Origin of the sequence: Serratia sp. HMSC15F11 (assembly GCF_001808215.1) — a bacterium.
GTDB lineage: Bacteria > Pseudomonadota > Gammaproteobacteria > Enterobacterales > Enterobacteriaceae > Serratia > Serratia nevei.
Genome location: NZ_KV792428.1, coordinates 1 through 44,618 on the forward strand (window position 1 = coordinate 1; position 44,618 = coordinate 44,618).

The 44,618-nt window shown below is 61.0% G+C and carries 45 protein-coding genes; 18 read left to right on the forward strand and 27 right to left on the reverse strand.

The window, feature by feature from the left end; all coding sequences use genetic code 11:
- Positions 1-6: 6 nt before the first annotated feature.
- The gene (locus HMPREF3138_RS27390; RefSeq protein WP_256388236.1) at positions 7-129 is read right to left on the reverse strand and encodes a hypothetical protein; all 123 of its coding nucleotides are present in this window, start codon (positions 127-129) and stop codon (positions 7-9) included.
- 414 nt (positions 130-543) lie between these two features.
- Here HMPREF3138_RS27390 and HMPREF3138_RS08165 point away from each other — a divergent pair, with 414 nt between their 5' ends.
- The gene (locus tag HMPREF3138_RS08165; RefSeq protein WP_174157821.1) at positions 544-2,088 is read left to right on the forward strand and encodes a methyl-accepting chemotaxis protein; all 1,545 of its coding nucleotides are present in this window, start codon (positions 544-546) and stop codon (positions 2,086-2,088) included.
- A 156-nt stretch (positions 2,089-2,244) separates the two neighbouring features.
- Here the strand turns inward: HMPREF3138_RS08165 and osmB are convergent, their stop codons facing one another.
- On the reverse strand, positions 2,245-2,457 hold the full coding sequence (gene osmB / locus HMPREF3138_RS08170) for an osmotically-inducible lipoprotein OsmB (RefSeq protein WP_004940700.1): 213 nt from the start codon (positions 2,455-2,457) through the stop codon (positions 2,245-2,247).
- A gap of 71 nt (positions 2,458-2,528) precedes the next feature.
- Between osmB and HMPREF3138_RS27395 the strand changes: the two genes are divergently transcribed.
- The 4 genes from HMPREF3138_RS27395 to HMPREF3138_RS08185 all read left to right on the forward strand — a co-directional run bounded on the left by HMPREF3138_RS27395 (position 2,529) and on the right by HMPREF3138_RS08185 (position 4,011).
- Complete coding sequence (locus HMPREF3138_RS27395; protein WP_239667092.1) at positions 2,529-2,927, forward strand: DUF427 domain-containing protein; 399 nt, start codon at positions 2,529-2,531, stop codon at positions 2,925-2,927.
- Between the two features lie 25 nt (positions 2,928-2,952).
- Entirely contained in the window at positions 2,953-3,081 is a 129-nt protein-coding gene (locus HMPREF3138_RS27400; RefSeq protein WP_239667091.1) for a DUF427 domain-containing protein, read from the forward strand.
- Between the two features lie 131 nt (positions 3,082-3,212).
- A complete protein-coding gene (locus tag HMPREF3138_RS08180) occupies positions 3,213-3,683 on the forward strand; it encodes an Rrf2 family transcriptional regulator (protein WP_038872961.1) in 471 nt (156 codons plus the stop codon).
- A 193-nt stretch (positions 3,684-3,876) separates the two neighbouring features.
- A complete protein-coding gene (locus HMPREF3138_RS08185; protein WP_033643027.1) occupies positions 3,877-4,011 on the forward strand; it encodes an AcrZ family multidrug efflux pump-associated protein in 135 nt (44 codons plus the stop codon).
- 84 nt (positions 4,012-4,095) lie between these two features.
- Here HMPREF3138_RS08185 and HMPREF3138_RS08190 read toward each other — a convergent pair whose 3' ends face one another.
- Positions 4,096-4,983, reverse strand: a complete 888-nt coding sequence (locus tag HMPREF3138_RS08190; protein WP_038872964.1) for a LysR family transcriptional regulator — start codon at positions 4,981-4,983, stop codon at positions 4,096-4,098.
- Positions 4,984-5,104: 121 nt separating this feature from the next.
- Here HMPREF3138_RS08190 and HMPREF3138_RS08195 point away from each other — a divergent pair, with 121 nt between their 5' ends.
- A complete protein-coding gene (locus HMPREF3138_RS08195; protein ID WP_038872967.1) occupies positions 5,105-6,271 on the forward strand; it encodes a serine hydrolase domain-containing protein in 1,167 nt (388 codons plus the stop codon).
- Positions 6,262-7,479: an MFS transporter gene (locus HMPREF3138_RS08200; RefSeq protein WP_038872970.1), complete on the forward strand. Its 1,218-nt coding sequence runs from the start codon at positions 6,262-6,264 to the stop codon at positions 7,477-7,479. Before HMPREF3138_RS08195 ends, HMPREF3138_RS08200 begins: the two co-directional genes overlap by 10 nt.
- Here HMPREF3138_RS08200 and HMPREF3138_RS08205 read toward each other — a convergent pair.
- On the reverse strand, positions 7,406-8,281 hold the full coding sequence (locus tag HMPREF3138_RS08205; protein ID WP_038872973.1) for an alpha/beta hydrolase: 876 nt from the start codon (positions 8,279-8,281) through the stop codon (positions 7,406-7,408). The two genes, HMPREF3138_RS08200 and HMPREF3138_RS08205, sit on opposite strands and share 74 nt — an antisense overlap.
- A 148-nt stretch (positions 8,282-8,429) precedes the next feature.
- Here HMPREF3138_RS08205 and HMPREF3138_RS08210 point away from each other — a divergent pair, with 148 nt between their 5' ends.
- The 3 genes from HMPREF3138_RS08210 to HMPREF3138_RS08220 all read left to right on the forward strand — a co-directional run bounded on the left by HMPREF3138_RS08210 (position 8,430) and on the right by HMPREF3138_RS08220 (position 11,767).
- Positions 8,430-9,179, forward strand: a complete 750-nt coding sequence (locus HMPREF3138_RS08210) for a DeoR/GlpR family DNA-binding transcription regulator (protein WP_038872976.1) — start codon at positions 8,430-8,432, stop codon at positions 9,177-9,179.
- Positions 9,180-9,191: 12 nt separating this feature from the next.
- On the forward strand, positions 9,192-10,259 hold the full coding sequence (locus HMPREF3138_RS08215; RefSeq protein ID WP_038872979.1) for an oxidoreductase: 1,068 nt from the start codon (positions 9,192-9,194) through the stop codon (positions 10,257-10,259).
- Between the two features lie 113 nt (positions 10,260-10,372).
- Positions 10,373-11,767, forward strand: coding sequence for an MFS transporter (locus HMPREF3138_RS08220; protein ID WP_038872982.1), 1,395 nt, complete (start codon positions 10,373-10,375; stop codon positions 11,765-11,767).
- Here the strand turns inward: HMPREF3138_RS08220 and HMPREF3138_RS08225 are convergent.
- The 3 genes from HMPREF3138_RS08225 to HMPREF3138_RS08235 all read right to left on the reverse strand — a co-directional run bounded on the left by HMPREF3138_RS08225 (position 11,752) and on the right by HMPREF3138_RS08235 (position 13,785).
- A complete protein-coding gene (locus tag HMPREF3138_RS08225; protein WP_170310527.1) occupies positions 11,752-12,291 on the reverse strand; it encodes a dihydrofolate reductase family protein in 540 nt (179 codons plus the stop codon). The two genes, HMPREF3138_RS08220 and HMPREF3138_RS08225, sit on opposite strands and share 16 nt — an antisense overlap.
- Positions 12,291-12,692, reverse strand: a complete 402-nt coding sequence (locus tag HMPREF3138_RS08230) for a VOC family protein (protein WP_038872988.1) — start codon at positions 12,690-12,692, stop codon at positions 12,291-12,293. The genes HMPREF3138_RS08225 and HMPREF3138_RS08230 overlap by 1 nt, the downstream gene beginning before the upstream one ends.
- Positions 12,693-12,768: 76 nt before the next feature.
- Positions 12,769-13,785, reverse strand: coding sequence for an SDR family oxidoreductase (locus HMPREF3138_RS08235; protein ID WP_038872991.1), 1,017 nt, complete (start codon positions 13,783-13,785; stop codon positions 12,769-12,771).
- A 116-nt stretch (positions 13,786-13,901) separates the two neighbouring features.
- On the opposite strand from HMPREF3138_RS08235, the gene HMPREF3138_RS08240 reads away from it, so the two are divergent.
- The gene (locus HMPREF3138_RS08240; RefSeq protein WP_038872994.1) at positions 13,902-14,516 is read left to right on the forward strand and encodes a TetR/AcrR family transcriptional regulator; all 615 of its coding nucleotides are present in this window, start codon (positions 13,902-13,904) and stop codon (positions 14,514-14,516) included.
- An 8-nt stretch (positions 14,517-14,524) separates the two neighbouring features.
- Here the strand turns inward: HMPREF3138_RS08240 and HMPREF3138_RS08245 are convergent, their stop codons facing one another.
- From HMPREF3138_RS08245 to HMPREF3138_RS08265, 5 genes are all read right to left on the reverse strand, one after another.
- Complete coding sequence (locus tag HMPREF3138_RS08245) at positions 14,525-14,719, reverse strand: ribbon-helix-helix domain-containing protein (protein WP_038872997.1); 195 nt, start codon at positions 14,717-14,719, stop codon at positions 14,525-14,527.
- Positions 14,720-14,798: 79 nt separating this feature from the next.
- A complete protein-coding gene (locus HMPREF3138_RS08250) occupies positions 14,799-15,587 on the reverse strand; it encodes a spermidine synthase (protein WP_038873000.1) in 789 nt (262 codons plus the stop codon).
- A gap of 30 nt (positions 15,588-15,617) precedes the next feature.
- Positions 15,618-16,073 carry a 3-hydroxyacyl-ACP dehydratase FabZ gene (gene fabZ / locus HMPREF3138_RS08255; protein WP_038873003.1) on the reverse strand — a complete coding sequence of 152 codons (456 nt, stop codon included), beginning with the start codon at positions 16,071-16,073 and terminating at the stop codon, positions 15,618-15,620.
- 189 nt (positions 16,074-16,262) lie between these two features.
- On the reverse strand, positions 16,263-16,757 hold the full coding sequence (locus HMPREF3138_RS08260; protein ID WP_038873064.1) for a TIGR00645 family protein: 495 nt from the start codon (positions 16,755-16,757) through the stop codon (positions 16,263-16,265).
- 94 nt (positions 16,758-16,851) lie between these two features.
- Complete coding sequence (locus tag HMPREF3138_RS08265) at positions 16,852-18,057, reverse strand: MFS transporter (RefSeq protein WP_038873006.1); 1,206 nt, start codon at positions 18,055-18,057, stop codon at positions 16,852-16,854.
- Positions 18,058-18,154: 97 nt separating this feature from the next.
- Between HMPREF3138_RS08265 and HMPREF3138_RS08270 the strand changes: the two genes are divergently transcribed.
- Positions 18,155-19,096, forward strand: a complete 942-nt coding sequence (locus HMPREF3138_RS08270; RefSeq protein WP_038873009.1) for a LysR family transcriptional regulator — start codon at positions 18,155-18,157, stop codon at positions 19,094-19,096.
- A gap of 6 nt (positions 19,097-19,102) precedes the next feature.
- Here HMPREF3138_RS08270 and HMPREF3138_RS08275 read toward each other — a convergent pair whose 3' ends face one another.
- Positions 19,103-19,396 carry an Rdx family protein gene (locus HMPREF3138_RS08275; protein ID WP_038873012.1) on the reverse strand — a complete coding sequence of 98 codons (294 nt, stop codon included), beginning with the start codon at positions 19,394-19,396 and terminating at the stop codon, positions 19,103-19,105.
- Positions 19,397-19,514: 118 nt separating this feature from the next.
- On the reverse strand, positions 19,515-20,753 hold the full coding sequence (locus tag HMPREF3138_RS08280; RefSeq protein ID WP_038873015.1) for an NAD(P)/FAD-dependent oxidoreductase: 1,239 nt from the start codon (positions 20,751-20,753) through the stop codon (positions 19,515-19,517).
- Positions 20,754-20,944: 191 nt separating this feature from the next.
- Here HMPREF3138_RS08280 and HMPREF3138_RS08285 point away from each other — a divergent pair, with 191 nt between their 5' ends.
- Positions 20,945-21,730: a sulfite exporter TauE/SafE family protein gene (locus HMPREF3138_RS08285; protein WP_080213333.1), complete on the forward strand. Its 786-nt coding sequence runs from the start codon at positions 20,945-20,947 to the stop codon at positions 21,728-21,730.
- Between the two features lie 17 nt (positions 21,731-21,747).
- Positions 21,748-23,037 carry a bifunctional sulfur transferase/dioxygenase Blh gene (blh, locus tag HMPREF3138_RS08290; protein ID WP_038873017.1) on the forward strand — a complete coding sequence of 430 codons (1,290 nt, stop codon included), beginning with the start codon at positions 21,748-21,750 and terminating at the stop codon, positions 23,035-23,037.
- A 65-nt stretch (positions 23,038-23,102) separates the two neighbouring features.
- On the opposite strand, the gene HMPREF3138_RS08295 is transcribed toward blh, so the two are convergent.
- The gene (locus HMPREF3138_RS08295) at positions 23,103-23,303 is read right to left on the reverse strand and encodes a hypothetical protein (protein ID WP_038873021.1); all 201 of its coding nucleotides are present in this window, start codon (positions 23,301-23,303) and stop codon (positions 23,103-23,105) included.
- A 268-nt stretch (positions 23,304-23,571) separates the two neighbouring features.
- On the opposite strand from HMPREF3138_RS08295, the gene adhP reads away from it, so the two are divergent.
- Positions 23,572-24,588 carry an alcohol dehydrogenase AdhP gene (gene adhP / locus HMPREF3138_RS08300; RefSeq protein ID WP_038873024.1) on the forward strand — a complete coding sequence of 339 codons (1,017 nt, stop codon included), beginning with the start codon at positions 23,572-23,574 and terminating at the stop codon, positions 24,586-24,588.
- 67 nt (positions 24,589-24,655) lie between these two features.
- Here the strand turns inward: adhP and HMPREF3138_RS08305 are convergent, their stop codons facing one another.
- Positions 24,656-26,176, reverse strand: coding sequence for an acetaldehyde dehydrogenase ExaC (locus HMPREF3138_RS08305; RefSeq protein ID WP_038873027.1), 1,521 nt, complete (start codon positions 26,174-26,176; stop codon positions 24,656-24,658).
- Positions 26,177-26,452: 276 nt separating this feature from the next.
- On the opposite strand from HMPREF3138_RS08305, the gene HMPREF3138_RS08310 reads away from it, so the two are divergent.
- Positions 26,453-28,231, forward strand: coding sequence for a sigma-54-dependent Fis family transcriptional regulator (locus HMPREF3138_RS08310; protein WP_038873030.1), 1,779 nt, complete (start codon positions 26,453-26,455; stop codon positions 28,229-28,231).
- Positions 28,232-28,286: 55 nt separating this feature from the next.
- Here the strand turns inward: HMPREF3138_RS08310 and HMPREF3138_RS08315 are convergent, their stop codons facing one another.
- A complete protein-coding gene (locus tag HMPREF3138_RS08315) occupies positions 28,287-29,204 on the reverse strand; it encodes an ABC transporter substrate-binding protein (protein WP_139145129.1) in 918 nt (305 codons plus the stop codon).
- Between the two features lie 145 nt (positions 29,205-29,349).
- On the opposite strand from HMPREF3138_RS08315, the gene HMPREF3138_RS08320 reads away from it, so the two are divergent.
- Complete coding sequence (locus HMPREF3138_RS08320) at positions 29,350-30,546, forward strand: MFS transporter (protein ID WP_038873036.1); 1,197 nt, start codon at positions 29,350-29,352, stop codon at positions 30,544-30,546.
- Here the strand turns inward: HMPREF3138_RS08320 and HMPREF3138_RS08325 are convergent.
- Positions 30,543-32,636 carry a putative bifunctional diguanylate cyclase/phosphodiesterase gene (locus tag HMPREF3138_RS08325; protein WP_038873039.1) on the reverse strand — a complete coding sequence of 698 codons (2,094 nt, stop codon included), beginning with the start codon at positions 32,634-32,636 and terminating at the stop codon, positions 30,543-30,545. The two genes, HMPREF3138_RS08320 and HMPREF3138_RS08325, sit on opposite strands and share 4 nt — an antisense overlap.
- A 359-nt stretch (positions 32,637-32,995) precedes the next feature.
- Entirely contained in the window at positions 32,996-33,310 is a 315-nt protein-coding gene (locus HMPREF3138_RS08330) for a hypothetical protein (protein WP_038873041.1), read from the reverse strand.
- Positions 33,311-33,533: 223 nt separating this feature from the next.
- On the opposite strand from HMPREF3138_RS08330, the gene HMPREF3138_RS08335 reads away from it, so the two are divergent.
- Positions 33,534-36,569 carry an autotransporter domain-containing protein gene (locus tag HMPREF3138_RS08335; RefSeq protein WP_038873046.1) on the forward strand — a complete coding sequence of 1,012 codons (3,036 nt, stop codon included), beginning with the start codon at positions 33,534-33,536 and terminating at the stop codon, positions 36,567-36,569.
- Between the two features lie 179 nt (positions 36,570-36,748).
- Here the strand turns inward: HMPREF3138_RS08335 and pqqF are convergent, their stop codons facing one another.
- The 8 genes from pqqF to HMPREF3138_RS08370 form a co-directional block, all read right to left on the reverse strand.
- Positions 36,749-39,070, reverse strand: coding sequence for a pyrroloquinoline quinone biosynthesis protein PqqF (gene pqqF / locus HMPREF3138_RS08340; RefSeq protein ID WP_038873050.1), 2,322 nt, complete (start codon positions 39,068-39,070; stop codon positions 36,749-36,751).
- A gap of 2 nt (positions 39,071-39,072) precedes the next feature.
- Complete coding sequence (pqqE, locus tag HMPREF3138_RS08345) at positions 39,073-40,209, reverse strand: pyrroloquinoline quinone biosynthesis protein PqqE (RefSeq protein WP_038873052.1); 1,137 nt, start codon at positions 40,207-40,209, stop codon at positions 39,073-39,075.
- Positions 40,202-40,480, reverse strand: coding sequence for a pyrroloquinoline quinone biosynthesis peptide chaperone PqqD (gene pqqD, locus HMPREF3138_RS08350; protein WP_016927749.1), 279 nt, complete (start codon positions 40,478-40,480; stop codon positions 40,202-40,204). Before pqqD ends, pqqE begins: the two co-directional genes overlap by 8 nt.
- Positions 40,480-41,235: a pyrroloquinoline-quinone synthase PqqC gene (gene pqqC / locus HMPREF3138_RS08355; RefSeq protein WP_033634535.1), complete on the reverse strand. Its 756-nt coding sequence runs from the start codon at positions 41,233-41,235 to the stop codon at positions 40,480-40,482. Before pqqC ends, pqqD begins: the two co-directional genes overlap by 1 nt.
- Before the next feature lie 9 nt (positions 41,236-41,244).
- Positions 41,245-42,156 (reverse strand): pyrroloquinoline quinone biosynthesis protein PqqB, encoded by a 912-nt coding sequence (gene pqqB / locus HMPREF3138_RS08360; protein ID WP_038873055.1) that lies wholly within the window; start codon positions 42,154-42,156, stop codon positions 41,245-41,247.
- Positions 42,157-42,214: 58 nt separating this feature from the next.
- Positions 42,215-42,292, reverse strand: coding sequence for a pyrroloquinoline quinone precursor peptide PqqA (pqqA, locus tag HMPREF3138_RS25275; RefSeq protein ID WP_004937827.1), 78 nt, complete (start codon positions 42,290-42,292; stop codon positions 42,215-42,217).
- A gap of 117 nt (positions 42,293-42,409) precedes the next feature.
- Entirely contained in the window at positions 42,410-43,459 is a 1,050-nt protein-coding gene (locus HMPREF3138_RS08365) for a dipeptidase (RefSeq protein WP_038873057.1), read from the reverse strand.
- Between the two features lie 133 nt (positions 43,460-43,592).
- Positions 43,593-44,519: a LysR family transcriptional regulator gene (locus HMPREF3138_RS08370; RefSeq protein ID WP_038873060.1), complete on the reverse strand. Its 927-nt coding sequence runs from the start codon at positions 44,517-44,519 to the stop codon at positions 43,593-43,595.
- Between the last annotated feature and the right edge of the window lie 99 nt (positions 44,520-44,618).

Consider the following 44,618-nt stretch of genomic DNA (forward strand, 5'->3'; position numbering starts at 1 on the left):
TTCACGCTAAAGCGCGATGAACCTTTTTTTTACCGGCACCACGGTGGCGGCAGCGTCGTTGGGTATTGCGGCGACGGTTGCATAACTCACTGGTGAAACAAGGAAAAAACAAAGCGTAATCTTGCGCATGCCTGGCCCCTGAAGAAAGTAGACTGTTTATTAAGGCGAGCGAGTTTCACCTGTGAACAGGGTGCTTACGCTCATCGGTTTTATATTTGAGACGATTTTATCGGGCGTTTCATATATTAAATTCAGCGCCGGTTAATATATGAAACTTTGTTTCTTTTTTAATGGGAAAACTATAAATCCGGTATTAAACAAGTCAAGAAATAAAAATGAGAGTTGACGAGCAATACCGATTATTGGGTTGTCTAGGTCGGCGGGGGCGGCACAGAGCAGGCTGAAATATTAGTGTCATCAATGCCCGTTAGACTCGCGGCATCCTGGTATTACTGACTAAAAATCATGAACATAAAACTGACACTGGGCCGCAGGGTAAAATCTGCGGCGGCGCTGCCGCGCGCGTTTGGCTTCGGCAAGAGCATGGGCTTATTAAGCGGCGTAATTTGCGTTATTGCGCTATTTTCTCTGCTGCAACTGTTTTCCACCGTATTTATTTCCAATATTCTGCGCGACGCCAAGGCTAACCTGGTGGCGGGCAACGGCTTGCATCGCCAGCAGGCGACGATGGATCGCGCCAGACTGTCGCTGCTGACGGCCAGCGACAGTTTGAACCGTGCGGGCATCTATTACCTGCAGGACAAAGCCACCGGCTCCGACGGCAGTTGGCACAGCCTGCTGGATGAATCGTTGGCGGCGCTGCAGGCCTCAGAGCAGGCCTTCGTCCAGTTCGAGCGCTTGAGCGCGGAGGCGCCCGAGGCGGCGGGCGCCCTGAAAGACAGCTATCGCCTGTTCTATGACGGCCTGAAAGAGCAGGCGCAAGGGTTGCAGGGCAGCAGTATCGATGCGTTTTTCGCCGTGCCGATCCAGGCGTTTCAGGCGGATTTTAACGAGAAGTACCTCGCTTATCAGGCGCTGAACGAACGGCGTGGCGATGATGTCAACGTGCGGCAATTGGCGGCGCTGGAGCAGGCCAGGACCTTTGCGCTCGGCGCGCTGGCCGCGCTGGCGCTGATCGCCGTGGGGGTGTGGGTCGGTGTCTCTCGCTGGGTGATCGCGCCGCTGCGGCGGGCGATCGCGCACCTCAATGTGCTGGCCGCCGGCGATCTTTCGCGGCCGCTGCCGCCTGAGCGGGCATTCAACCGCGAGATGCGCCAGCTGCAGACCAGCATTGGCCACATGCAGGGCGGCCTGCAGCGCCTGGTCAGCGAGGTACGCGATGCGGCGAGCGGGATCCTGAACGGCGTCGGGCGGCTGGCGGACGGCAATCGACAGTTGACGGCGCAGTCGGCGAAGCAGAACGGCGAATTACAGTTGGCGACCGAGCAGGTGCAGCAGCTGGCGGCGCGGGTGGAGGAAAACGGCCAATACGCGCAGCAGGCCAGCCAACGAACCGAACAGGCCCGGCAGTGCGCCGGCGCCGGTGAACAGATGATGCAAACCGTCAATGTTTCGATGCAAGGGATCGTCAACCAATCGGCCGAGATGCGCGGCATCGTCGCGCTGATCGACAGCGTGGCGTTCCAGACCAATATGTTGGCGCTGAATGCGGCAATCGAGGCGGCGCACGCCGGCGTTCATGGCCGCGGCTTTGCCATCGTGGCCAAAGAGGTGGGGCTGTTGGCGCAAAAGAGCAGCCATTCGACGCGCGATATTCAGCAGTTGATCAACCGTTCGCTGCAGCAAATCGATCAAGGTTCGCAGGCGGTGGAGCTACTGACGGGCAACCTGCGCCAGATTATCGATCTGGTGAACAAATGCAGTGCGCTGATGGGGGACATTTCCCTGGCATCGCTCAATCAGGGGGAGAGCATTCAGGACGTGACGGCGCGCATCTCGGCGCTGAATCAGGTGGTGCGGCAAACCGGCACGGTGGTGAACGCGGTGACCGAGGCTTCGCAGCTGTTGCAGGGCGAGTCGGAACGGTTAGAAAAAGCGATGGCGCGTTTCAGGCTGCCGGCGCAATAAATACTTCCGATGCAGGCTAATGAATAATAAAGCTGCGCTTAACGTTATTTATTATTTTCGCACACTGAGAAAGTTAAGCGGTTAAATAAAAGCGCAGGCCGACGCTTATGGATTTAAAAAGCATCGGCCTGCAGAGATTATTTTTTGACGGGATGATTAACGGCTGGTCTGGTGGCCGATAATGCCGCCGAGCGCTGCGCCGCCAAGGGTGCCCAGCGTGCTGCCGTCGGTCAGCACCGCGCCGCCGACGGCGCCCACGCCCGCGCCGATCGCCGTGTTGCGATCGCGATTGGACATATGCCCACATGCGGTAACGGAAAGCGTTGCCATCACCACCACCAACACACCTGCGGCACGTTTAATATTCATAATGAGTTCCTGGTAAATTGACTGATTAATGGATTAAAAATAATCCGATTAACCTGCCGGTAGAAGTTGGGATGAATGTATTCCTCCGTAAGAAAATCGAACAGGTAAAAATTCTTAATTTTGCGGCGGTGAAAAGCGTTTGCTCGCCGAATGTGCGGCCGCCGGTAAAATCGTGGGTCTATACTGGAAAGACGCCTCGCGGGGGCGGGGCGCACACTCTGGAGGACGCCATGTCCGATCTCGTTTCCGCCTCCGGCAAACCGGTGAAAATCCCCGGCCCGGACCACCCAATCACCTTGACCCGCCATCCGGCGCGGGTTGTTGTGCGTACAGCCGGTCAGACCCTGGCCGACAGCCGCAACGTGCTCATCCTGCAGGAAGCCACCTATCCGCCGGTGTTTTACTTTCCGCGTGAGGATGTGAATCGGGCGCTGTTGCAGAAAAACGAGCACGTCATGCTGCCCTTATAAGGGCGACTGCAGTTATTTCTCCCTTGTGCTTAACGGCGCGCAGGAGGCCAATGTGGCCTGGAGTTATGAAATGCCCTACAACGCCGTGGTAGCGATCAAGGATTATCTGGCATTTTATCCCGATAAAGTGACGGAGATCCGCACCGAAGCGTGAGCCGGCGCCGCCATCGGGCGGGGGCAGGTTGACATTCTTATTGTCCCTACTCATTATGTGTATTACCGGAAATTAATACGCTTTCCTTATGTTTTAATCCGATATAAACGAAACTCTGAGCAGGTGCCAAGGTGTCTACCTCTACGCGATTTGCCGTTGCCATCCATATTCTGACCAACATTACGCTGTGTCGCGGCCAGACGGTGCGTTCTGAAGATATCGCGCGCAGCGTCAACACCAACCCGACGGTGGTGCGGCGCATCCTCGGCGCGCTGGCGGAGGCCGGGCTGACCTATTCACAGATGGGGCAAGGCGGCGGGGCGTTGCTGGCGCGGCCGGCGGAAGCGATCTCGCTGCTGGACGTGTATCGCGCGGTAGAGGATCAGCCGTATTTTATGCTGCACCGTACCCGGCCTAACGATGCGTGCTATATCGGCCACGCGATTACCCCGGTGCTGGAGCAAGAGTTCGCGCGCGTCGGTCACGCGCTGGAAGCCAGCCTGGCGCAAACCAGCATCGCCGAAATGGCCGGGCAGGTCGAGCGGCGCGCAGGCTATCCTTTTATCCCTTGTTCACCGCAATATCAAGCGGATACGCAATAAAAACCCTCGCCAATTCCCGCTACGCGCAGAGCATTTTTTGCATTGCTTTAATGTAATTGTGTAAGTTACATTAGCTCGCATCAAGTGTGATGTAGCTCACGTTTTAGACTGCCTCCCCACGATACTCAACCGATTGGCCGGAAACCTTTTCTTCCGGCGCAGATTCGCTGTGCTTATAAACCAGGAGAGAACGATGTTAGAAATGATTGAAAGCTTGGCCACCGTGGTGGTCCTGGTGCCGGTAATGGTAGCCGTCTTGCTCGGCGCGATTTACGGCCTGGGTGAAGTGTTCAACGTCTTTTCCGCTATCGGCCGCAAAAACGGCTGATGGCACGCCAGGGGGCGGTTCTCGTCCTCCGGCTCCCCTCCGAATTATCCTGTACCCTCCTTGCTTCATAGCGTAAATCCCCCTCTACTCCAGAAAAAGTCGGGCGCTCAGCGTATCGATGAACACCCTGAGTTTCGGCGTCAGGTGCTTGCTGGAAGGCCACAGGACTTTAAAGCTGCCGCTGTGGTGACTATGCTCGCGCAATATCTGCTGTAATCGCCCCTGTTCCCGTGCGCGCTTCACGGCAAAATCCGGCAAACAGGCGATGCCCTGGCCGCTTTCCGCCAGGTAAATCAGGGTATCGACGGTGTTGCAGACCAGCCGGGTGTTGATACCCTCGGCGAGCAGCTTTTCCCATCCGGCGATCGGCCAGGGTTCCACTTTGCCGGTCGCGGGAAATTTGTACAGCAGGCAGGCATGGCCTTGCAGTTCCGCCGGTTGATGCGGGATCCCCATCTGGCGCAAATAATCCGGCGAGGCCACCAGCTGCAGATGAAACGTGCCCAGCTGGCGGCTCATCAGCCGTGAGTCCTCGGTCTCGCCGACGCGAACTACGGCATCAAAGCCTTCTTCGATGACATCGACCCGGCGGTCGGAAAAATCGGTTTCCAGCTCAATCTCCGGGTAACGCCGGACGAACTCCGCCAGCACCGGATTCAACAGGCCGCCCACCAACGGCAAACTGACACGCAGCTTGCCGCGCGGCGCGCTGTGCGTATCGCTGATTTCCCGTTCCGCCGCCGCTAATTCCCCGAGAATACGCTGGCAGCGGAGCAGAAACAGCCGGCCTTCGGCGGTTAACGTCATGCTGCGCGTGCTGCGGTGGAACAGGCGTGCACCCAGCCGATTTTCCAGGCGGGCGATGCTTTTCCCCACCGCGGAGGCAGAAATGCCGAGCACGCGGCCGGCCTCAACGAAACTCAGCGTCTCCGCGGCCTGCACAAAGACGCTCACCCCAGACAGATTATCCATTGCTTGCCTCATTGAGGACGAAATTGTCCGCTATGAAAGGAAATCTAGCCTGTTTTTCCGTTAATCGCCACGCTCTATGCTCGGTGGCGACAGCATGGGCTGACTACCTGGAGCAATAAAGATGAGTGAATACGGATCATCCGCCAACGCGATCGACGGCGCGATAGAGAAAGCCTTGCGCGAAAAACGATTGGTTGGCGCGGTCGTTTTGGTGGCGCAGGGCGGTGAGATTGTTTATCGACGCGCGGCGGGCATGGCAGATCGCGAAGCGGGCAAACCGATGGCGTGCAATACGCTGTTTCGGCTGGCTTCGGTGTCCAAACCGATCGTGCCCACGGCGGCGCTGGCGCTGATGGCGCGAGGAGACATGCGGTTGGACGATCCCGTTACCCGCTGGCTGCCGGATTTTCGTCCGCGGCTGGCGGACGGCACCGTCCCGTTGTTGACGCTGCGCCATTTAATGACCCATACCGCCGGGTTAAGCTACCGCTTTTTTCAGCCGGAAGACGGATGCTACGCACGATTGGGCGTCTCCGACGGGATGGATGAGGCGGCGGTCAGCCTGCCGGAAAATGTGCGGCGCATTGCTTCCGCGCCGTTGCTGGCACCGCCCGGCGCGGAGTGGCGTTATTCCATCGCCACCGATGTGTTGGGCGCGGTTATTGAACGGGCGAGCGGCCTGCCGCTGGCGCAGGCGGTCAAAAAATGGGTGACCGGGCCGCTGGCGATGACGGATACCGATTTCCTGGCGGTGGACGCCGCGCGCCTGGCGGCCGCTTACGCTGACCATCCCGGCGAGCCACGCCGCCTGCGCCAGCCGGATCGTTTACCCTTCATCGACGGCAGCGCCGGTTTTCATCTGTCGCCGGCGCGTGCGCTGGATCCGCAGGCGTACGCCTCCGGCGGCGCCGGCATGGTCGGTTCGGCGGAGGATTTCCTGCGCCTGCTGGAAACGTTGCGCCAGGGGGGCGGGCAGGTACTGCCAACCGATTGGGTGGCGGCGCTGACCACCAACCAAATCGGCGATCTGCCGATGCCGTTTTGGCCAGGGCGCGGCTTCGGCCTGGGCATCACCGTGCTGAAAGATCCCGTCGCCGCGCAAACGCCGGAGTCTGTGGGCAGCTGGCGGATGGGCGGCACCTATGGCCACTCGTGGTTCGTCGATCCTGCCCGGCAGCTCAGCGTGGTGGCGTTTACCAACACGGCGCTGGAAGGAATGTCCGGCGCCTTTGTCGGCGAGATTTGTCAGGCGGTTTATGCCGCCACGGGAGTGCCGTCATGGGCCTGATGCCACCGATTTTCTTCATCGCGCTGGGGTTGTTCGGCGTTTACTGCATTGAGTTCGGCGTGGTGGGTATTTTACCGCAGATCATCACGCGCTATGGCATCTCCACGGCGCAGGCCGGCTGGCTGGTCGGGGTCTTCGCCCTGACCATTGCGCTGTTCGGGCCGCTGTTGGTGCTGCTGGCGTCGCGGTTCAATCGCAAACGCATGTTGTTGATCGCGTTGGCCGTGTTTGCGGCAGCCAGCGCGCTGGCCGCTCAGGCGGACAGCTTTGCCATGCTGATGCTGCTGCGTATTTTGCCGGCGTTGTTTCATCCGATCTACTTTTCACTGGCTATGGTGGCGGCCGCGGCGCTTTATCCGCCGCATCTGGCCACCAAAGCAACCGCTTATGCGTTTATCGGCACCAGCATGGGGATGGTATTGGGCATACCGCTGACGCAATGGATCGCCGGGCAGTTCAGCTATGAGGCATCGTTCCGATTTTGCGCGCTGGTCAACCTTCTGGCGGCGCTGGGATTGCTGTGGCGCTTGCCTGTTGCGGCCGTGCAGCGTCTCAGCTACGGCAAGCAGTTGGCAATCCTGCGCAGCGGCACGCTGTGGTTGAATATCATTACCTGCGTACTGATCTTTGCCGCCATGTTTGCCGTCTACGCTTACGCAGCCGAGTACCTCAGCCGTGAAGCCGGTATTGGCGACGCCGCCATCGGCTGGCTTCTGGTGGCGTTCGGTGTGGGCGGCGTCGCGGGCAACCTGTTGGCCGGCAAGTGGTTGAGCCGCCACCGCGCAGTGACGGTGCTGCTGCATCCGATAGCCTTGATTGCGGCTTATGCGCTGTTGTATCGCTACGGCAGCGCGAATATCGGCTCGATGACGGCACTTTGCCTGTATTGGGGGGCGGCGCACACCAGCGGTTTGATCGTGACGCAGGTCTGGCTGACCTCCGAAGCGCCGCAGGCGCCGGCGTTCGCCACCGGGCTGTATATCGCCTTTATCAACCTGGGCGTGGCGGTGGGGTCGCTGGTGGGCGGTTGGTTTATCGCTGCCTGGGGGCTACAGGGCAGCCTGCTGTGTGGGGCCATGTTTGCCGCACTGGCGGCGATCGCGATCGCCGCCAGGCTGTGGCTGCAACGGCAGGCTACGGTTGCGTTGCGTCAATCATCGCCATCACCTGCCGAAACATCGCGCTTTCCGCATCGGCCAGTTCGTTGACCAGCGTAAAGTGGTTGCAGTGGCGATCGGCCAGCAGCTGGACGTCGAGGCCGCGCGCCAGGCAGGCGTCATAATAGGCCTGCGTCTGGTTTTTAAACCCTTGGGTTTCCCGCTGGCCGACGTCGAGCAATATCTGCGGCGCATGTTCCTTCGCCGGCAGTAAAAACAGCGGGCTAAGGGTTTGCGCCTGCTCGAGCGTCAGGTGCAGCCAGTCGTTGATATAGACATCGCAAAGCGGGCGCAGATCGTAGAGGCCGCTCAGCGCCAGCGCGCCTTTGATCGCGTCGGGCGGCAGGCGATAGCGTGATTGCCAGCCGTCGGCGATCAGCATGCCGCACAGGTGGCCGCCGGCCGAACTGCCGCTGACGAAAATGCGTGCCGGATCGATGCCGAAAGGCGCCCCGTGATGATAAAGCCAGGCGACGGCGCTGCGCACCTCGTGCACGATCTCCGCCAGCGTCGCTTCCGGCGCCAGCGTGTATTCCAGCGTGGCGACCGCCACGCCGCGGCGGGCAAACGCGGCGGCCATCGAACAGGCTTCCTCTTTGCGCTGCGAATGCCAGTAGCCGCCATGAATAAAGATCAGCAGCGGGGCGGGCTGCGTGCAGGCCGGGAACAGATCGAGGCGCTCTGCGGCGCTCATGCCGTAGCGCAGGTCGTAAATGCCGGGCGTCTGTGCCCTGGCGCGCTGGGCCAGCGCGGCGTATTCCGCCATGCAGGCGTCAAAATCTTCCACCGAAGCGCGGGCGTTGTATTGCACGGCGCGCGCGCTCAGGTCTTCAAACGTCAGATCGATGCTCATCACTTCTCCGGATTGTTATGCGTTATGCCTTCATCATCGTCCCACAGGCGAAAAGATGTTTGATCTCCGGTGCGCATCATTGCGGCTTCTCCGATGCTGTTTTCTGCTGTATATTGCTGTTTTATGCTTTTTATTGCGGAATAAACCCATGCACAAAGCGGCACGACAGCGCCATTTACTGGATTTGCTCAGCGAACGCGGGCAGGCGGCGGTGGCGGAATTGGCCGGCGCCATCGGCGTTTCGGTCGATACCGTGCGCCGCGATCTGGCCGATCTCGAGCGGCAAGGGTTGGCGCAGAAACATCACGGCGGGGCGATCGCGCTCGAACCGTCCGACATGCCGCGCCAGGCGCGTGCGGCGCTGTTGCCGCAGGTCAAGCAGCGGCTCGGCCGCGCGGTGGCCGCGCAGATCCCACCCGGCAGCACCCTGATGCTGGATGCGGGCAGTACGCTGCTGGCGGTGGCGCAGGCGCTGCGTGGGCCGGCCACGGTGATCACCGCTTCGCTGGATATCGCGCAGTGCCTGAGCGACAGGCCGGAGATCAACCTGATCCTGCTTGGCGGCCAGTGGGATGCGCGCCAGCGGCTGTTCGCCGGCGGCGCCACCCTGGCGTTGTTGGCGCGCTACCGCGCGGACATCGCCTTGTTGGGCGCCTGCGCGGTGCATGCGCAGCTGGGGCTGAGCGCCGGCGAAGAGGCCGATGCTGAGGTCAAACGCGCCATGCTGGCCAACAGCGGCGAGCGCTGGCTGGTGGCCGACCATATGAAACTGGATCGCTGCGAACCGCATCACGTTGCGGATCTGGCGCAGGTCCAACGGCTGTTTACCGATCGCCCGTGGGACAACCTGGACGAACAATCACTGATTGAACTTTGTGTCGTCGCCGACGACCGCTAGAGGAGAACACTGATGAACGATACCGCACGACCGTTGCAGGTGGCGCTGATTGGCTACGGCTTCGTCGGCAAGGCGTTTCACGCGCCGCTGATTAACGCGGTGCCGGGGCTGGAGCTGAGCGTGGTGGCTTCGCGCGATGCCGCCAAGGTGCATGCCGATCTGCCGCACGCGCAGGTGATCGCCGATCCGCTGGAGGCTATCCGCCGGCAGGAGGTGGATTTGGTGGTGATCGCGTCGCCGAACGACACCCATGCGCCGCTGGCGCTGGCCGCGTTGGAGGCGGGCAAGCACGTGGTGGTGGATAAGCCGTTTACGCTGGATTTGGCGCAGGCGCGCACGCTGATTGCGGCGGCGAAAAAACACGATCGTCTGCTGTCGGTGTTCCAGAACCGCCGCTGGGACAGCGACTACCTGGGCGTGAAGCAGGTGATCGAACAGGGGCTGATCGGCAAGGTGACGCACTTTGAGTCGCACATCGATCGCTACCGCCCTGAAGTGCGGGTGCGCTGGCGCGAACAGAACCTGCCGGGGAGCGGGCTGTGGTTCGATCTGGGGCCGCACATGGTCGATCAGGCGCTGCAGCTGTTCGGTTTGCCGCACAGCGTGCAGGCCAACATCGCCACGCTGCGCCCCAACGCGCAGGTTAACGACTGGGCCCACGTGGTGCTCAACTACCCGACGCACCGCGTGATCCTGCACGGCAGCATGCTGGTGGCGGGGGGCGTGGCGCGCTTTACCGTACACGGCGAGAAAGGCAGCGTGGTCAAAGCGCGCGCCGACGGGCAGGAGAGCCAACTGTTGGCCGGCGTGACGCCGGGCTCGGCGGAGTGGGGCAAAGACGACGACGCGATGAGCCTGTTTATCGGCACGGAGCCGGTGCGCACGCTGCCGACGCCGGATGGCGACCAGCGTCAATATTACGTCCAGGTCCGCGACGCGCTGCGCGGCGTCGGGGCCAACCCGGTTACCGCCCCGCAGGCGCTGGCGGTGATGGCGGTGCTGGAGGCGGCCACCCTGGCGGCGGAAACCGGCGTCACCCAAGCTCTGCCGCTCACCGAGGCAGAAATCGCCGCCTGGTAACGGTTCGCGGCAGATAAGGCGTCAGACGCATGGATACAGTGCATGTCGTGCGTCTTCCGCCATCCCAACCCCTGGCATAGGCTAATCCTCAGTCTATGTCAGGAGTGTTTATCATGTTATCCCATCCTTCGCCGCAGGGCGTGCGCGGCATATTGGCCGCACTGTCTCTGAGCATGCTGCTGTCATCGCTCGGCATCAGCATCGCCAACGTCGGGCTGCCGGCGCTCGCCACCGCGTTCCATGCTTCGTTCCAGGCGGTGCAGTGGGTATTGCTCTGTTATTTGCTGGCCGTCACCACCTGCATCATCGGCATCGGTCGCTTGGGCGACAGCCTTAATCGCCGCCGCCTGCTGTTGGCGGGCATCGCGCTGTTTACCGCCGCTTCGCTGGCTTGCGCGCTGGCCCCACAGCTTTGGCTGCTGCTGGCGGCGCGCCTGGCGCAGGGGCTGGGGGGCGCGGTCATGATGTCGATCGCCATGGCGCTGGCGGGCGAGGCACTGGGCACGGAAAAAATCGGCCGCGCGATGGGGCTGCTCGGCACGATGTCGGCAGTGGGCACCGCGCTGGGGCCGTCGTTGGGCGGCGCGCTGATCGCCGGCTTCGGCTGGCGGGCGATGTTTCTGATCAATCTGCCGCTGGGCCTGTTGGCGCTGTGGCTCGCCTGGCGATACTTGCCGGATGGGGCACGCCCGGCAGCGCGCCAGGAACCGTTCGATCGCGCCGGTACGCTACTGCTGGGCGGCGCATTGCTCTGCTATTCGCTGGCGATGACCCTCGGGCGCGGCAATTTCGGCGCGCTCAACCTGGCGTTGATGCTGGGGGCGCTGTTGGCGGGGGCGCTGTTCATCGGCGTGGAACGCCGCGCCGCCTCGCCGCTGTTGGCACCGACGATGTTCCGTCATCCGGCCCTGACGGCGGGGCTGGCGGCCAGCGCGCTGGTGATGACGGTCATGACCGCCACGCTGGTGGTCGGGCCGTTCTACCTGTCACGCGCGCTGGGGCTAAGCGCCGCGCAGGTCGGGCTGGTGATGTCGGCGGGGCCGGCGGTGGCGATCCTGACCGGCATTCCGGCCGGTTATTTGGTGGATCGTTTTGGATCGCAGCGCATCGCGCAGTTTGGGCTGGCGGCGGTGGCTGCCGGTGCGGCGTTGCTGTCGCTGCTTAGCCGCGTCGGCGTGCTCGGCTATGTGGCGCCCATCGCGCTGCTGACCGCCGGCTATGCGCTGTTTCAGGTGGCCAACAACACCATGTTGATGAAGGATTTGTTTCCCGAGCGACGTGGGCTTATCGCCGGTATGGTGAACCTGGCGCGCAACCTCGGGGCGATCACCGGCGCTTCGGCGATGGGGGCGCTGTTTTATCTGGCTTCGCAGCGGGTGGCGGGCGCGGCGGCCGCCGCGGCTTACGGGATGCAGGTGACTTACGGCGTGGCGGCGCTGTTGGCGTTGGCGGCGTTGCTCATCGCCCTCGGCGGCCGCCGGCTGATGCTGCGTTACGACGCGCGCTGAACCGCGTAGCGTTCTTGCACGAACCCGTTATCCGAGGGGGTGACGGCGAGCAGGCGCAGGCGCTGCTCCGGGCCATCGGCGCCGAATAAGGGAATGCCGCCGCCCAGCAGCAGCGGCACGCGCGTGATAGTCATCTCGTCGATCAACCCGGCCTGCAGGAAGCGCTGAACGGTCTGGCCGCCGTCGATATACAGGTGACGGCAGCCTTGCTCGGCCAGCTGCGCCACGATGGCCGCCGGTTCGCCAGTCATCCAGCGAACGTGCGCGGTATCTTGTTGTGCGGGCGGTTGCGTCGACAGCACCACCACCGGCAGTTCGCCATAGGGCCACTCGGGAAAGGCGCGGACTTTCTCATAGGTATGGCGCCCCATCACCAGCGCGTCGATGTCGGCGATAAACGCCTCATAGCTTAGCCCGTTGAGCAATGAAACCGCGTACTCGGGCCGCAGCAGCCAGTCGATGTCGCCGTCCGCTCCGGCGATGAAGCCGTCCACGCTGGTGGCGATGTAAACCGAGCATTTCATCAGGCGAGATCTCCCCGGTAAACCACATGCACCTTGTTGCCGTCGGGATCGCGCAGGTAAGCACCGAAATAGCCTTTGCCGTAGTGCGCGCGTTCGCCGGGTTCGCCTTCACTGCCGCCGCCCGCCAGCAGGCCGGCGGCGTAGGCGCGCTTGACCGCCAGCTCATCGGCGGCGAGAAAGGCCAGCATGCTGCCGTTGCCGGCGCTGGCGGGCTGTCTGTCGAAGGGTTGGTAGGCATAGAAACGCGGCAGCGCTTGCCCCGGCATCACCCAACAGCGGGCGGCGGGACCGCCGTCCGGCGTCACTTCCCGCCGCTGTAATCCCAGCGGCAACAGAATGGCGTCGTAGAATGCGGCGGCAGCGTCCAGATCGCTGACGCCGACGGTAATATGACTGAACATGGCGCTTCCTTTCTGAAGAGGGATGAACGCATCAAACAGTAGCAGCGATACCGCAGGATGGACAGGCCATACGACGTCAAAATCCGTTGGCGTGGATCCAGCTCAACGTATCACCGAGCGTTTGCTCCAGCGGTCTGAAGCTCAGCGCGAGTTCGCGTTCGCTTTTAGCCGAATTGTAATGGGACCGGTCGGCTTCTTGCCTCATCAACCTTACTGTCGCCAGACTCAGCAGGATAGGCTTGCCACTGAGGCGGGAATAGGCTTCCTGCATTGTCGCCAGCGCGTACAACAGCGGGGTGGGTAAAACGCGAGTTGGCGTTTTGACATTGGCGATTTTGCCTAACATCTGCACCAGCGCTTGCATGGAGATATGCCTTCCTGCCGCCAGATAGCGCGCCCCTCGCTCTCCACGCTCGGCGGCACAGATCAGCGCCAGCGCCACATCGCGGGCATCGACCACTGAAAAACTGCCTGGAATCAGGCCCGGCAATTTACCGAGCAGGACGTCGCGAGCTAACTGCCCCGAAGAGGTGGGGCCTAAATCAGCGGGGCCCCACATCCATCCCGGTAATACCATGTTGCCGTGCATATCGGGATACCGTTGTAAAAAGTCGAGTACGGCGTGGTCGGCCATAATTTTGCTGCGGTAGTAATCATCGGCGTCTTCCTCACGGCGCAGACAGGTCTCGTCCAGCAACTGCCCGGCTTCTCCAGCTAATACGGCGACGGAAGAGGTGTGGACGAAACGTCGAATGCCCGCGCACCGGGCGTGTTCCAGCAAGCACTTCGTCCCTTCGATGTTGACGGCGTGCAGGTTGTCCCAATGGTTGCCGCCCTGGTAGTTTTCGCGAAAATAAGCGGCGGTGTGAAACAGAACGTCACATCCTGTCAGGCGGTCGGCGAAAGCGGCCACATTCAGCATATCTCCGGTGACTCGCTCGATCTCAGGAGCTTCACCGAACTGCCGCCGGCATTTTTCATCCGAGCGCACCAGCGCGCGAACATGCCACCCTTGCGCCAACAGGGCGCGTACCAGATGGTTACCGAGTAGCCCAGTAGCGCCTGTGACGAAAGCCGTTTTTGTTTTTTGCATTTTAAAATCTCAATAGTTATTCGGATTTCAGTTGATATTTAAATTAGTGGCGGACATTAAAAATATCAAGTGATATCTTGAGTGCTGTTCTACGGCAGAGAAAGGGAACTATCTCAATGAAAACGACGAAAAAACGTTTAACGCGTGAGGAGAGCCAACGGCAAACCCGCGACCGGCTTATAGAAACCGCCAGGCAGTTGTTTATCGCCAACGGCTACGGTGCGGCTTCCATACGAGATATCGCGAGTCAGGCGGGGTATTCACAGGGCGCGTTCTATTCTAATTTTGCCACCAAAGAGGCACTGCTGTTGGCGCTTTTACAACGCCATATGCAGGCGGAGGCGGGGCAATTGGCGAGTTTGACGCAATCCGATGCACGTACGCCGAAGCAGGTGCTGGCGGCGTTGGAAACCTGGGCGGCGACGCTGAATCTGGACGTGGATTGGGGCATGCTGTCGGTCGAGTTGCAACTTCATGCGCGGCGCAGCCCAACGTTTGCCGCCGAATATAACAAAATCTGGCGACATCATCAGGCGGCGATAGCGTCAGCGCTGGAAGCGTTGTTTGATCACTTGGATAAAACGCCGCCGGCAGAGCCGGAAGAATTAGCGGCGGCGTTTATGGCCATGGCGCATGGACTGGCATTGCAGAAAGCCATGCAAGGCGGTGAGCCGTACGGAAAAATCCTGATGGTATTTTTACGGGGGCTATTGTCCGCGCCGTCGGAATAGGCGCGGCCTCAATTGCTCTCTACGCGCGGGTTGGCGTGGGTCGGCTGGCTGGGATAGTCCACCTGATGCTTATGCAGGTAATCGCGGATCAGCTGGCGTACCACCTGGGAAGGGGTAACGTCCTGCTGCAGGCACAGGTCTTCCAGGGCTTTTTTCTTGTCCGGGTCAATCAGCACCGTGAGCCGCGCCGTTTTCTTTTCCATCAGGATCCTCCAGAGAATGATAACTGAATGATAATACCACGTGGGCGAAGCGGCCAGCCAGACCGCGTCGCCCCCACCTTTAGCGGAAATGCAGCCGCTCTATTTTGCGCGACAGATAGCCGAGCTCGCAGTTGAACAGTTCGCCGCTGCCGGCGGCCAGATTGCGCAGCGCGCTCAGCGGCAGCGTCACCCGGGCTAGCGTGGCGTAAATAATCACGTTGCCGCTGGGGGCGACGCAAAACAGCACGGTGCTGAATACCCGGTGCAGGCTGTGGTACAGCAGGCTATTTTCGTCGGGCAGATCGTGGTAATTCAGCACCAGCCAGCCCCCGTCGTTCAGCCGCGCAGCGCAGTTTTCCAGGAAGGTCTGGCTGCCTTGCTGCGGATCCATGGCAAACGCCGAATAGAGATCGGAGAAGATCAGATCGTAGCGCGTCTCGGCGGGCGGGCGCACGAAGTCCATGGCATCGGCGGTGCGCAGGCTGATGGTGTCGGTGGCCGGCAGCGTAAAATAACGGCGTGCGACGGCGATCACCGCGGCGCGCAGCTCGACCACGTCCAGGCGCATCGTCGGATCGAGGGCGTGCAGCGCACGCAGCAGGCTGCCGCCGCCCAACCCCAGGATCAACGCCGACGTCGGCGGCTGCCAGGCCACCGCCATCAGCATCGCTTTGATGTAGTTGTGGATCGGCTGCGCGGGGTTGCTGAGGCTCATCTTGCTCTGCTCGCAGATGCCGTCAAATCGCAGCGTGCGGTAGTCCTTGTGATCGGAAACGATGATTTCGCCCCAGGCATCGGCTTCGCGGGCAATCACCTGGCCGCGCGGAGAGAAATCGAGGGTTCTGAGTAAGCTGTCAACCAGAGACATGGTATTCGCAGGGCTCCTTTGGCAAGCGGCCTATTTACGGGCGCACATGAAATCGGCGGTGCAAATGCGTTGGCCGTCGATGCTGGCACGGCCGGTAAAGCGGGCGATCGCCCCGCGCCGGCGCACAAAGGCGACCTCCATCAGCACCTGATCGCCGGGGCGGGCGGCGCGATAAAACCGCGCCCGCTGGATGGCGGCGAAATAGTAATGTTCCCCTTCGTTCAGCGCCCCGAGATAGTAATGGGCCAGCAGGCCGGTGCTTTGCGCCAGCGCTTCTACCAACAGCACGCCGGGAAAACCGGCGAAGTGAGCGTGGCCGCTCCAGAATGTCGGCTCATTGGCGGTGATGTTCTTGATGGCGCTCAGCCGCCCTTCGGCAATGCAGGTGCCGGCGGGCAGCACGCGATCGACCAACAGGCAGGGATAGCGATGAGGCAAAATCGCCTGAATATCGTTGAATTGCAGGGGATGACCATTCAATGGCATGGGGGCGCGTGATCCTGTCTGCGGCGAAACCGGTGCGATGGCCGGCGTTCAGTCCATGGTGAGTGTAATAGGATTATAATAAAATTATCATCAGATGTGCCAGATGAAAGACATGATGGCGGAGAAACAGGCGCAGAATGGAGAGGAAGGAAGCACCCGATGCTGGCGATCGGGTGTGGTAACGCGTGGTTAGTGCTTGGAACGGATGACCTTGTCCAGATAGCCCATCACGAAAGCGGACAGCACGAAGGTGAGATGGATGATCACATACCACATCAGCTTGTTGTCCGGCACATTCTTGGCGTCCATAAACACCCGCAGCAGGTGAATGGAGGAGATGGCGACGATGGAGGCGGCGACTTTGTTTTTCAGCGAGGTGGCGTCCATTTTGCCCAGCCAGCTCAGCTTTTCTTTCCCTTCGGTGATATCCAGCTGTGAGACGAAGTTTTCATACCCGGAGAACATCACCATGACCAACAGCCCGCCCACCAGCGCCATGTCGACCAGCGACAGCAGGGTCAGGATCAGATCGGCTTCGGCGATAGAAAAAATGTTGGGCAGGACATGCAGGATCTCCTGAAAAAACTTGATCGACAGGGCGACCAGAGCCAGTGAAAGGCCGACATAAACCGGTGCGAGCAGCCAACGGGAGGCGTACATCGTGTTTTCGAGCAAGCGTTCAATCATAAAATTTTATTAATTACGTGGCTAAAAGAGCGCTCAGTATAACGCAGGAGACCCGGGCGAAATCAACCGCTTGCGCCGGTAAAGGGCGATCTCAGGCCGCTACGCGCGCCGTTTTGCGCCCGCTGCGGATCCACAGCGCCACGGCCCCCGCAGCCGTCGCCAGCGCCACGACGCCCGGCCAGCCCGCGCTTGCCAGAATGCGGCTGCTGAGGACGGCGCCGCTCGCCATGCCGATGAATACGCCGGTGAACAAGAGGGCGTTCAAGCGGCTGCGGGCCGCCGGATCGAGACCGTAGACGATGGTTTGGTGCGCGATCAGCGTCGCCTGGATGCCCAGATCGAATCCGACGGCGCTCAGCGCAATGAGCGCCAGCTGCGCCGGGAGCGGCAACAGCGGAAGCAGAAACATCAGGGCGAAGGCGGCCAGGACCAGTCCCGCGCCGATGCGGGTCACGGCGTCAGGGCCGTGCCGATCGGCCAGACTTCCCGCCAACGGGGCCGCCAGCGCACCCGCCGCCCCCGCCAGGCCAAACGCGCCGGCCGCCGCGCTGCCGATCTGGTAGCGCTCCGCCAGCATCAACGCCAGCGTTGACCAGAAAGCGCTGAAGCCCAATGACAGAAAACCTTGCGCCAGCGTTGCGCGCCGCAGCTCGGGATACGCGGCCCACAGATGCCCCAGCGAGCGCAGCAGTGCGGGGTAACTCAGCGCGTTATGGGGGCGAAGACGCGGCAACATGCGCCAGATCGCCAGCGTGATCGGCAAAACGCCCAGCGCCGCCAGCGCGTAAACGCTGCGCCAGCCGGCGTACTCGGCGAGCGCGCCGCTGAACACGCGCGACAGCAGAATGCCGGCCAATAGCCCGGTCATCACCGTGCCGACGGTTTTGCCGCGGTTGGCCTCCGGCGCCAGCGTGGCGGCGGCGGGGATAATGTCCTGCGCGACGGTGGCGGTCAGGCCTATCGCCAGGCTGCTGAGCAACAACAGCGGGAACGAGGCGGAAAACACGCAAAGCAGCAGCGTCAGCGTCAGCGTCAGCAGCACGCCTTTTATCAGAATGATCCGCCGGCGATCGTACCGGTCGCCAAGCGGCGCCAACAGCAAAATGCCCAGCGCATAACCCAACTGGGTCAGCGTCGGCACCATGCCGGCATCGGCGACGCCAGCGTGAAAATCGGCGGCCATCATGCCGAGCATGGGCTGGCTGTAATAGATTGAAGCGACGCTGAGGCCGGCGCCGGCCGCCAGCAGAAATACGACGTTGGCGGACGGGGCGCCGTAGGTGGCGGAAGTGCTCATGACAACGATCCCTGCGAAGTGAATGTGCGGCCATTTTTACCCCTTGCTTCATTCCGCTGTAGCCCCCTCGCAGGTAAAACTGTTATACACTTAACGCATGAATAAAATTAATTTACCCAACGGCGACCGCATAACTTTGCTGCATACGCTGGTGCGCATCGTCGAAAGCGGCAGCCTGTCGGCAGCGGCGCTGCAGCTCGACACCTCACAACCGACGATCAGTCGGCGCCTGCAGGCGTTGGAGCAACTGCTGGGCGCCAAACTGATCCAGCGGACGACTCACGCCCTCAAACTGACTGACGACGGCGAGCGCTGTTACCGACAGGCGCGGGGGCTGATCGAACAATGGCAAAGTCTGGAGGAAGGGCTGGGCGGCGCGCGCGACGAACCGGTCGGCGTGTTGCGCGTGCGAGCGCCGCATGCTTTCGGCCAGGATCAGTTGATCGGTCCGTTGGGCGAGTACTTGCGGCGCTACCCGCAAACTTACGTTGAGTGGACGCTGAACGATCATTCTCCGGACTTTATTCCCGAAGGCGTGGATTGCGCCATTCACGTCGGTGCGGTGACCGATCCGTCGGTCGTGGCGGTGTTGCTGGCGGAGGTGCCGCGCAGCACAGTAGCGTCACCGGCGCTGCTGACGAGCCGAGAGCCGGTCCGCTGTCTTGACGATTTGGCGCGGTTGCCGTGGTTGGCGTTGAACAGTTTTTATCGCAATGAAGTGGTGCTGACCCATGTTGAGCGCGGCGAGCAGGGGCGGTTCGATATCACGCCGAGGTTGAGCACCGACAGCCTGTACGCGGTGCGCAAGGCGGCGCTGGAGGGGCTGGGCGTCGCGATAGTCTCGTCCTGGCTGGTGCGGGACGATGTGGCCGACGGGGCGCTGCAAACCGTGTTGCCGGCCTGGCGCGCCGCGCCGCTGCCGATCTACCTGCTGTATCCCTACGCCAGCTATTATCCGGCTCGCCTGCGCAAGTTCATGGAAATGATGAAAGAAGTGATGCCGCGCATTCTCGGCGCGCGGCCGCCGGCGGCGGGCTGACGCCGTTCAGTGCCTGGCTTTCTTATCGTCGCTGTGGCCGAGAGAACGATCGGGGAAGCTGTGATCGCGCAGCCGCTGCTTCAGCTGCGCCGCATCGGGGAAGCCGCCGTCAATTTTGCGATCCCAAATCATCACGCCATCGACGCTGATTTGATAGACCCCGCCGGTGCCCGGCATCAGGGTGACGGAGGCGAGATCGTCGCCGAAGGTATTGAGCAGCTCTTGCGCCATCCAGCCGGCGCGCAGCAGCCAGTTGCATTGTGAACAGTAGTGGATCGTCACTGCGGGGGCATTTTTCATCGATGATCGACCGGTAGGGGTAACGGCTCGCAATCAGCCTGATGGATCTGCAAACGATGGTGGCTTTGTCTCGCCAAATAGTCAAGCGTCTGCTGTGGCATGGGTGGCTGAGTGTGCGTCACGGTCGCTTGCTGCCGGCAAACCATTCAACCCCACGCAGCATGCCCGCCCAATAAAACCGGGGTAAAAACCAGGCTTTCAGCCACCAGGCCATACGGCTGGGTTGGGTTGCGTCGAGCAGGGGAAACGTAGGCAGCAATTTACCGTCGTAGCCAAACTCTGCCAGCACAACTTTGCCTTTCTCGACCGTCAATGGACAGGAACCATAGCCATCATAATGGGCAGTGAGGGGGGCGCCATGAATCCGTGCCGCGACGTTTTCCGCCACCACCACCACCTGCTTTCGAGCTGCCGCTAAGGTTTTGGCGTTTGGCGTTGAGCAACAGTCACCTGCCGCAAAAATATCCGGCCAATGCTTATGCTGCAGCGTCAATTTATCCACATCGCACCAGCCGGAACCCTCAGCGAGTCCGCTTTGCGAAATAAACGCCGGAGCCGATTGAGGCGGCACCACGTGGAGCATATCGAAGGGCAGGGTTAACTCGCGGGTTCCTTCTGCATTGGTCTCCACGGCGAATGTCGCTTGCCGATTCTTGCCATCAACACGGATTAAATTATGATTGAAATTGACCTGTGCACGGTATTTCCCCAAATACGCGTTCAGCGGGGGGACAAATTGCGGAATGCCGAAAACCGCCGTACCTGCAAGGCAGAAATTGACGTTAATATTATTCAGAATGCCTTGGCGTCTCCAGTGATCGCATGATAAATACAAGGCTTTTTGCGGTGCGCCGGCACATTTTATGGGTAGCGTCGGTTGAGAAAATATCGCCTGGCCGCTTTTCATTTCCCGAACCAGTTTCCAGGTATATTCGGCAAGATCAAAGCGATAATTAGAGGTGACGCCGTTTAGTCCCAGGGTGTCTTCAACGCCCTCTATTTTATCCCAGCGTAAAACGAGGCCACACGCAACAATAAGAAAGTCATAGTTTATTTTCTGCCCTTGGCGAGTCACGATGTATTTTTGACTGGGCTCAACCCTGATAACGCTATCCTGTACCCATGCGGTTCCTGCGGGCAGGACAGCGCGCAGGGAACGCCGTGTTTTATTGATATCAAAGAGCCCGCCGCCCACCAGGGTCCATGCCGGTTGATAATAATGCCAGTCGTTAGGTTCCACTATCGTTATATCGATGTTTTTAACTCGCTTCCTTATGCTTGCCGCGATACCTATTCCGGATGAACCGCCGCCAATAACAACGACGTTTTTCTGGGTGTTTATTTTTTCTGGTTTCATGCAGGCCTCCTTTCATAAGAAAGTAGGGGGTTGTTGTCCAGATTAAAAGCGAATTCATAGAACTTGTGGTTATATAAAAAATCATATATTCCATTTTGCTATATGTAATAACAAATTGAAATAAGTTATTTGACATTGCCGATGAACTGATCGTTAATAAATGGCACGAGCATCATTAAGGGATTAGGGCAGTGGATTTTTTCCATTTCAGTTTTTATATCGTGATGCTGTTAGTGGTCACCGGGGGAATTGTGGGATTCCTCCTGGCCCTGACCGGCGGCGGAGGCTCAATCGTCTGCGTGCCATTATTGCTGTATATGGTGAAAGTGCCGGATACGCATTTGATTATAGGCACCAGCGCCATGTCTGTGGCCATTAACGCGCTGATCAACCTCGCCGCGCATGCTGCCAAAGGCAACGTCAGGTGGCAGACCGGGGTTGTCGTTTCGCTGGTCGCTGTCATGGGGGCTCTGGCGGGGTCTCAGATGGGAAAAATCACGGACGGACATTACTTGACCCTGCCTTTCTCCCTGTTGATGCTGGTTGTCGCCGGATTGACGCTGAAAAGAAATCACCTTGCCGGCACTCCCTTGCCATCCCCCCATGCTGCCGTTCATCCCGCCATCGTATGGCCCAGCGTCCTCGCTCTGGGCGGGCTGGCGGGCTTTCTGGGCATTGGCGGCGGATTTTTGGTTGTGCCGGCGCTGGTTTGGTTTTTCCGCTTTTCGATGGTTGAAGCAGTGGCAACCTCACTGGTGGTCGTGGCGGCCATGGGGCTATCGACCAGCGCCAGCTACGCCATGTCCGGAAAGGTATCGACCGCGATTACGTGCTGGCTCATCGTCGGCGGCGTTCTGGGGGGCGTGGTGGGGGTGGCGCTCGCCGAGCGTCTGAAAAAACGCGAGGACATTATCAATGTGCTCTATGCCGTCATGCTGCTGGCGCTGGCCCTGTATATGTTATTTAAAAGCCTATGAAACGGAAGGAAAAAAACATGCGCATCTGCATTTACCACCCTCAACTCTCCTTTTCGGGCGCGCCTGAAGCGAGTGATTTCAAGGCGCTGTCTCAACAGGGCTACCGCCTTATCGTCAACAATCGGCCGGACGAGGAGCCGGGGGAGTATCTTGACCATCTGCAAGAGAAAGCGTTGGCAGAACAAGGGGGAATGCGTTACGTCTATCTCCCTTATACGTTCGATACGCTGACCTGGGAGACCGTTTACACCTTCCAGTTTCTGTTGCGACAAGGCAAGAAAACCCTGGCGCACTGCAGAAGCGGGGCTCGCTCTGCCTGCCTTTCCCTGCTGTATGCGCTGCGCGAAGGTCAGATAGATGAAGCGCAGTTTCGCCGCCAATGCGACGAATACGGCGCGGACGCCGATAAGGCGCTCAGTTGGTATGACAAGCATCGGTCCGTGCGGGCCACTGCGGAAGTTCACGCGTTTTATGAGCCGGAAAGCGGCAGCCTGCAGTATGTTGTTGCCGATCCCGAGGCGCGCCGCTGTGCGATTATCGACCCGGTGCTGGATTTTGACCGCCGATCGGGCACGGTCTCGCATCAACAGGCCAAGGATATCCTGAATTTTATCCATCAACGGGGGTGGGGAGTGGCCTGGGTGCTGGATACGCACCCGCACGCCGATCATTTTTCGGCCGCCACCTGGCTGGCGCAGAAAACCGGCGCCTTCACCGGCATCGGTGAAAAAATTACCGCCGTTCAGGGGCTGTGGGAAGAGATCTATAATTTAAAAGATCTGCCTGCGGCCAACACCGTCTGGGATGTGCTGTTCGCGGACGGGGACGTCTTTTTTATCGGCAACCTGCGCGCTGAGGTTCTGCTGTCTCCCGGGCACACGCTGGCTTCCGTCACCTACTGCATTGCGGATGCGGCGTTTATCCACGATACGTTCTTCATGCCGGACAGCGGTACCGCAAGGGCCGATTTTCCTGGCGGCAATGCGGAGGCCTTGTGGGAGTCATTGCAGCGGATCTTGAGCCTGCCGGCGGATACCCGCCTGTTTACCGGCCATGATTACCGCCCGGCGGGGCGTGAGGCCCGCTGGGAAAGCACCGTGAGAGAGCAGCGCGAGAACAATCCTTGGGTGGTCAACATGGATAAATCTCGGTTTATTGCGCAAAGAAAGCAGCGGGACGCCACGCTGCCGCACCCGGAACTCATGTTGATGGCGCTGCAGGTCAATATTCGCGGCGGCGTTCTGCCTGACTGTGAAGACGATGGGCAACACTATCTGAAAATCCCCGTGAATCGATTTAAGGGATGAGTCGAACAGCAAAATTTCAGGCGGATTGGACAGAAATCGTTGGCACCGGCAGCGGGGCCGTGGTGTCAGCGGCTGGATGTTTGTTTTGCGGCAATCCGGTTGATGCCATACAGCAAGATAACGCTGACGCTGCCCACGAGCAGCGAACGCAATAGGCCGCTAACCCCCTGGGTTACTCCGCAGCTATCCAGCGCCATAAACAGCGCAACGGTAAGCAGCAACGCCAGTGGCACGCTCCACCAGCGGAACTGTATTTTGGAAAACATGTGCAGTTGCCTCTCCATTTTGCGTTGGTGGCCCAATCACGCCTCGTTGATGACACGTGTGCAACCCTGGCCATTTTTATCATCCGCCGCCGCTGGGGCGGCTGTCAATCCGAATGAGATCGCGCCGTCTGTTAATTGTTTTTTATGAAATAATCATGCTGATTCATATTTAATTATTTGTTTTTACACAAAACACGCGGCGCTTGCCCTCATCGAATACAGTCACTACATTAACAACTGTACCTCCCATTCTGCTAAGGAAAACACCATGAAAGCTGCCGTAGTGACGAAAAACCATACCGTAGACATTCAGGATAAAGTGCTGCGCCCGCTGAAGCACGGCGAGGCGGCGTTGAAAATGGAGTGTTGCGGGGTGTGCCACACCGATTTGCACGTGAAAAACGGCGATTTCGGCGAGGTGCCGGGCATTACGTTGGGGCATGAGGGCATCGGCGTGGTCTCCGCCGTCGGTGAGGGCGTCACCTCGTTAAAAGTGGGTGACCGCGCCAGCGTCGCCTGGTTTTACCAGGGTTGCGGCCATTGCGAATACTGCGTCAGCGGCAACGAAACCCTGTGCCGTTCGGTGAAAAACGCCGGCTACAGCGTTGACGGCGGCATGGCGGAAGAGTGCATCGTGGTGGCGGACTACGCGGTGAAAGTGCCGGACGGGCTCGATTCTTTCGCCGCCAGCAGCATCACCTGCGCCGGCGTCACCACCTACAAGGCGGTGAAGATTTCCGATATCAAGCCGGGGCAGTGGATCGCCATCTACGGTCTGGGCGGGCTGGGCAACCTGGCGCTGCAGTATGCCAAGAACGTGTTTAACGCCAAAGTGATCGCCATCGACGTTAACGACGGCCAGCTGGAGTTCGCCAAACAGATCGGCGCCGATCTGACCATCAACTCCAAAACGCAAAACGCGGAGGAGATCATTCAGCAGCAAACCGGCGGCGCTCACGCGGCGGTGGTGACGGCGGTGGCGAAAGCGGCCTTCAACTCGGCGGTGAATGCGGTGCGCGCCGGCGGTAAAGTGGTGGCCGTGGGGCTGCCGCCGGAGAGCATGGATCTGAGCATTCCGCGCCTGGTGCTGGACGGCATTCAGGTGGTGGGCTCGCTGGTGGGCACGCGCGAAGATCTGAAAGAGGCGTTCCAGTTCGCCGCCGAAGGAAAAGTGACGCCGAAAGTGACCAAACGGCCGCTGGGCGATATCAACGCCATCTTCGACGAGATGAAGGCGGGCACCATTCGCGGTCGCATGGTGATCGATCTCGGCATGGCGAGATAAATCACGCCACCAACCATGCCAAATAAGAAGGCCACCTGCGGGTGGCCTTCTTGCTGTTACGCCCGGATCAGAACAGGCCCAGCGGTTTGGCGTCGTAGCTGACCAGCAGGTTTTTCACCTGCTGATAGTGCGACAGCGCCGCCTTGTGGGTTTCGCGCCCGATACCGGAGTTCTTGTAGCCGCCGAACGCGGCGTGCGCCGGGTACAGGTGGTAGCAGTTGGTCCACACGCGGCCCGCTTTGATAGCGCGGCCCATACGGTAGGCACGGTTGATGTCGCGGGTCCACAGCCCGGCGCCCAGGCCGAACTCGGTGTCGTTGGCCAGCGCCAGGGCTTCGGCCTCATCCTTGAAGGTGGTGACGCCAATCACCGGCCCGAAGATCTCCTCGCGGAAGAAGCGCATGCTGTTGTTGCCGGTAATCAACGTCGGCTGCAGGTAGAAACCGTTTTGCACTTCGTCGCCACGCTGGGCGGGTTCGCCGCCCACCACGATTTTGCCGCCCTCGTTTTTAGCGATGTCGATGTAGGACAGGATCTTGTCATACTGCTGTTTTGACGCCTGAGCACCGATCATGGTCTCGGTATCGAAGGGATCGCCCTGGCGGATGGTGGCGATGCGCGCCAGCACTTTCTCCATAAACTGCGGGTAGATGGATTCCTGGATCAACGCGCGTGAAGGGCAGGTGCAGACCTCGCCCTGGTTGAAGAAGCCGAGCACCAGCCCCTCAACCGCCTTGTCGATAAACTCTGGCTCCGCCTGCATGATGTCTTCAAAATAGATGTTCGGCGATTTGCCGCCCAGCTCGACGGTGCTGGGGATGATGTTTTCCGCCGCGCAGGCGAGGATATGGCGGCCGACCGGTGTGGAGCCGGTGAACGCGATCTTCTCGATGCGTTTGCTGCGCGCCAGCGCTTCGCCGGCCTCGGCGCCGAAGCCTTGCACCACGTTGAGCACGCCCGGTGGCAGCAGATCGCCGATCTCTTCCATCAGCACGCTGATGCCGAGCGGGGTCTGTTCCGCCGGTTTCAGCACCACACAGTTACCGCCCGCCAGCGCCGGTGCCAGTTTCCAGGCGGCCATCAGCAGAGGGAAGTTCCACGGAATGATCTGGCCGACTACGCCCAGCGGCTCATAGATATGGTAGGCCACGGTGTTCTGGTCGATCTCCGCCGCGGTGCCTTCCTGCGCGCGCAGGCAGCCGGCGAAGTAGCGGAAATGGTCGACCGCCAGCGGCAGATCGGCATTCAGGGTTTCGCGGATCGGTTTGCCGTTGTCCCAGGTTTCGGTCAGCGCCAGCATCTCCAGCCGCGCTTCGATGCGATCGGCGATCGCCAGCAGCACGTTGGAGCGCTCCTGCACGCTGGTTTTGCCCCAGGCGTCCGCCGCCGCATGCGCCGCGTCGAGCGCCAGCTCGATGTCCTTGGCGTCGGAGCGCGGGAATTCGGCGATCGGCTGGCCGGTCACCGGCGAGGTGTTGGTGAAGTAGTTGCCGGATACCGGTTCGACGAATTTACCGCCAATGTAGTTGCCATAGCGTTTGCGGAACGAAACCAGCGAGCCAGGCAAACCGGGGTGGACATATTTCATGTGAAGCACCTCTCTGCAGATGATAACCGGCGCTATTGCGCTGCGCCTGTGAGTGCGGCATGCCGCCGCAGCACAGAGAAGCACGCCCCGTGCCAGATTGAAGAATGGCGAGCAAGCTTATTAAAAGTGATTATTTATTATGGGATTAGGAATTTTTGTAACTTGACTAATCGGGCGGCGGCGGCGCTGCCGATGATTTTTTGTGTCCCGTGTCGCAACGACTGATACACATCTGTGATACATATTTGCAACACTTGCGAACGGGGGGAGAAACGCATGTTGCCTGATGACCGCTTGCCCACTGAGGGCGCCAGTTTGTTGACCCATCCGCTGGCGGAATCCTGGCAGCGCAGCCGGGGCTACGGCCTGACGCGCGCCGATCAGCATATCCCGTTTATCAAAGCCGGATTGCTCGACGAGCTGCGCAGTCGCAACGACTGGGTACCGCAACGGGTACAGCCGCTGATCGAGCAGTTGGGCGCGCAAATTACGCGTCAGCCCGCCATTGTGGTCATTGCCGACGCCGACGGGCTGGTGCTGGAAACCCGCGGCAATACCGACTTTCTGCATAAGGCATCACGCTTTGCGCTGGCGCCGGGCAACCAGTGGGGAGAAGCTGAGCGGGGCACCAACGCCATCGGCACCGCGCTGGCGCTGGGCGCGTTCTGTGAAGTGCGCGGCGACCAGCATTACCTCAACCAAAATGCCGGATTGAACTGCACCGCCGCGCCGATCTACCGGCCGGATGGCCACATTGCCGGGATATTGGATCTTTCCGCCCCCGCGCAGCGGCCGTATCACGATGCACAGCGGCTGATCATGCAGGCGGTGCGACATATCGAACACCGCTGGGTCAGAAGCGCGATCGCCGATCGTCATTGGACGCTGCGCCTGCACGCCGACGTCGGTCGCCTGGGCAGCGCGCAGGAGCTGCTGCTGGTGTTTCACGACGAAGTGCTGGTCGCTGCCAACCGGCTGGCGATGCTGGAGTTCCAGCTTTCACCGGCCGCCTTCGGCTCGGTTGAGTTCGCCCAGCTGTTCCCCGATCTGCTGCGACAGCCCTCCGGCGTACCGCACCAGACGCTGGCCGGCAATCAACGGCATTATTATTCGCTGCTCGAGGCGCCGCAGCGCCGCGTCAGCGCCCTGCGTTCGGTTCCGCCGCCGGCGGAAAGGCATGACGAACAGCATCAGAAAGCGCTGCGCATTCTCAACGCAGGCCTTTCCCTGTGCGTGACCGGCGAAACCGGCTGCGGCAAGGAGCACTTCAGCCGACGCCTGTTTCAAGAGAGCCGCTGGCGCAACGGCAACTTCGTGGCAATCAACTGCGCGGCGCTGCCTGAGCCGCTGATCGAGTCCGAGCTGTTCGGCTATGCCCCGGGGGCGTTTACCGGCGCCAACCCGAAAGGCTATATCGGCAAGATCCGCGAGGCGGACGGCGGCGTGCTGTTCCTCGATGAAATCGGCGACATGCCGGCGGGCCTGCAGACGCGGCTGCTGCGGGTGTTACAGGAAAAAACGGTCACGCCGCTCGGCAGCCGCAGCGCTTATCCGGTCGATTTCGCGCTGGTCTGCGCCACGCACCACGATCTGCCTCGGCAGGTACAGGCGGGGGCATTTCGTGAGGATTTGCTGTACCGCATACAGGAATACAGCCTGCGCATTCCGCCGCTTAGAGAGCGGGCGCAGCTGGAGGCCTTCATTTTGCAGCTATGGCGGGAGCTGGGCGGCGAGCGGCGTGATATTCGCCTGCTGCCGGAGGCGCTGGCGATGCTGGCGCGCTACCCGTGGCCCGGCAACGTGCGGCAGCTGTTGAGTACGCTCAAGGTGCTGTTGGCGCTGGCGGACGATCATGCGGTGCTCACCCTGGACGATCTGCCGCAGTCCATCGCGGTGCTGGCGCCGCGCCAGGATAACGCCGATACCGGCCTGGAGGCGCTGCAGGCGGCGATCGGCAGGGCGGGCGGTAATCTCAGCCGGGCGGCGAAGGCGCTCGGCGTTTCGCGCAGCACGCTGTACCGCAAGCTGGGAAAGCAGAAAGCGGCGGCGGAATGAAACATCATGATTGATCATCAATAGCTGGCCCCTCGATGCGGGGCCGGTGCATGTTTTAGTCTCCCAGTCCCGGCGGGTTAATCTCGGAATGGGCAATCTTCTCGTCGCTCTCCGCCCAGCGATCCAGCACCTGCAGATATCTGCCGTTGGCGATGGCGCCGTTGAGCGATGCCTGCACCGCGTCCACCAGGCCGTTGCCTTTCTTCAGCGTGACGGCGATGTTGGCGGTTTTCGGCCAGCCGCCGGGCACGATGCCTACCAGCCGGGTTTTGCCGGTCAGCCGCGCCTGGTAAGCGCCGGAGACGTTGGGCCCGAAAGTGGCGTCGGCGCGGCCGGACTGAATGGCCAACGTGGAGGCGGCCTTGTCGGTGACGTACACCGGCTGCAGCGGCGCCAGTCCCTTGGCGCGGTTCTCCTTGTCCCAGGCCAGCAGCACCGCTTCCTGGTTGGTGCCGGAATCGACGATGATCTTTTTACCGGCGATATCCGGCGCGGTGTTGATCTGGGTGATCTTGCTGTCGGATTTGACGTAGAACCCCAGCGTATCCTGACGATAGGTGGCGAAATCGAATTTGGTCTTGCGTTCGTTGGTTACGGTGATGTTGTAAACCGCGGCGTCATATTTGCCGGAGGCCACCCCCAGCGGCCAGTCTTCCCACGAGGTGGGCACCAGCTTGAGTTTCAACCCCAAACCGTCGGCCACCAGGCGCGCGATGTCCGCCTCGCTGCCGATCACCGTTTTATTGTCGCGGGCATAGAGGCCGAACGGCGGGCCGCTGCCCAGCAGGGAAATGGCCACCGTCAGCGTGCCGGGCTCCACGAACTTGAAACCGGCGGGGATTTTGGCGACCGCCTCGGCGTTCTTCACCGTATGGATCGGCGTTTCGTTGGCGACGATATCTACCCCTGGCGCGGCCGCGGCGGAAAAGCTCAGCAGCGCCGCCATCACTATCATCTTTTTGCTATCTATCATTATGTTAATTACCTTCATTATTAGGATTGTCACAGGGTCGTTGCACTATCTCTGAAGGCTAAAGGTCTGTGAACGAACAAAATCAACTATCCAATCTTGGAAAAATCATGATGCGCCGCCGGCGCTGAGACATCGAGGACGAACCATGCTGTCGCGCTTCGCTACGTTGGGCCGCATACCGCGCGGCGTTTGGATCTTGGGTGGGGTGAGCCTGCTGATGGACGTTTCCTCGGAAATGATCCACAGCCTGCTGCCGCTGTTTATGGCGACGACGCTCGGCGTCAGCGTGATCGTCATCGGGCTGATCGAAGGGCTGGCGGAGGCGACGGCATTGGTCGTCAAGGTATTCTCCGGCGTGCTCAGCGATTACCTCGGCAAGCGTAAAGGGCTGGCGCTGCTGGGCTACGGGCTGGGCGCCATCAGCAAACCGTTTTTTGCCGTCGCGTCGTCGTCCGGCATGGTGATGAGCGCGCGTCTGTTGGATCGCGTGGGCAAAGGCATCCGCGGCGCGCCGCGCGACGCCCTGGTGGCCGATGTGACGCCGCCGGAAATTCGCGGCGCGGCCTTTGGGCTGCGCCAGTCGCTGGATACCGTCGGCGCCTTTTTAGGACCTCTGCTGGCCGTCGGCTTGATGCTGCTGTGGCACAACGATTTTCGCGCCATCTTTTGGGTGGCGGCGATCCCGGCGGCGCTGGCGATCGCGCTGCTGTTCTTCGGCCTGAAAGAGCCGGCCGCCGCGATAACCGACAAGCGTACCAACCCGATTACCCGCGCCAATCTGCGGCTGCTGGGGCGTGGCTATTGGTGGGTAGTGGGCATCGGTGCCGTCTTCACGTTGGCGCGCTTCAGCGAGGCGTTTCTGGTGCTGAAGGCGCAGCAGGGCGGCACGCCGCTGGCGTTGATCCCGCTGGTGATGGTCGCCATGAACCTGGTCTACGCCTGCTCGGCCTATCCGTTCGGTAAACTTTCCGACCGCATGAGCCATAAAGGAATGTTAAAAGCCGGTTTACTGGTGCTGATCGCCGCCGATGTGGTGCTGGCGTTGAGCGATCATTGGGCGGGCGTGCTGTTTGGCGTGGCGCTGTGGGGCGTGCACATGGGCATGACGCAGGGGCTGTTGGCTGCGATGGTGGCGCATACCGCGCCGGCGCACCTGCGCGGCACCGCGTTCGGCATGTTCAACTTGGTCAGCGGTGTGGCGCTGCTGCTGGCGAGTCTCGGGGCCGGCATGCTGTGGGAGCGGGTCGGTTCCGCTTCCACCTTTTACGCCGGCGCGATCGTCTGCGTGGTGACGCTTATCGGCATGCAGCTGGCGCCGTTCGGCGAACAGCAGGGCGTTTAACGGCCGTCGACAGGCTGCGGTGCTGCCTGCAGCAGCTCGGGCACCCGCTGGGGTTCCACCGCCCGGCTGAACAGAAAACCCTGGCCGATATGGAAACCGGCTTCGCACAGCGTTTGCCGCTGCTGCTCGGTTTCCACCCCCTCGGCGATGATATCGATCGACAGCTTTTGACCGAGAATGCCGATGCTTTCCACGATCGCCAGGATCGCCGGTTCGGTATTCATACGTTGAACGAAGTCGCAGTCCAGCTTAATGCAGTCCAGCGGATAATCCATGATATGGCTGAACGAGGAGTGACCGGTGCCGAAGTCGTCCAGGGCGATGCGGATGCCCATCTCCTTGAGCATTTGCAATGCGCGCAGCACGTACTTCGAACCGTGCTTGTTGAACGCGTGTTCGGTCACCTCCAGTTCGATCAGATGATGGGGTATGTGGAACTTCAGCAGGCGCTGCAGGAACGTTTCGGCGTAGTTGTCGCGTAAAAACTCGATCGGCGACACGTTCAGCGAGATGGGCTGCACCGCCACGCCGGCCGCGCGCCAGCGGGCGATATCGGCGAAGACCTTCAGCTGCATGGCTTCGCTGATCTTGGTCGCCAGCTCGTAGTCGTTGAACGCCTCGCTCACCGTCGCCGGCAGCTGCACGCCGTTGATCGGGCAGTGCCAGCGCAGTAAGGCTTCAAAGCCGACGATGCTACCGTCGGTCAGGCTGACCTTCGGTTGGTAGCTGGGGCGGATGCAGTTGTCGCGCACGATCTGGCGCGCGTAGTTGAGCTGGCTGGCGCGGGCGCGCGCCTTGTCCATCATCTTGCGGTCGAACATATAGACGCCGCCGCGGCCGCCGTCTTTCAGCTCATACAGCGCAGTATCGGCGCATTTCATCAGTTCCGAAGCGTCGCGGGCGTCTTTGGGGTAGATGGCGCCGCCGATGCTCATGCCGCAATGCAGCGTCTTGCCGCCGTGGGTGATCGGCGTCTCCAGCTGCAGCAGAAACTTGTTGGCGATGCGGAAAATATCCTGCTCGTTTTCGACGTCGCTGATCACCACGGCGAACTCATCGCCGCCGAGGCGAGAGACGAACGAGTGCGTATTCATGCAGGCGCTGAGCCTTTTGCCCAAAACCCGCAGCAGATGGTCGCCCGCCGCGTGGCCCAGCGTGTCGTTCACCAGCTTGAAGTGGTCAAGATCCAGCAGCATCAGCCCAAGCGACTTGTTGCCGTGCAGGGCCCGCTTCATTTCTTGCTTCAGTTTCTTCTTGAACAGGCGCCGGTTGGGCAGGCCGGTCAGTTCGTCATATTCGCTGGCGAGCAACAGACGTTGCTCCATCACGCGTTGCGAAGTCACGTCGCGTGAGACGCACAAGATCTCGGCCACGGTGCCGTGTTCGTCGCTGACCGGCGTAAGAATGTTGTCCCAGTGCTGTTTTTTGCCCTGCGGCGTCACGCTCAATCCCGTGAAGCGCGCATTTTTTCCGGCTCTGACGCTGCGCAGCGCTTTGCGGCCGCGGCGCCGGATCTCGGGCGACAGCAGCCCCAGCCAGGGCATGCCAAACTCTTTTTGCCCCGGATCAAGGCCGAGCGCCAGGCTGCCGGAGCGGTTCATGTGGCGCAGCGTGCCGTCGTGATTGATCACTTTAATGCAGTCGACGCTGGCGTCCAGCATGTCTTGCTGGATAGACAGCGCCTGAACGTTTTGCTGGCGCTGCAGCATTTGCGGGTGAATGTCGGTCGCCGTCAGGTACCAGCTGGGCTCCAGCGCCATGCCGTCCTGCCGGGCGTTAAACGCCAGCATGAACCAACGGTAGGCGCCGCTGCGATCGCGCAGGCGGGCCTCGCCGGCGAACGAGGAGAGGGCCACGATCGCCTGGCGCCATTGCGCAGCCAGCCGCTCGCGATCGTCGGGGTGCAGGGCATCGAGCCAGTCGGCGGCGCCGTGTTCCCCGGCGATGGCGCCGGTATAGTCGCGCCACTGTTTATTGAAGTAACCGCCAAGGCGGTTGCCGAAGCAAATCAGGCCGGGCAAGTCGTCTACGATTTCGCCATAGAGATCAATCGGATTTTTGTTATTGCTCTGCTTGGGCAACAGGGTCATGCGGTATTTCCTCGGAAAATTACCCATATTCTCGCTCTAGAGCAGAGCTTCTTTCAATATAGTCTTGCCAATGAAAATGGGAATAGCCAGCGGGCGCGGCTAAAAATCGGCCCGCTAGCATGGAATACATCCAGCGTGAACGCATTAGGAATACTCCTGTTATTTATAAGCATCCCTTATATTGCAGCGAAAAATAAGTGATCGGACTACGCCGCGTTATTGCCGTGAAAATTAATCATTATTGATGTTTCTCTATGGCTAAATGTTCAGTCGCCATGATGTACTCCCGACCGGTATTCTGCCTTCTCTATGCGGTAATACTGACAAAAATCGCAGTCCAGACGGGGATGAACGCCATTTTATGCACTATTCAGCGCCCGTTTACTGGGGCTTAGCGGAAAAATCATGATGCAAATCAAGAAATGTTTTGTTTCATATGTTGACACTTTGCTTACGAATGGGATAGCCTCGCGAATGAAAATCATTAACAAAATTGGATGATTAAGCGAGATGCACCCACTCTCTGATTCTCCCGCTTCGGCCGGATGGCCGAACTGCCCCGGCGTAGCGGCACCGATAAACGTACATTCGCCTCCTGTTTGCCTCTCTGCGCCATAGGTGCCAGGCGCGGCGGCATGCTCTTGTCTGCTCGCACTATTTTCGTCACTCAGCATGTCTTTTCATGCGGCCCGTATCGGGTCTGCATGCGCTATCTGTTATTTCACGATCGAGGGAGGTCGCAGGGCGGTTAAAACGTAAGTTTTCTTCTGGGTATAAATAAACATGGAGCGTAAAATGAAACTTAATAAGAAATTGAAGTTAGCGTATTGCGTTTTTCTGGGTTGTTATGGCTTATCCATTCATTCTTCTCTTGCCGCTTATCAGGATCCCGGTCGCTTGGGCGCGCCTGACAGCTGGAAAACCGCCGAGTTTAACCGCCAATGGGGGCTTGAGGCTATTTCCGCCGAGTTTGCCTATGCCAGAGGCTATACTGGAAAAGGCGTCACCATCGGCATTATCGACAACGCCATTCTTTCCCATTCTGAATTCGCCGGCAAACTGACGCGATTGGATAACGGCAGTTATAATTTCTCGTACGATAAACAAGACAATATGTCTTTCGGCGATCACGGCACCCATGTAGCCGGTATTGCCGCAGCGAAAAGAGACGGCGGCGGCATGCACGGCGTGGCTTTCGACGCGGATATTATCGGCACCAAATTGAATGACTACGGTAACCGCAACGGCCGTGAGGAGTTGATTCAGAGCGCGGCTCGCGTCATCAACAACAGCTGGGGGATTGCACCGGACATTCGCCGTGACGCCAAAGGCGATATCATCTGGTTGCCGAACGGCAGGCCGGACTACGTGGCATTCGTAAAAAGCGACGTGATCGGCGAGATGATGCGCAACAAGGCCAGTGTGGAATGGGGCAGCGAACAGCCGGTGCCTACCGGCGCGCACAGCGCGATGCCAACGCTGCTGCGGGCGGCCCGGCACGGTAAGCTGATCGTCTTCTCGGCAGGCAATTACAACAACTACAATATTCCCGAAGCGCAAAAATCGCTGCCTTACGCCTTCCCGGACGTCTTGAACAATTACCTGATCGTGACCAACCTGAGCGACGAAAACACGTTAAGCGTCTCTTCGACCAGCTGCGGGCAAACGGCCAGTTATTGCGTTTCCGCACCGGGCTCCGATATTTACAGCACCGTCGGCCGGCTGGAGTCCAATACCGGCGGTGCCGTTAATCGCGAAGCTTATAATAAGGGCGAGCTTTCGCTTAATCCCGGCTACGGCAATAAATCTGGCACCTCAATGGCTGCGCCGCACGTTACCGGCGTTGCCGCCGTATTGATGCAGCGCTTCCCTTATATGAGCGCCGATCAAATATCCGCGGTAATTAAAACCACCGCCACCGATTTGGGTGTCGCCGGTATTGATAATCTGTTCGGCTGGGGACGTGTCAATTTGCGCGATGCGATCAACGGCCCGAAAATGTTTATTACCAAAGAGGATATTCCGCAGGAATATTATGTGCCGGGCTCCTACAGTGAAAAACAGTTCGTGGTGAATATCCCCGGGCTGGGGAATATCGTCGAAGCGGGCACCCCGGTTGAGCGGCGTTGCACGTCGAGCGAATGCGACTTCGATGCGTGGAGTAACGACATCAGCGGGCACGGCGGATTGACCAAAACGGGCGCCGGCACACTGGCACTGTTGGGCAACAATACCTACGGCGGCGATACCTGGGTGAAACAGGGCACGCTGTCGATCAATGGGTCTGTGGCGTCCAACGTCTATATCGAAAATAGCGGCACGTTGGCCGGTGACGGCACCGTGAGCGCTTTCCGGGCCGTTCGGGGCGGCAGCGTTGCGCCGGGCAACGGCATCGGCACGCTGCACGTGTTGCACGACGCCATTTTTGATCGCGGTTCGCAGTATAACGTGGAAGTGGCGGACAATGGCCGCAGCGACAAGATCGACGCACGACGCGCGTTTCTCAACGGCGGCAGCGTGAACGTCAGCCTGGAGCACAGCAAAAACCTGCTGTCGCAGAATGAGGCGCAAAGTTTGTTGGGCAACAAATACACCATCCTGACGACGACGGACGGCGTCAACGGCCGGTTCGAAAACGCCAACCCAGCGTATCCGTTTGTTAATGTGACGCTGGATTATCAGGGAAATGACGTCGGCCTTGGCATCACCCGCACCGCCGCCCGTTTTGACAGCCTGGCCAGTACTGAGAACGAGAAAGCGGTGGCCCGCGCGGTGGAAACGCTCAACGCGACGGAACCGGTCACGGAAACGGCCAAACGCAGCGTGGCGGCGCCTACCGCTGAGGCGCTGAGCGCACTGCAAGGTGATGAAGGCAAAGCGCAAGCCGTGACCGAAGAGGCGGACGTCGTCACCGGCCATCCGGTGTATGAAAGCTTCCTCGGCTTCACGTCGGCCAGAGAGCTGCAACAGGCGACCCGCCAACTGTCCGGCCAGATCCATGCGGATATGGCTTCCGCCCAGATTAACGAAAGCCGTTACCTACGCGATGCCGCCACCGAGCGCCTGCGCCAGGCGGAAGGCCGCCGTATCGCTTCCGATATCAAAGCGGATGATAATGGGGCCTGGGCGAAACTGCTGGGCAACTGGGGGCATGCTTCTGGCAACGATAATGCCACCGGTTACCAAACGTCCACCTACGGCGTGCTGTTGGGTCTGGATGGCGAGCTGTTTGACGACGGCCGGCTGGGGGTGATGACCGGGTATACCCGCACCTCGCTGGACGGCGGTTATCAGTCAGATGCTCACAGCGACAACTACCATCTGGGGCTGTACGGCGACAAACGCTTCGGTGCGTTGGCGCTGCGGGCGGGGGGCACGTATACCTGGCATCGTATCGATACCTCACGCTCGGTGAACTACGGCGCACAGTCGGATCGCGAGAAGGCCAGCTATAACGCGCGCACCGGCCAGCTGTTTATCGAAAGCGGTTACGATTGGAGCAACGATGTGGCCAATCTTGAGCCATTCGCCAACCTGGCTTATACCCACTATCGTAACGAGGGGATCAATGAACACGGCGGGGCGGCGGCGCTGCGCGGCGACAAGCAAAGTCAATCAGCCACCGCTTCGACGCTGGGGCTGCGCGCAGATACGCAGTGGCAGGCCGATAGCGTGGCGATCGCGCTGCGCGGCGAACTGGGCTGGCAGCATCAGTACGGCAAGCTGGAGCGCAAAACGCAGCTGATGTTCAAACGTACCGATGCGGCGTTCGACGTGAACAGCGTGCCGGTTTCCCGCGATGGCGCGGTGCTGAAAGCAGGCATCGACGTTGCGGTCAACAAAAACGCCGTCTTGTCCCTCGGCTACGGCGGGCAGCTGTCGTCCAACCACCAGGACAACAGTGTCAACGCCGGCCTGACCTGGCGCTTCTGATCGCGTTTACCCCGTTTGACCTTACTCAGCCTCCATCGCAACGATGGGGGCTTTTCTCCAGGCCTTCGTTACGTCAATCTGATCCCGGGCGCAGACATTTCCTGGGTGATCAGCATGGTGATCACCGGCATCGCCTACCCATTGTGTTGTTCACGGCGGGCTAACTGGGCGGTGCAGCTTTAAATGTCATCGCCCTGGAAAAGCTGCTGCTGCCAGTGCAACAGTTGGGTCAGCGTGACTGGCGCAGCGTCAGCAATGGCCTCGCGATCTTCCAAGGCAATTTCTCGGGCGCGCTGCAACGATTCGGTGCTGAGGCGCTGCAGGCTTTGCCGCAGCGCCTGTTGTATTTGCGCCAGCTCGCCAGCGCCAATGTGCGCCAGCTCATGGCGCATCTGCAGTAAGAATTCGTCGGTTAACTGCCGCAGCGGTTCAACGTTGAACGTCGGGGATTGCAGGGCGAACAGCATGCCCTCGGTATCGGCACAGCGGTGGAAGGCGCATTGCACCACGTAACCCACGTTGCGATCCACGCGCAACCGCTGAAAATAACGCGGGGCGTAAAGCTGAGCCAGCACGCGCAGCGCCCAACGGCCTTCGGCTTCGCCGTTCTGCAGCGGGTAAAACTGCAGTAAGGCGCTTTCGGGGCCGCTTTCCGTCAGCGTGACGGGGCGATGATGGTGAGGTGTCGGCAGCGGCGGCTCAGCGGCCACGGAATAGGGGAAACCGTACAGCAGGTGCGACAGCTGCCGTTTTAACTCGCCATCGCCGCCGATCAAGGTGGCATGCCATTGCGCCGCTGCGGTTGGCGCGCTGAGCGCCGCCGGCAATTGGGCTAACAGACGGCGAATGGCGATATCGTTTTGCTCTTTCCGCTGCGTATGGCGCAGGTTTCTCGCCGCCTCGTTGAGAACGGCCGGCGACAACACCGCCAGCGCCCGGTTTACGACGCTCAGCCCATGGCAGATCAGCGCGTGGCTGCCCGCCAACTGCAGCAGCCACACGCCCTGGTGGCGTTCGAAGCTTAAATGTCCCTCCTGATGCGCCAGTTCGGCCGCCCCGGCGCGCAGCGCCGCCTGTATACCGCAGGCCTGTTCATCGCTGAAGGGGCTGGACGGCGCCGGCCGCAGCAACAGCACCGGCTGCGCTTCGCCAGGGAGCAGATGCCGCAGCGGCGCCAGGCCGGAAGGCAAGGTCGGACTCGGCAGCGCCGCCGCGGCGGTGAAAAAGCGAAAAGGTTCCGTTGCGAGCGTCAGCGCGGCGCCAACGAAGGGGCCAAGCGCCAGCGGCAACCCTTGAATTTCACGGGGTTCGCCGCCGCCATCGGGCCGCACGGCCAGGCGGCGGCGCGGCGCGCTAATCAGCGCCGCAATATGCCGTGGCCAATCGTCGTTCGGCTCCGCCGGCGGCAACCCAAACGCTCTGGCGCGCAGCTGATCGAGCGGCGCCAAACGGTGGAAATCGCGATTGGCCAGCCGCTCGTAATGCGCAAGCTGAGCCGGTGCCAGCACCTGCAGCGCCTGCAGCCACGCCAACAACGCGCTTTCGATGTGGGCAGCTTCAGCAGCTGAACCGTGATTGACGGTAAAGATAAAACTCAGCAGCGCGTTGTTCTCGCTGCAGCGCGAATAATCGAGCCGAACCGCATCGCACCACGCCTGAGCGCGCAGCCGGGCCAGCAGCCCGCCGGGGGCTTCGTCCAGCAGCAGGCGCTCCAGCCGCCGCAGCCAACCGCGCGCATGGGAACACGGCAGGGCAAACACCAGTCTCAGCTGCGGCGTGCCGGGAAGAGACAGGGTGTAATCTTTCGCAGCGGTCAGCGGCGGTGAGGCTTTGTGCGGTATGGCGCTGCCCGATGGCAAGCGGCTGCCGTAACGCTGGGCCAGCGCATGCAGCTGCGCCAGCGATTGTGGGCCTTGCAGCCACAGCGTCAGGTTTGGCGCGCGAAAATAGCGCCGGTGAAACTGCCGCAGCGCCTGCTGCAGGGCGGAAATGTCGCTGCCGAAAGCGGCACGGCTGCCGATATGAAAGCGGTGCATGGCGTCCAGGCCGGTGAACATCTGCCGCTGTGCGGCTTCGCAGCGGGTTTCCACCTCGGCGCGCAGCAGGCGATATTCAGCGTCGATGACCTCAATCTCCTGTGCGATCGCCTCGGCCGCCAGCTGTGGGGCGGCGAGCATATCGCTCAGCCGCGCCAGCCCCTGCGCCAAATGATCGGCGCCCACCTCGAAGAAAAACGCGGTTTGCGTGGCCTGGGTGGTGGCATTCAGTCGGCCGCCGACCGACGGTACCCAGCCCATCAAACTATCTTGCGCGCTGAAGTTCTCGCTGCCGCGAAACAACATATGCTCCAGCAGATGCGCCAGGCCCGGCCAGGCGGTGGGCGCCTGAAAACTGCCCGCTTCAATGCGCACCAGCGCGGCGGCGCTAGCGGCGGCAGGATCGCTTATCGCCTTGACGGCCAAACCGTTGTCGAGCTGCCAGGAGGCGCCGGCGAGTGCCATCGTCAACCCTTGAAAATCAGACGGGAGTTGGTTTGATTGCGAAAACGCAGCTGATCGATACCGATCTGCGAACGGTTCGCCGCTTCCCGCGCCGCCAGAATGGTGCCGTGGTGCGGCGATTTGCCGCATACCGGGTCAGCGTTGTCGGCGTTGCCGGTCAGCATGAACGCCTGACAACGGCAGCCGCCGTAGTCTTGCTCTTTCTCCGAGCAGGAACGGCAGGGCTCCGGCATCCAGTTATAGCCGCGATAGCGGTTAAAACCGAACGAGTGGTACCAGATATGCTGCAGATCGTGCTCCAGCACCGACGGGAAGGCGATCGGCAACTGACGGGCGCTGTGACAGGGTAACGCCATGCCTTCCGGCGTTACGCTCATGAAGATCGCCCCCCAGCCGCCCATGCAGCCTTTGGGGCGCTCCTCGTAGTAGTCCGGCGTGACGAACAGCAGGTTGGCCAGCTTGCCCTCGGCGGCCATGCGTTCGCGATAGTGTTTTACCACCGCTTCCGCGTCGGCGATCTGCTCGCGGGTCGGCAGCAGGCCCTCGCGGTTGAGGTGCGCCCAGCCGTAGAACTGGCAGGTCGCCAGCTCGACGTCGTCGGCGTCCAGCTGGATCGCCAGTTCGATAATACGGTCGATCTGGCCGATATTATGGCGATGCAACACGAAGTTGAGCACCATCGGATAGCCGAGCGCCTTGACCGCCTTGGCCATGGCCAGCTTCTGCTGAAACGCCTTGGCGGAACCCGCCAGCGCGGCGTTCAGCGTTTCGTCGCTGGCCTGAAAACTGATCTGGATATGGTCCAGCCCGGCGTCGGCGAAGGTCTGCAGCTTCTTCTCGGTCAGGCCGATGCCGGAAGTGATCAGGTTGGTGTAAAAGCCGAGATCGCGCGCGGCGGCGATCAGCTCGGGCAGGTCTTTACGCACCAGCGGCTCGCCGCCGGAAAAACCGAGCTGCACGCTGCCCATCGCCCGCGCCTGGCGAAACACCTCAATCCACTGCGCGGTGGTCAGCTCTTTTTCCTGCGCGGCAAAATCGAGCGGGTTGGAGCAATAGGGGCACTGCAGCGGGCAGCGGTAGGTCAGCTCCGCCAGCAGCCAGAGCGGCGGGTTCACCGCCGGCGCGCGTGCTTCAGTCACGGAAGGTCACCCATTTTTGTTCGTAGGCGCGCTGGAAAAATTCCAGCACGTCATCCGCCAACCCCTCGGCGCCGGGAAAGCGGGCGTTCAGCTGCGCGATGATGCCGTTCAGCGTGGTGTGGCCGTCGACCAGCTGCAAGATGGCGGCGGCGCTGTCGTTCAGCTTGGCCATGCCTTCCGGGTAGAGGATCACGTGGCTGTTTTGCACTTGCTCCCATTGCAGGCGATAGCCGCGGCGGAAGACGGGGGTATGTTCAGGGTTCAGCGTCATTACACCAGCCTCTGGTTGTGCCATACCCGCGCGGCGGTCACGCTGTGATAAGGCGGGCGGTTCAGGGTATAGGCCATGCTCATGGCGTCCAGCATGCTCCACAGAATATCCAGTTTGAACTGCAGGATCTCCAGCATGCGCTGCTGCTTTTCAACGGTGTCGCAATAGTCCAGCGCCAACGCCAGGCCGTGTTCCACATCGCGGTTGGCCTGGCCGAGGCGGCTGCGGAAATAGTCGTAGCCGGCGGCGTCAATCCACGGATAGTGCTGCGGCCAGCTGTCGAGGCGCGACTGGTGGATTTGCGGCGCGAACAGTTCGGTCAGCGAGCTGCAGGCCGCTTCTTGCCAGCAGGCGCGGCGCGCGAAATTGACGTAGGCGTCGACCGCAAAGCGCACGCCCGGTAGCACCAACTCTTCAGAGAGCAGGGCGTCGCGCTGCAGCCCGACGGCTTCGCCCAGGCGCAGCCAGGCTTCAATGCCGCCTTCGCTGCCGCCGTAGCCATCGTGATCCAGGATGCGCTGCACCCATTTGCGGCGGGTTTCCGGCTGTGGGCAGTTAGCCATGATCGCCGCGTCTTTGATCGGAATGCTGGTCTGGTAGTAGAACCGGTTGGCCACCCAGCCCTGGATCTGCTCGCGGGTTGCTTCGCCGTTGTGCATCGCGATGTGGTACGGGTGGTGGATATGGTAATAAGCGCCTTTGGCGCGCAGCGCCGCTTCAAATGCCGGCGGAGTCAGGGGCAGTGGTTGCGTCATGGCGGTTCCCTACAGTTCGATATTCATGCCGTCCCAGCTCACTTCAATGCCGGCGGCGGTCAGACTTTGCCGCTCTGCCGAGTCTTCATTGAGGATTGGGTTGGTATTGTTAATGTGGATCAGGATTTTGCGCCTGGCGGGCAAGGTGGCGAGCAGGGCCGCCAGCCCGTGTTCTTCCGCCAGCGCCAGATGCCCCATGTCCTTGCCGGTATTGCGGCCCACGCCGGCGTTGGCCAGCTCGTTGTCGCGCCACAGCGTGCCGTCGATCAGCAGGCAGTCCGCGCGGCGCAGCCACGGCATCAGCGCCTCGTCCGGCTCACCCAGGCCCGGTGCGTACAGCAGCCCGACCCCGCGCGCGGTATCTTCGATAAACAGCGCCACGTTGTGGCCCGGCAGCGGGCGATCGCGGTACGGCGAATAGGGCGGCGCGTTGCTGAGTAGCGGAATGGCGGTAAAGCGCACAGTCGGGCAGACCGCCGTGCGGAACGGCTCCCCGGGCGTCACCGGGTGGTGAATCAGCCCGCCGTGCCAGTGGGAGAGCATGGGAAACACCGGGAAGCCGGTGCTGAGATCGTCATGCACTTCAGGCGTGCACCAGACGTGATGCGGGCAGCCCTCGCGCAAATTGAGCAAGCCCGCGCTGTGATCGATCTGGCTGTCGGTCAACACGATCGCGCCGATACCGGTGCCGCGCAGCACATCGGGATTATTCAATTCGGGCGAGGCCAGCAGCTGATGGCAAATGTCCGGGGAAACGTTGCACAGTACCCAGTTTTTACCGTCGTCGCTGACGGCAATGGAAGACTGGGTGCGGCGCTTGGCGTTGATGCTGCGGTCGCGAACGCCCCGGCAGTTGTCGCAGTTGCAATTCCACTGGGGAAAGCCGCCGCCTGCTGCTGAGCCGAGAACTTTTATCTGCATGTCTAAACCAGAAAGAGAGGGAAAGAAATGCCCGCGCGAAAGGCGGGCAGACGGGCGATTAACGGTTGGAAATGTACAGCGTCACTTCCAGACCCAGACGCAGGTCAACAAACTCAGGTTTAGTCCAGGTAGTCATAGCGGTGCTCCTTAGCATGCATCGTAATAGTTCGAACCCAATGAGAAACGTTCGCATTCGGCCGGCCCAATGTTGACGAAATGTGACGGAGATCGCAACCTTTAAAGCGTAACCGGGTTATTCGCCCCAGGTGGTGGCGAGCACGTTCAGCCAGTTGCGCCAGGTCAGCTTCTCCAGCAGCCGGTTATCGAACCCGGCCTGTGCCAGCGCTTGCGTCAGCAGCGGCAGGCCGCCGACATCCGCCAACGGGTGCGGTACGTTGACCCCGTCAAAATCAGAGCCAAATCCCACGCGATCTTCACCAAGTTTAGCGATCAAATACTCAACGTGTTTAACAATTTCTGTTAAGCCGGTTGTTGCACTGTCACGTTTGCCGTCCGCACGCAGGAAGGCGGTACCGAAATTGACGCCGACCATCCCGCCGCTCTGAGCGATGGCGTCCAGCTGTGCGTCGGTCAGGTTACGCGGTTGCGGGCAGAGGGCGTGGGCGTTGGAGTGGGTGGCGACCAGCGGCGCGCGGCTCAGCGCGGCGGTTTGCCAGAAGGTTTTCTCGTTCATGTGCGAGACGTCTATCATGATGCGGCGGCGGTTGCAGGCGCGGACCAGCGCCTCGCCGGCCGGCGTCAGGCCGGGGCCGGTATCGGGTGAGCCGGGGAACGGCCCGCTGACGCCGGTGCCGAAGGCGTTCGGCAGATTCCAGAATGGCCCGATGCTGCGCACGCCCAGCCGGTAGAAGGCCTCCAGCTGCGTCAGCTCCGCATCGATCATACCGGCGCCTTCAATATGCAGCACCGCGGCGATTTGTCGGTTAAGTCGACACTGTTCTATCTCGGTGGCGGTGCGACAGATGCGCAGCTGCCCCTGAGAAGCTTGCTCCAGCTGCTGCAGGATGGCGATTTGCCGTTCGGCGATCGCCAGCGGATCGAAGGTGGCCTGCGCCTCGTCCTGCGTTTGGTGGCGCATCTGGGCGATATAGCTGAGCGGGGGAATAAATACCGCGAACAGTCCGCCGAAAAATCCGCCGCGCCGCATGCGGGCGAAATCGAGGTGGCCCGGCGTGACGCGGGAATAGAAGGCGGTGGCCGGATCGTCGTCATGCTGCAGCCACAGGTTGAGCAGCAGGTCGTTATGGCCGTCGAACACCGGCCAGAGAGGGGGAAGTGTCATGGGCGCTTCACTGAGTCAGGCATCGTGAACGCTATGTTCTCCCATCGCGCGAGGGGGAACAACCCTCAGGCTATGGGGGCTTTGCCGTCGGCTGGATCACTCGCCTTCAGCAGGGCAAAATTTAGTGACATTGTCACTCTGTGCGAAGCGGTTCTTGCACGCGTTGGCGGCAGACCGTCAGCAGTAGCTGGCGCAGCCAGCGGTGATCGGCCTCGGCGTCCAAGCGCGGATGCCACATTTGCGACACGGTGATGGGCGGCGTTTTCACCGGCAGCTCGAAGACGCGCAGCGGGCCGCCCGCCGGTTGCGCATGCAGGAACGAGGCGGGCAGCAACGCCAGCAGGTTCGAGGCTTGCGCCACCGCCAGCGCCGCCGGAAAGCTCGGCACCACGGCGGCGATATGGCGTGCCAGCCCCAGCTCCGCCAGCGCGGCGTCTACCGGCCCGAGGATGCGCCCGCTGCGCGAGGCCACCACGTGGCCGCAGGCGGCGTAGTCGGCGGCGCCGATCTCCGGCTGCTGCGCCAGCGGGTGTGAGGTTCTCATCACGCCGACGAAGCGATCGCGGAACAGCGCCTGCAGGCGGATTTCCGGGCCCATGTCACCCAGCACGCCAATCTCCAGATCAACCAGCCCTTCACGCAGGGGGCGGTCGCTTTTCTCCGGCTTGGGCGCAAAGCGCAGTCGCACACGCGGCGCCTGTTCGGCCGCGGCGGCGATCAGCGCCGGGCCGAAGGCTTCGACGAAGCCGTCGTTAGCGCGCAGCGTAAAGGTCCGATCCAGCACGGCGGGATCCAATGCCCCCTGCGCCGGGCGCAACACCGCGCGCGCTTCGAACGCTGCGTGCCGCGCCCGTTCGCGCAGCGTTTCGGCATAGGGTGTCAGCACCATATGGCGGCCGGCGCGCACCAGCAGGGGATCGCCGGTGGCCGCGCGCAGCCGGCTGAGGGTGCGGCTCATCGCCGAAGCGCTTAAACCGAGACGCCGTGCGGCGCCGACGACGCTGCCCGCCGTCAGCAGCGCGTCGAGTGCGATCAACAGGTTGAAATCCGGATCGGTCATGCGTGGGTGTCCTGTTGTGCTGGAAATGGGGGAAGGCGTTTGCTGCAGTATATCAGCGTAAACGCTGCGTCTCCTGCGATTGATGGGCAGTAAAAGACC

Excerpts from the sequence above, each read along its gene's own strand:
- HMPREF3138_RS08330 (WP_038873041.1), bottom strand. The coding sequence starts at position 33,310 with ATGCTGAGTGACGAAAATAGTGCGAGCAGACAAGAGCATGCCGCCGCG.
- HMPREF3138_RS08265 (WP_038873006.1), bottom strand. The coding sequence starts at position 18,057 with ATGAGCACTTCCGCCACCTACGGCGCCCCGTCCGCCAACGTCGTATTT.
- HMPREF3138_RS08235 (WP_038872991.1), bottom strand. The coding sequence starts at position 13,785 with ATGCAAAAAACAAAAACGGCTTTCGTCACAGGCGCTACTGGGCTACTC.
- HMPREF3138_RS08165 (WP_174157821.1), top strand. The coding sequence starts at position 544 with ATGGGCTTATTAAGCGGCGTAATTTGCGTTATTGCGCTATTTTCTCTG.
- HMPREF3138_RS08185 (WP_033643027.1), top strand. The coding sequence starts at position 3,877 with ATGTTAGAAATGATTGAAAGCTTGGCCACCGTGGTGGTCCTGGTGCCG.
- HMPREF3138_RS08275 (WP_038873012.1), bottom strand. The coding sequence starts at position 19,396 with ATGAAAAATGCCCCCGCAGTGACGATCCACTACTGTTCACAATGCAAC.
- pqqC (WP_033634535.1), bottom strand. The coding sequence starts at position 41,235 with ATGACGCAACCACTGCCCCTGACTCCGCCGGCATTTGAAGCGGCGCTG.
- HMPREF3138_RS08215 (WP_038872979.1), top strand. The coding sequence starts at position 9,192 with ATGAACGATACCGCACGACCGTTGCAGGTGGCGCTGATTGGCTACGGC.
- HMPREF3138_RS08315 (WP_139145129.1), bottom strand. The coding sequence starts at position 29,204 with ATGATAGATAGCAAAAAGATGATAGTGATGGCGGCGCTGCTGAGCTTT.
- blh (WP_038873017.1), top strand. The coding sequence starts at position 21,748 with ATGCGCATCTGCATTTACCACCCTCAACTCTCCTTTTCGGGCGCGCCT.
- HMPREF3138_RS27395 (WP_239667092.1), top strand. The coding sequence starts at position 2,529 with ATGAATGTATTCCTCCGTAAGAAAATCGAACAGGTAAAAATTCTTAAT.
- HMPREF3138_RS08365 (WP_038873057.1), bottom strand. The coding sequence starts at position 43,459 with ATGACACTTCCCCCTCTCTGGCCGGTGTTCGACGGCCATAACGACCTG.
- HMPREF3138_RS08295 (WP_038873021.1), bottom strand. The coding sequence starts at position 23,303 with ATGTTTTCCAAAATACAGTTCCGCTGGTGGAGCGTGCCACTGGCGTTG.
- HMPREF3138_RS08225 (WP_170310527.1), bottom strand. The coding sequence starts at position 12,291 with ATGAAATGCTCGGTTTACATCGCCACCAGCGTGGACGGCTTCATCGCC.
- HMPREF3138_RS27390 (WP_256388236.1), bottom strand. The coding sequence starts at position 129 with ATGCGCAAGATTACGCTTTGTTTTTTCCTTGTTTCACCAGTGAGTTAT.
- HMPREF3138_RS08245 (WP_038872997.1), bottom strand. The coding sequence starts at position 14,719 with ATGGAAAAGAAAACGGCGCGGCTCACGGTGCTGATTGACCCGGACAAG.
- HMPREF3138_RS08270 (WP_038873009.1), top strand. The coding sequence starts at position 18,155 with ATGAATAAAATTAATTTACCCAACGGCGACCGCATAACTTTGCTGCAT.
- osmB (WP_004940700.1), bottom strand. The coding sequence starts at position 2,457 with ATGAATATTAAACGTGCCGCAGGTGTGTTGGTGGTGGTGATGGCAACG.
- HMPREF3138_RS08250 (WP_038873000.1), bottom strand. The coding sequence starts at position 15,587 with ATGTCTCTGGTTGACAGCTTACTCAGAACCCTCGATTTCTCTCCGCGC.
- pqqF (WP_038873050.1), bottom strand. The coding sequence starts at position 39,070 with ATGGCACTCGCCGGCGCCTCCTGGCAGCTCGACAACGGTTTGGCCGTC.
- HMPREF3138_RS08280 (WP_038873015.1), bottom strand. The coding sequence starts at position 20,753 with ATGAAACCAGAAAAAATAAACACCCAGAAAAACGTCGTTGTTATTGGC.
- HMPREF3138_RS08195 (WP_038872967.1), top strand. The coding sequence starts at position 5,105 with ATGAGTGAATACGGATCATCCGCCAACGCGATCGACGGCGCGATAGAG.
- HMPREF3138_RS08325 (WP_038873039.1), bottom strand. The coding sequence starts at position 32,636 with ATGACCCTGTTGCCCAAGCAGAGCAATAACAAAAATCCGATTGATCTC.
- HMPREF3138_RS08190 (WP_038872964.1), bottom strand. The coding sequence starts at position 4,983 with ATGGATAATCTGTCTGGGGTGAGCGTCTTTGTGCAGGCCGCGGAGACG.
- HMPREF3138_RS08220 (WP_038872982.1), top strand. The coding sequence starts at position 10,373 with ATGTTATCCCATCCTTCGCCGCAGGGCGTGCGCGGCATATTGGCCGCA.
- pqqA (WP_004937827.1), bottom strand. The coding sequence starts at position 42,292 with ATGACTACCTGGACTAAACCTGAGTTTGTTGACCTGCGTCTGGGTCTG.
- HMPREF3138_RS08320 (WP_038873036.1), top strand. The coding sequence starts at position 29,350 with ATGCTGTCGCGCTTCGCTACGTTGGGCCGCATACCGCGCGGCGTTTGG.
- HMPREF3138_RS08200 (WP_038872970.1), top strand. The coding sequence starts at position 6,262 with ATGGGCCTGATGCCACCGATTTTCTTCATCGCGCTGGGGTTGTTCGGC.
- HMPREF3138_RS08205 (WP_038872973.1), bottom strand. The coding sequence starts at position 8,281 with ATGAGCATCGATCTGACGTTTGAAGACCTGAGCGCGCGCGCCGTGCAA.
- fabZ (WP_038873003.1), bottom strand. The coding sequence starts at position 16,073 with ATGCCATTGAATGGTCATCCCCTGCAATTCAACGATATTCAGGCGATT.
- HMPREF3138_RS08310 (WP_038873030.1), top strand. The coding sequence starts at position 26,453 with ATGTTGCCTGATGACCGCTTGCCCACTGAGGGCGCCAGTTTGTTGACC.
- HMPREF3138_RS08240 (WP_038872994.1), top strand. The coding sequence starts at position 13,902 with ATGAAAACGACGAAAAAACGTTTAACGCGTGAGGAGAGCCAACGGCAA.
- pqqD (WP_016927749.1), bottom strand. The coding sequence starts at position 40,480 with ATGACGCTGAACCCTGAACATACCCCCGTCTTCCGCCGCGGCTATCGC.
- adhP (WP_038873024.1), top strand. The coding sequence starts at position 23,572 with ATGAAAGCTGCCGTAGTGACGAAAAACCATACCGTAGACATTCAGGAT.
- HMPREF3138_RS08305 (WP_038873027.1), bottom strand. The coding sequence starts at position 26,176 with ATGAAATATGTCCACCCCGGTTTGCCTGGCTCGCTGGTTTCGTTCCGC.
- HMPREF3138_RS08230 (WP_038872988.1), bottom strand. The coding sequence starts at position 12,692 with ATGTTCAGTCATATTACCGTCGGCGTCAGCGATCTGGACGCTGCCGCC.
- HMPREF3138_RS08370 (WP_038873060.1), bottom strand. The coding sequence starts at position 44,519 with ATGACCGATCCGGATTTCAACCTGTTGATCGCACTCGACGCGCTGCTG.
- HMPREF3138_RS08210 (WP_038872976.1), top strand. The coding sequence starts at position 8,430 with ATGCACAAAGCGGCACGACAGCGCCATTTACTGGATTTGCTCAGCGAA.
- pqqB (WP_038873055.1), bottom strand. The coding sequence starts at position 42,156 with ATGCAGATAAAAGTTCTCGGCTCAGCAGCAGGCGGCGGCTTTCCCCAG.